General features: G+C 59.0%; 60 protein-coding genes (1 of these 60 running past the window's edge). 19 read left to right on the plus strand and 41 right to left on the minus strand.

The annotated features are described in order from the left end of the window. The 7 genes from FJ320_01490 to ligA form a co-directional block, all read right to left on the minus strand. Nucleotides 1-1379 (minus strand): ABC transporter permease (locus FJ320_01490; GenBank protein MBM3924653.1); only part of this gene is annotated, 1379 nt, incomplete at its 3' end. A 22-nt stretch (nt 1380-1401) separates the two neighbouring features. Beyond that, nucleotides 1402-2331, minus strand: coding sequence for an ABC transporter permease (locus FJ320_01495; protein MBM3924654.1), 930 nt, complete (start codon nt 2329-2331; stop codon nt 1402-1404). Nucleotides 2332-2540: 209 nt separating this feature from the next. Then, entirely contained in the window at nt 2541-2906 is a 366-nt protein-coding gene (locus tag FJ320_01500) for a hypothetical protein (GenBank protein MBM3924655.1), read from the minus strand. A 4-nt stretch (nt 2907-2910) separates the two neighbouring features. Further along, nucleotides 2911-4368: an Asp-tRNA(Asn)/Glu-tRNA(Gln) amidotransferase subunit GatA gene (gatA, locus tag FJ320_01505; protein ID MBM3924656.1), complete on the minus strand. Its 1458-nt coding sequence runs from the start codon at nt 4366-4368 to the stop codon at nt 2911-2913. Then, complete coding sequence (gene gatC / locus FJ320_01510; GenBank protein MBM3924657.1) at nt 4368-4658, minus strand: Asp-tRNA(Asn)/Glu-tRNA(Gln) amidotransferase subunit GatC; 291 nt, start codon at nt 4656-4658, stop codon at nt 4368-4370. The genes gatA and gatC overlap by 1 nt, the downstream gene beginning before the upstream one ends. A gap of 68 nt (nt 4659-4726) precedes the next feature. Next, complete coding sequence (locus FJ320_01515) at nt 4727-5284, minus strand: aminoacyl-tRNA hydrolase (protein ID MBM3924658.1); 558 nt, start codon at nt 5282-5284, stop codon at nt 4727-4729. Between the two features lie 74 nt (nt 5285-5358). Then, a complete protein-coding gene (gene ligA, locus FJ320_01520; GenBank protein ID MBM3924659.1) occupies nt 5359-7392 on the minus strand; it encodes an NAD-dependent DNA ligase LigA in 2034 nt (677 codons plus the stop codon). Between the two features lie 89 nt (nt 7393-7481). On the opposite strand from ligA, the gene FJ320_01525 reads away from it, so the two are divergent. Continuing rightward, on the plus strand, nt 7482-8771 hold the full coding sequence (locus FJ320_01525; GenBank protein MBM3924660.1) for a DUF1015 domain-containing protein: 1290 nt from the start codon (nt 7482-7484) through the stop codon (nt 8769-8771). Here the strand turns inward: FJ320_01525 and FJ320_01530 are convergent. The 6 genes from FJ320_01530 to FJ320_01555 all read right to left on the minus strand — a co-directional run bounded on the left by FJ320_01530 (nt 8768) and on the right by FJ320_01555 (nt 15881). Beyond that, nucleotides 8768-9064 (minus strand): hypothetical protein, encoded by a 297-nt coding sequence (locus FJ320_01530; protein MBM3924661.1) that lies wholly within the window; start codon nt 9062-9064, stop codon nt 8768-8770. The two genes, FJ320_01525 and FJ320_01530, sit on opposite strands and share 4 nt — an antisense overlap. A 266-nt stretch (nt 9065-9330) precedes the next feature. Next, on the minus strand, nt 9331-10434 hold the full coding sequence (locus tag FJ320_01535; GenBank protein ID MBM3924662.1) for an alanine--glyoxylate aminotransferase family protein: 1104 nt from the start codon (nt 10432-10434) through the stop codon (nt 9331-9333). Between the two features lie 34 nt (nt 10435-10468). Then, nucleotides 10469-11794: a tyrosine--tRNA ligase gene (locus FJ320_01540; GenBank protein ID MBM3924663.1), complete on the minus strand. Its 1326-nt coding sequence runs from the start codon at nt 11792-11794 to the stop codon at nt 10469-10471. Continuing rightward, a complete protein-coding gene (locus FJ320_01545; protein MBM3924664.1) occupies nt 11751-12680 on the minus strand; it encodes a bifunctional riboflavin kinase/FAD synthetase in 930 nt (309 codons plus the stop codon). The genes FJ320_01540 and FJ320_01545 overlap by 44 nt, the downstream gene beginning before the upstream one ends. A 124-nt stretch (nt 12681-12804) precedes the next feature. After that, on the minus strand, nt 12805-13647 hold the full coding sequence (gene fdhD, locus FJ320_01550) for a formate dehydrogenase accessory sulfurtransferase FdhD (GenBank protein MBM3924665.1): 843 nt from the start codon (nt 13645-13647) through the stop codon (nt 12805-12807). An 8-nt stretch (nt 13648-13655) separates the two neighbouring features. Further along, nucleotides 13656-15881, minus strand: a complete 2226-nt coding sequence (locus tag FJ320_01555) for an FdhF/YdeP family oxidoreductase (GenBank protein ID MBM3924666.1) — start codon at nt 15879-15881, stop codon at nt 13656-13658. A 126-nt stretch (nt 15882-16007) separates the two neighbouring features. Between FJ320_01555 and FJ320_01560 the strand changes: the two genes are divergently transcribed. Beyond that, nucleotides 16008-16412 (plus strand): hypothetical protein, encoded by a 405-nt coding sequence (locus FJ320_01560; GenBank protein ID MBM3924667.1) that lies wholly within the window; start codon nt 16008-16010, stop codon nt 16410-16412. Here FJ320_01560 and FJ320_01565 read toward each other — a convergent pair. After that, entirely contained in the window at nt 16409-17275 is an 867-nt protein-coding gene (locus tag FJ320_01565) for a hypothetical protein (GenBank protein MBM3924668.1), read from the minus strand. The genes FJ320_01560 and FJ320_01565 overlap by 4 nt on opposite strands. Nucleotides 17276-17358: 83 nt before the next feature. On the opposite strand from FJ320_01565, the gene FJ320_01570 reads away from it, so the two are divergent. Further along, nucleotides 17359-18195: an ABC transporter substrate-binding protein gene (locus FJ320_01570; GenBank protein ID MBM3924669.1), complete on the plus strand. Its 837-nt coding sequence runs from the start codon at nt 17359-17361 to the stop codon at nt 18193-18195. Nucleotides 18196-18199: 4 nt separating this feature from the next. Here FJ320_01570 and FJ320_01575 read toward each other — a convergent pair whose 3' ends face one another. From FJ320_01575 to FJ320_01600, 6 genes are all read right to left on the minus strand, one after another. Further along, nucleotides 18200-18979 carry a class I SAM-dependent methyltransferase gene (locus FJ320_01575; protein ID MBM3924670.1) on the minus strand — a complete coding sequence of 260 codons (780 nt, stop codon included), beginning with the start codon at nt 18977-18979 and terminating at the stop codon, nt 18200-18202. Between the two features lie 238 nt (nt 18980-19217). After that, on the minus strand, nt 19218-19709 hold the full coding sequence (locus FJ320_01580) for a hypothetical protein (protein MBM3924671.1): 492 nt from the start codon (nt 19707-19709) through the stop codon (nt 19218-19220). Between the two features lie 36 nt (nt 19710-19745). Then, entirely contained in the window at nt 19746-20858 is a 1113-nt protein-coding gene (mqnC, locus tag FJ320_01585; GenBank protein ID MBM3924672.1) for a dehypoxanthine futalosine cyclase, read from the minus strand. A gap of 9 nt (nt 20859-20867) precedes the next feature. After that, a complete protein-coding gene (locus tag FJ320_01590) occupies nt 20868-21683 on the minus strand; it encodes a menaquinone biosynthesis protein (GenBank protein MBM3924673.1) in 816 nt (271 codons plus the stop codon). Further along, nucleotides 21673-22890: an aminofutalosine synthase MqnE gene (gene mqnE, locus FJ320_01595; protein MBM3924674.1), complete on the minus strand. Its 1218-nt coding sequence runs from the start codon at nt 22888-22890 to the stop codon at nt 21673-21675. Before mqnE ends, FJ320_01590 begins: the two co-directional genes overlap by 11 nt. Then, the gene (locus FJ320_01600) at nt 22782-23387 is read right to left on the minus strand and encodes a TetR/AcrR family transcriptional regulator (GenBank protein ID MBM3924675.1); all 606 of its coding nucleotides are present in this window, start codon (nt 23385-23387) and stop codon (nt 22782-22784) included. The genes mqnE and FJ320_01600 overlap by 109 nt, the downstream gene beginning before the upstream one ends. 118 nt (nt 23388-23505) lie before the next feature. Between FJ320_01600 and FJ320_01605 the strand changes: the two genes are divergently transcribed. The 3 genes from FJ320_01605 to FJ320_01615 are packed head-to-tail and all read left to right on the plus strand — an operon-like array spanning nt 23506 to nt 25918. Further along, nucleotides 23506-24126, plus strand: a complete 621-nt coding sequence (locus FJ320_01605; protein MBM3924676.1) for a hypothetical protein — start codon at nt 23506-23508, stop codon at nt 24124-24126. Between the two features lie 49 nt (nt 24127-24175). Further along, on the plus strand, nt 24176-24991 hold the full coding sequence (locus FJ320_01610) for a putative hydro-lyase (protein MBM3924677.1): 816 nt from the start codon (nt 24176-24178) through the stop codon (nt 24989-24991). A gap of 51 nt (nt 24992-25042) precedes the next feature. Further along, a complete protein-coding gene (locus FJ320_01615) occupies nt 25043-25918 on the plus strand; it encodes a DUF4392 domain-containing protein (protein ID MBM3924678.1) in 876 nt (291 codons plus the stop codon). A 5-nt stretch (nt 25919-25923) separates the two neighbouring features. Here FJ320_01615 and FJ320_01620 read toward each other — a convergent pair whose 3' ends face one another. After that, nucleotides 25924-27258, minus strand: coding sequence for an alkyl hydroperoxide reductase (locus FJ320_01620; protein MBM3924679.1), 1335 nt, complete (start codon nt 27256-27258; stop codon nt 25924-25926). Between the two features lie 285 nt (nt 27259-27543). Here FJ320_01620 and FJ320_01625 point away from each other — a divergent pair, with 285 nt between their 5' ends. Both FJ320_01625 and FJ320_01630 read left to right on the plus strand, forming a co-directional pair. Further along, complete coding sequence (locus tag FJ320_01625) at nt 27544-28320, plus strand: MBL fold metallo-hydrolase (GenBank protein ID MBM3924680.1); 777 nt, start codon at nt 27544-27546, stop codon at nt 28318-28320. A gap of 65 nt (nt 28321-28385) precedes the next feature. Continuing rightward, on the plus strand, nt 28386-29543 hold the full coding sequence (locus FJ320_01630; GenBank protein MBM3924681.1) for an acetoin utilization protein AcuC: 1158 nt from the start codon (nt 28386-28388) through the stop codon (nt 29541-29543). Between the two features lie 53 nt (nt 29544-29596). Here the strand turns inward: FJ320_01630 and FJ320_01635 are convergent, their stop codons facing one another. The 9 genes from FJ320_01635 to FJ320_01675 all read right to left on the minus strand — a co-directional run bounded on the left by FJ320_01635 (nt 29597) and on the right by FJ320_01675 (nt 38389). Beyond that, nucleotides 29597-29890, minus strand: coding sequence for a hypothetical protein (locus FJ320_01635; protein ID MBM3924682.1), 294 nt, complete (start codon nt 29888-29890; stop codon nt 29597-29599). Nucleotides 29891-29984: 94 nt separating this feature from the next. Beyond that, nucleotides 29985-31904, minus strand: coding sequence for a molecular chaperone DnaK (gene dnaK, locus FJ320_01640; protein MBM3924683.1), 1920 nt, complete (start codon nt 31902-31904; stop codon nt 29985-29987). A gap of 2 nt (nt 31905-31906) precedes the next feature. Then, a complete protein-coding gene (locus FJ320_01645; GenBank protein MBM3924684.1) occupies nt 31907-32479 on the minus strand; it encodes a nucleotide exchange factor GrpE in 573 nt (190 codons plus the stop codon). Between the two features lie 19 nt (nt 32480-32498). Next, nucleotides 32499-32798, minus strand: coding sequence for a MerR family transcriptional regulator (locus FJ320_01650; protein ID MBM3924685.1), 300 nt, complete (start codon nt 32796-32798; stop codon nt 32499-32501). Nucleotides 32799-33365: 567 nt separating this feature from the next. Next, the gene (locus FJ320_01655; GenBank protein ID MBM3924686.1) at nt 33366-34001 is read right to left on the minus strand and encodes a 3-oxoacid CoA-transferase subunit B; all 636 of its coding nucleotides are present in this window, start codon (nt 33999-34001) and stop codon (nt 33366-33368) included. Between the two features lie 52 nt (nt 34002-34053). Next, nucleotides 34054-34779 carry a 3-oxoacid CoA-transferase subunit A gene (locus FJ320_01660; protein MBM3924687.1) on the minus strand — a complete coding sequence of 242 codons (726 nt, stop codon included), beginning with the start codon at nt 34777-34779 and terminating at the stop codon, nt 34054-34056. An 83-nt stretch (nt 34780-34862) separates the two neighbouring features. Next, a complete protein-coding gene (gene nadX, locus FJ320_01665) occupies nt 34863-35681 on the minus strand; it encodes an aspartate dehydrogenase (protein MBM3924688.1) in 819 nt (272 codons plus the stop codon). A gap of 46 nt (nt 35682-35727) precedes the next feature. Next, on the minus strand, nt 35728-38001 hold the full coding sequence (locus FJ320_01670) for a DEAD/DEAH box helicase (protein ID MBM3924689.1): 2274 nt from the start codon (nt 37999-38001) through the stop codon (nt 35728-35730). Between the two features lie 7 nt (nt 38002-38008). Continuing rightward, complete coding sequence (locus tag FJ320_01675) at nt 38009-38389, minus strand: DUF503 domain-containing protein (protein ID MBM3924690.1); 381 nt, start codon at nt 38387-38389, stop codon at nt 38009-38011. Between the two features lie 11 nt (nt 38390-38400). Between FJ320_01675 and FJ320_01680 the strand changes: the two genes are divergently transcribed. Genes FJ320_01680 through FJ320_01690 form a run of 3 tightly spaced genes read left to right on the plus strand, consistent with a single transcriptional unit; the run spans nt 38401 to nt 40566 of the window. Continuing rightward, nucleotides 38401-39381 carry an MBL fold metallo-hydrolase gene (locus tag FJ320_01680; GenBank protein MBM3924691.1) on the plus strand — a complete coding sequence of 327 codons (981 nt, stop codon included), beginning with the start codon at nt 38401-38403 and terminating at the stop codon, nt 39379-39381. A 9-nt stretch (nt 39382-39390) separates the two neighbouring features. Then, entirely contained in the window at nt 39391-39705 is a 315-nt protein-coding gene (locus FJ320_01685) for an EthD family reductase (GenBank protein ID MBM3924692.1), read from the plus strand. 9 nt (nt 39706-39714) lie between these two features. Then, nucleotides 39715-40566, plus strand: coding sequence for an SMP-30/gluconolactonase/LRE family protein (locus tag FJ320_01690; GenBank protein ID MBM3924693.1), 852 nt, complete (start codon nt 39715-39717; stop codon nt 40564-40566). On the opposite strand, the gene FJ320_01695 is transcribed toward FJ320_01690, so the two are convergent. Next, a complete protein-coding gene (locus tag FJ320_01695; GenBank protein ID MBM3924694.1) occupies nt 40529-41968 on the minus strand; it encodes an MFS transporter in 1440 nt (479 codons plus the stop codon). The genes FJ320_01690 and FJ320_01695 overlap by 38 nt on opposite strands. A gap of 217 nt (nt 41969-42185) precedes the next feature. Between FJ320_01695 and FJ320_01700 the strand changes: the two genes are divergently transcribed. After that, nucleotides 42186-42875: an alpha/beta fold hydrolase gene (locus FJ320_01700; protein MBM3924695.1), complete on the plus strand. Its 690-nt coding sequence runs from the start codon at nt 42186-42188 to the stop codon at nt 42873-42875. A gap of 101 nt (nt 42876-42976) precedes the next feature. Beyond that, nucleotides 42977-44434, plus strand: a complete 1458-nt coding sequence (locus tag FJ320_01705; GenBank protein MBM3924696.1) for a hypothetical protein — start codon at nt 42977-42979, stop codon at nt 44432-44434. Between the two features lie 53 nt (nt 44435-44487). Here the strand turns inward: FJ320_01705 and FJ320_01710 are convergent, their stop codons facing one another. Genes FJ320_01710 through FJ320_01720 form a run of 3 tightly spaced genes read right to left on the minus strand, consistent with a single transcriptional unit; the run spans nt 44488 to nt 45616 of the window. Further along, complete coding sequence (locus tag FJ320_01710; protein ID MBM3924697.1) at nt 44488-44871, minus strand: DsrE family protein; 384 nt, start codon at nt 44869-44871, stop codon at nt 44488-44490. 9 nt (nt 44872-44880) lie between these two features. Then, complete coding sequence (locus tag FJ320_01715) at nt 44881-45270, minus strand: FeS-binding protein (protein MBM3924698.1); 390 nt, start codon at nt 45268-45270, stop codon at nt 44881-44883. A 10-nt stretch (nt 45271-45280) separates the two neighbouring features. Beyond that, nucleotides 45281-45616 (minus strand): sulfur reduction protein DsrE, encoded by a 336-nt coding sequence (locus tag FJ320_01720; protein ID MBM3924699.1) that lies wholly within the window; start codon nt 45614-45616, stop codon nt 45281-45283. 403 nt (nt 45617-46019) lie between these two features. Here FJ320_01720 and FJ320_01725 point away from each other — a divergent pair, with 403 nt between their 5' ends. Continuing rightward, a complete protein-coding gene (locus FJ320_01725; protein MBM3924700.1) occupies nt 46020-46664 on the plus strand; it encodes a class I SAM-dependent methyltransferase in 645 nt (214 codons plus the stop codon). A gap of 27 nt (nt 46665-46691) precedes the next feature. Here FJ320_01725 and FJ320_01730 read toward each other — a convergent pair whose 3' ends face one another. Genes FJ320_01730 through FJ320_01740 form a run of 3 tightly spaced genes read right to left on the minus strand, consistent with a single transcriptional unit; the run spans nt 46692 to nt 49658 of the window. After that, the gene (locus FJ320_01730; protein ID MBM3924701.1) at nt 46692-47561 is read right to left on the minus strand and encodes a DUF429 domain-containing protein; all 870 of its coding nucleotides are present in this window, start codon (nt 47559-47561) and stop codon (nt 46692-46694) included. Nucleotides 47562-47582: 21 nt separating this feature from the next. After that, on the minus strand, nt 47583-48290 hold the full coding sequence (locus tag FJ320_01735) for an alanyl-tRNA editing protein (protein MBM3924702.1): 708 nt from the start codon (nt 48288-48290) through the stop codon (nt 47583-47585). Between the two features lie 24 nt (nt 48291-48314). After that, entirely contained in the window at nt 48315-49658 is a 1344-nt protein-coding gene (locus FJ320_01740) for a hypothetical protein (GenBank protein ID MBM3924703.1), read from the minus strand. A gap of 154 nt (nt 49659-49812) precedes the next feature. Here FJ320_01740 and FJ320_01745 point away from each other — a divergent pair, with 154 nt between their 5' ends. Genes FJ320_01745 through FJ320_01760 form a run of 4 tightly spaced genes read left to right on the plus strand, consistent with a single transcriptional unit; the run spans nt 49813 to nt 53098 of the window. Next, complete coding sequence (locus FJ320_01745; GenBank protein ID MBM3924704.1) at nt 49813-51306, plus strand: aldehyde dehydrogenase family protein; 1494 nt, start codon at nt 49813-49815, stop codon at nt 51304-51306. Between the two features lie 2 nt (nt 51307-51308). Further along, nucleotides 51309-51575: a hypothetical protein gene (locus FJ320_01750; protein ID MBM3924705.1), complete on the plus strand. Its 267-nt coding sequence runs from the start codon at nt 51309-51311 to the stop codon at nt 51573-51575. Nucleotide 51576: 1 nt separating this feature from the next. Beyond that, entirely contained in the window at nt 51577-51873 is a 297-nt protein-coding gene (locus tag FJ320_01755; GenBank protein MBM3924706.1) for a hypothetical protein, read from the plus strand. 1 nt (nt 51874) lies between these two features. Further along, a complete protein-coding gene (locus FJ320_01760; protein MBM3924707.1) occupies nt 51875-53098 on the plus strand; it encodes an FAD-dependent oxidoreductase in 1224 nt (407 codons plus the stop codon). Here the strand turns inward: FJ320_01760 and FJ320_01765 are convergent. Continuing rightward, nucleotides 53095-53307 (minus strand): hypothetical protein, encoded by a 213-nt coding sequence (locus FJ320_01765; GenBank protein ID MBM3924708.1) that lies wholly within the window; start codon nt 53305-53307, stop codon nt 53095-53097. The genes FJ320_01760 and FJ320_01765 overlap by 4 nt on opposite strands. 133 nt (nt 53308-53440) lie before the next feature. Here FJ320_01765 and FJ320_01770 point away from each other — a divergent pair, with 133 nt between their 5' ends. After that, nucleotides 53441-53839 (plus strand): nuclear transport factor 2 family protein, encoded by a 399-nt coding sequence (locus FJ320_01770; GenBank protein ID MBM3924709.1) that lies wholly within the window; start codon nt 53441-53443, stop codon nt 53837-53839. Between the two features lie 346 nt (nt 53840-54185). Here FJ320_01770 and FJ320_01775 read toward each other — a convergent pair whose 3' ends face one another. The 3 genes in view from FJ320_01775 to FJ320_01785 are tightly spaced (at most 29 nt apart) and all read right to left on the minus strand, a layout consistent with a single transcriptional unit that may run on beyond the window. Next, the gene (locus tag FJ320_01775; GenBank protein ID MBM3924710.1) at nt 54186-54458 is read right to left on the minus strand and encodes a TMEM165/GDT1 family protein; all 273 of its coding nucleotides are present in this window, start codon (nt 54456-54458) and stop codon (nt 54186-54188) included. 29 nt (nt 54459-54487) lie between these two features. Then, nucleotides 54488-54841 (minus strand): DUF167 domain-containing protein, encoded by a 354-nt coding sequence (locus tag FJ320_01780; protein ID MBM3924711.1) that lies wholly within the window; start codon nt 54839-54841, stop codon nt 54488-54490. Then, on the minus strand, nt 54778-55106 hold the end of the coding sequence (locus tag FJ320_01785; protein ID MBM3924712.1) for an FAD-binding oxidoreductase. It continues 835 nt past the right edge of the window; only the last 329 of its 1164 coding nucleotides appear in the window; its start codon lies beyond the right edge, outside the window — the gene reads right to left on this strand; its stop codon occupies nt 54778-54780. The genes FJ320_01780 and FJ320_01785 overlap by 64 nt, the downstream gene beginning before the upstream one ends.

Consider the following 55106-nt stretch of genomic DNA (forward strand, 5'->3'; position numbering starts at 1 on the left):
CAGTCGCCAAGCAGGTTCAGAGAAAGCACCGCTATCAAAATGCAGATGCCGGGGAAGAAGGAGACCCACCATGCCGACACAATGAGCTCTCGTCCGTCCGCCACCATAACACCCCAAGCCGGCGTAGGCCTGGGAATACCTGCTCCCAGGAAGCTCAAGGACGCTTCAAATAGTATAGCAGTTCCCAGCTGTAATGTGGCAACAATTACCAAACTGTTGGCTACGTTGGGCAGGATATGCTTAGCTACTATGCGCATGTGGGACGCTCCGGCGACTCTTGCCCTCTGAATAAAGTCCCGGTTCTTAATGCTTAAAGTTTCGCCTCTAGCTTGGCGTGCGTATACCGCCCAATACACCAACGCTATTACAGTCACCACAGTGTCGAACCCGGCCCCAACTACTGCAACGAACACCAGGGCCAGCAGTATGGAAGGTATGGCTAGTTTCATGTCCACAAACCGCATTATCACGGCGTCCACCCAACCGCCAAAGTAGCCCGCAATCAGCCCAAGGCTGGTCCCTACAGCTCCAGCAAACGCAATGGCTATGAGTGATACGGATAGGGATATCCTCGCGCCGTAAATCATGCGAGTAACTTGGTCCCGACCCAGCTTGTCTGTACCCAGCCAGTACCTGGACGAGCCGTCCGGCGTTATAACCCTGGCCATTCCAGAGGAAGCTAAGATTTCTTCATTGCTTCCGTCTTCCTTAACATAGCGCATACTGGCTATGCCAACCACCGGCTGCACTACATTGCCGCTGGCGTCTTTCACATCAATGGCATCCTTGGCCGGCACCCCCTGAAAAGTGGCTCCGAGAGGTGTAAACGTGACTTCATCGATAAAGGCGACACCCTGGGCGACGTGTTCTCCACGAATCAGCGCCCCGCCGGAATCGAAAGCTATGGGATTGGTGGCGACTATGAGTCCCGGGGGAAGCTTCGATTGAATTGTACTCTCCACACCTCCCGGGTAAATCAGAGCTCGCTCTACCTTTACCTCTTTGCCATCATGTTTAAGCATGGTCAGGCCCGTCACCGGCTGGCCGTCCGCCACCAAGCTTCCTGTTTGGGTCACCCTGCCATTCGGCACCAACTGATCGTCTTTATACACCTGGATTTCATTCAAAGGTATGTCGCCCTGGAGGGCCAGCACCTTAGCCTTAATCCACGCAGGCGGCACCAGACGGTCCGTAAGGATGCCAACTTCAGGATCAAAGCCCTTGTAGTTGCTCCATACATCCGCCAGCACCGCCGGCAGGATGAGGATGAAAATTAGAATGGACAGAGGGACAAGCGGCAGTCGTCGGGCGGATTTTATGCCTTTGGCTATACGTGGCGGTGAATACCACGGTCTAGCCTTGGGAATTGCGATTGCCATGTATGCCTTCACCTCCGGTTGACTAGTTGTACCTTATTCGGGGATCCAAGTAAGCATAGAGAATGTCTACGACTAAATTGGACAATATGAATATGGAGGCCATGAATATCACAACGGCCTGCACCACCTGGTAGTCTCTGGCTTGAATCGCCTCAACTGCCAACAGCCCAATACCAGGCCAGGCGAACACGGTCTCCACTACCACTGACCCAGTGAGCAAGAACCCGGCTACCACACCAAAGTAGGTTAAAGGGGCAATTGCAGCGTTTCTGAGGCAGTGCTTCCAAATCACTTTCCATTCGGGCAGACCCTTGATCCTTGCCAGCTTTACATACTCGCTATCCAGGACTTCCAGCATAGCCGAGCGTGTCAGCCGCATGAGGGCTGCTACATTGAACCAGCCCAGCGTTATGGCTGGCATTGCCATGTACTTCAAATCGAAGGGCCTGTCGCCCTTTCCTGATGTCGGCAGCCATCCTAAGAGGACAGCGAATATCCACATCAGAACAATTCCGGTCCAGAAGGACGGCAGGGACTGTCCCAGCAAAGCTACAACTTTGCCGCCCAGGTCAAAGACAGTGTCCTTTTTAGTAGCCACTAGCACCCCTAATCCCAGGCCTAGTATAGTACTGAAAGCTAGCGTCACTGAGGCCATTTGTACGGTGTTAGGGAACTTCTCTAACACAATGTCCAAAGCTCCGGTGCCCCACCGCCAGGAATCACCCCAGTCGCCTCTGAATATGTTGCCCATGTAAATCAGGTACTGCTGCCATTGGGGCTTGTCCAGACCCCAGGCTTTCCTAACCCTTTCAAAGTCCTCACCCGTTGCTTCCATGGGAAGCATGAGATTGACCATGTCACCGCTGAGGCGGGCGAGGGAAAAGACTATGATGCTGACACCCCACAGCGCCAATATCGACTGCCCTATCCTAAACAATAAGTATCTTTGCATAGCGAAAATCTCCTGAGAGGTTTACAGCTAAGGAGGAATGTAACAAGAATTCCTCTAGGTGACACAAATCTGGACCGGCTCCGCTCCCCAGGGTGTGTTTATGACCGTTAGCTTTTAAGCTATCGGATTGTTTGACGGGATTCTAACATAGCAGGTCAAGCAAGGCAAGGTAGACTATTCTTTTGTAAGAATTCCCGCAACTCCAGTCATTATTTTAATACGATTTCAGCCCCATTCCGGATGTTTTTCAACTCTTCCAGCGAACCCACAAGCCTTCCAATGAGTTGGACCGCGCTAGCTGCTCGGATTTCGTTGCCCTGGCTAGCAGGCGTAGGGCCAAAAAATATGCAAAAGGCGTTTCCTGGCGGCCAGTACCCCAAATCCCCCGCCTCCACAACATCGCGTCCGTCCTCCATTTCCGCGGTCAGGGGGACACGAAAATATATCTCGTCACCCCATCGATTACATTTGGCGGAAACAGGCAAGGCCTCCAAAATCTTCTGAGCTACCGCAGAGCCGTTCAGTTCGGCGGTGAGTACCAAACCCTGGACTTGTATGGTTATACTACTCGGCATTCAGCTAAAGCCGCGGTCTATCTTTATGCCATGCCGTGGCCTGCTCATAGGCGTAGGCGATTCGGAGAAGTAGCGGTTCGGAAAGGACTGGCCCCATTATCTGCATGCCAACGGGCATCCCCTCGGAAAATCCGCAGGGGACTGAAATAGCCGGAATTCCGGCCATATTTATAGGTATTGTGCATATATCGCTTAAATACATCTGCACCGGGTCCTGCGTGCGTTCTCCCAACTTGAACGCCACCGTGGGGGAGGTAGGGGTTACCAACGCGTCAAACTTCTTATATGCCTCTTCCATTTCGCGGCGAATTAGAGTACGCACCCTTTGAGCCTTTATATAGAAAGCGTCATAGTAGCCGGAAGACAGCGCATAAGTCCCCAGCATGATGCGGCGTTTCACCTCCGGCCCAAACCCCACCTGCCGAGTCTTCTCCATACCCTCCCACATAGTACCGGAATCCGAGTGGGAGTAACCGTATTTAACTCCATCGTATCGTGCCAGGTTGGCGGAGCATTCCGAGGGGGCAATGATGTAGTAGCAGGCCAGCGCATACTTGGTAGTCGGCAGGGACACCTCTTCCAACTTTGCGCCCAACCCTTCCAAGACCTTTAGCGCCTTATTCATGGCCTCACTCACACCCGGCTGGGTCCCTTCCGCGAAATATTCTCTGGGCACCCCAAGCTTTAACCCTCGTATGTCTTTGCCGAGTTCAGAGGTGTAGTCGGGGAGATTGGCGCTGATAGAAGTAGCGTCCTTGGCGTCATGGCCGGCAATGGCGTTGAGCACTATCGCAGCATCGCGCACGTCCCTGGTCATTGGACCTATCTGGTCTAGCGAGGAGGCAAAGGCGATGAGCCCGTAGCGGCTGACAAGGCCATAAGTGGGCTTAAGCGCCACGATCCCGCACAAGGCCGCGGGTTGTCTAATGCTGCCGCCGGTGTCGGAGCCCAGACCGAAAATCGCTTCCCCCGCCGCCACCGCCGAGGCCGTGCCGCCGCTGCTCCCGCCCGGCACCCGGTCCATGTTCCAGGGATTGCGGGTGGGGTAAAAAGCCGAGTTCTCCGTGGAGGACCCCATGGCGAACTCATCCATGTTCCCCTTGCCCACCAGCACGCTGCCCTTGGCGTAGAGCCGCTCGACTACCGTGGCGCTGTACGGAGGAACGAAATCTTCCAGCATGCGCGATGAGCAGGTGGTGCGGATGTTTTCAGTGCACATGACGTCTTTAATCTGCACAGGAACGCCCGCCAGGGGCGAGCCATTGTTATAAAGCCGCTCTTTGTCGGCGCGGCGGGCCATACGCATAGCCTCATCCTCGGTAACCGTAACGAAGGCTTTGATTTTTGGCTCCACCTTCCGTATTCGGTCCAGGCAAGCCCTAGTTAACTCTACAGAGCTTACTTGGCCGCTTCTGAGCAGAGTATGGGACTCTTGGATGGTTAGGTCATGTAACGCGGCCATTACTCCTCCAACACCACCTTTACCTTAAAATAATCCTCCTCTCGCTGAGGAGCGTTGGACAGCACCTTTTCTTTATCCAGGCATGGCGCCGGCTCGTCATCGCGCAAGACCGTTTGCATCTCCACTGAATGGCTGGTAGGAGGAACATCGCTGGTGTTGAGTTCGCCCAGCACCTGGAACTGCTCCAGGATATGGGATAGCTGCCCTCTCATACGCTCCACGTCTTCCGTGGACAGGGCTATACGGCACAGCGTGGCGATGTGCAAGACCTCTTCTCGAGTTAACGCCATGATTTTCCTTTGCTGCCCATTGGCTCAAATATCAACTCAGTTTAGCAAAGGCCCCATGCAGCCACAAATCAGTTGAACTTATTCATCGCCCTTTCCAACCCCTCCCTTAGCAGGCACTCGATAGCCTCGCCAGCTCTCTCAACCACCTCCTTTACCGCAACCCGCTCCTCTTTTTCAAAGCTGCTCAAGACGTAATCCCGGCCTCCTATCCCCTCAGCCGCCCTGCCTATGCCTACCCTGAGGCGCGGGAAGGCCTCATTCCCTAGCGTCGCGATGATATTTCCTATACCCTTTTGTCCCGCCGAGCTGCCCTTCCCTCTGATCCGAATAGTTCCGAGGGGCAGGTCCATCTCGTCGTAGACAATTATCAAGTCGGAAGCTGTGCCGCCAAATCGACTTAATAGATACGCCACCGCCTCTCCGCTGGCATTCATAAAGGTCCTGGGCTTAGCCAGCACAACGTCCGTACCCTCAAATGCCGTCTTTTCCAGCACCACCAGCTTCCGACGCTCCCCTAATTTCACCCCCCATTTCTTAGCCAGGGAATCGACGCACATGAATCCAATGTTGTGCCGGCTTTCCGCGTATTCAGGTCCGGGGTTCCCCAGACCGACTACAAACTTCATTGCTGTTTTATCACTCTCAAAAGTTAATGGGCTGGAGGGACGAGGGGAATTTGTTAATCAACCAGCGCACAATGCTAGCCTGCCGGTAGTTTAACGCCGTGTTCCTGCAACAACGCCAGGAACTGCTGCTCGTCAAGAATTCGAGTGCCTAAACGCTGCGCCGCCTCCAGCTTAGACCCCGGCTCTGCCCCCACCACCAGGTCCGTAGTCTTGCGCGTGACGTTGGAGGAGGTTGCGCCCCCTAGCGCTTTTATCCGCGCCTCCGCGTCAGGGCGGGACAAAGAAGAGAGGGAGCCTGTAAGACAGAAAATCCTGCCCTTAAAGGGCAGGTCTGATTCATCCCCTGCCACCATCTCATCCTCCAGTTTCACACCCACCTGCCTGAGCCTTTCAATGGTCTCACGGTTGGTATCAACCTTGAAGTAGCTGACAACACTGGCCGCAATCTTGGGGCCGATGCCAGGTATCGAAACAAGCTGCTCCTCTGTGGCTTGGGCCAGAGCGTTGATACTGTGAAGGTGCTGGGCCAGCAAGTCCGCCATCTCCGATCCGATGTGAGGTATCCCCAGGGAAAAGATAACTCGCGAAAGGGGACGAGTCTTGCTGGCCTCGATGTTCTTTATGATCTTCGACGCCAGCTTATCGCCCATGCGGTCCAGTTCTAGAAGCTGTTCCTTCTTCAGGTAATAGATATCGGATAGGTCTTTTACCAGCCCTGCGTCGATGAGGATCTTGCACCACTGCTCGCCCAGCCCGTCGATGTCCATGGCGCCCTTGCTGACAAAGTGCTTCAGCAGCTCGAAGAACTGGGCGGGACAGGCCCTGTTTGGGCATCGATGCATAGCCTCGTTAGGCAGCTTTACTATGAGCGTGCCGCACACAGGGCACTTCTCCGGCATTTGGAACACCTTTTCCTCCCCTGTGCGACGATCCAGCACCGGCCCCATAACCTGGGGAATCACCTCCCCCGCCCGCTCAACAATCACCCAATCTCCAACGCGTATGTCCTTTCGCTGAATATCCTCCTCGTTATGCAGCGTAGCCAGCTTTACTGTGGCCCCGCTGACCACCACCGGCTCCAGGACCGCGAAGGGGTTTAGGCTGCCCGTGCGTCCAACATTGATGCCAATATCCAGGAGCTTCGTGATGGCTTGCTCCCCGGGGAACTTGTAAGCGGTGGCCCATCGAGGCTCCCTGCCGACGACGCCAAGATTGGCCTGATAGCTGAATCGGTTCACCTTGATTACCACGCCGTCGGTCTGGTACGGCAGCTCATGACGATGTTCCAGCCAGTGCCTGTAATACTCTTGCGCCTCCCGCAAGTTGTGGCATAGCTTGTTGTGTAAATTGATACGAAACCCCATTGCCTTAAACTTCTCGAGAGTATCCCACTGATTGTCCGCTATAACACCATTTTCCGTGTAACCAAGGCTATAAATGTAGATGTTCAGCTTTCGAGAAGCCGTGATGCCGGACTCCAGCTGCCGCACAGAACCCGCCGCTGTGTTTCGAGGGTTGGCATAGAGGGGCAGGCCTTTAGTTTCCCTTTCCACATTCAGCTTACTGAACTCCTCCGTAGTCATGTAGACCTCGCCTCTAACCTCCAACTTAGCCGGCCAGGTCCCCTGCAATGCCAGCGGTATGCTCTTGATGGTCCGCAGGTTGTTGGTCACGTCCTCGCCGCGAACGCCGTCGCCCCTGGTGGCGCCCCGCACAAAGCGGCCTTCTTCATAAGTTAAGGCCACCGCCAGGCCGTCAATCTTGAGCTCGCAGACCATCTCGAAATCGCTGAAGCCTAAAAGGTTGGCGACGCGACGGTGCCAGGCCGCCAGGTCCTCCGCGTTAAAGGCGTTGGCAAGGCTTAACATGGGGAGCGGGTGCCGGACCTCGGCGAATCCTGTGGCAGGCGGCGCGCCCACTCGTTGCGTCGGCGAATCAGGCGTTACAAGTTCCGGATGCTGTGCCTCCAGGTTCCACAGCTCTTGGAGCATCCGGTCGTACTCGGCATCGCTGATTACAGGGTTGTCGAGCGCATGGTAGCGATAGTTATGGTAATTAAGCTCCTTTCGAAGCTGCTCAACCCGGGATCGAGTCTCTTCTAAGACCATGTCTATCCCACACTAAAAAATTATGACAGAATGTATCCTAAGTTTAGTTAAACAGGCAAGAAAATTCCTTAGCTCAGGAGCGGAAAACCGTGGCGGACGTCAGGCCCTTCAGGGCCCTTCGGTTCAATAGCCGGGTGGTCGGGGACATTGCTAAGGTTGTGTGCCCGCCTTACGACGTCATATCTCCCAGGGGCCAAAAAGAACTCTATCAACGCAGCCCCTACAACGTGGTGCGCCTGGAAGAAGGCGAGCGAAAAACCACGGATAACCCCGGGGACAACCGATATACCCGCGCGGCCACTACTCTGAAACAGTGGCTTGAGAAGCGGGCGCTGGTCAGGGACGACAAAACGGCTTACTACCTCGTCAGCCACTCTTTTCGGTTCGAGGGCGAAAGGCGACAGCGCCTTGGCATTATGGCAGCCGTCCGCCTGGAGGAGTACGAGAAGCGAATAGTTTTGCCTCACGAGTTCACCCAGAGGGCCGCTAAAGAAGACAGGCTGGCCCTTATGCAGGCCTGCCGCACCAACTTTAGCCACATAATGCTGCTGTATAGGGACAAGGAGCGAAAGCTGGCGCCCCTTTTGCGTAAGGCTATGGCCGGCGCTCCCGAAGACAGCTTTTCCGACGCTGAAGGCAACGATTATGCCTTATGGCTAATCAGCGACTCATCCAGCGTAAAGCAGATACAGGAGAGCTTTGTATCCAAGCCTCTCTACATCGCGGATGGCCACCACCGATACGAGACAGCCCTTGCCTATCGCGACCTCCAGCCCAACGCCGGACGGAATAAAGACGCAACCGTGAACTTTGTTATGGCCTACCTGGTGGACTTCGAGGACCCCGGGCTTGTAGTGCTGCCCTACCATCGAGTAGTGGGCGGCCTCGACATAGGCCTGGAAGACGCCTTGTGGAAACGTATCGATGAAGTCTTTTCGGCCACGCCCTGGCCGTTGGAGCATGGCGCTTCCGCCGAAGACCTGGTCAGGGATATCCATGAACGAGGCAAGAGGGAACTGATCTTGGGGTTGGTCAGGGCCGGAGGCGGCGCCAGCCTGCTGAGGGTCAAGCCCGGCGCCCTGCCGCCAGGCAAAGGGCCTATGGCCTCCTTTGAAGCGTGGGTGCTGGAAGAACTGGTGCTGAAACCCGTCTTTGGCTCGACTATCGACCAAAACGTTACATGGATCCATGACGCGGCTGAGGCCTTGGAACTGCTCACAAGCGACGGCCGTCAGGCGGCCTTTTTGCTCAAGCCCATGCCCATGGACCTGTTCGAGACCATTGTAGACAGGGGCGACAAGCTGCCCCGCAAGTCGACCTTCTTTTACCCCAAGCTGCCTACCGGGTTGACCATCAATCTTTTGGAGGGAAGCCTCTAGCTAAAGTCGGGCGTCGCGGGCATAATTATGGCCCGCTCCGCCTGCTTGCTGTACTGAGTTATGTAAGCCTCCAGCTCCTGTATCTGCGCCGACGCTTGCCGGCTAGCCTGGCCGCCAGAGTTAATTAGGGTTCTCAATTGGGCCAGGGATATCTTGGCCTCCTCCACGCGCTGCACTACCTCCAGGGCCTCCAGTTCCCGCTGCGACCGCTCTTTAATGCTTGTCAGGTGGCGCTTCATTGTTTTCGCATGATTCAGCCGCTCCTCCACCTCAGCCATGGCGTTGAGGGCCATGTCCAGCGGCAACGCTCCATATAATGGTCTGACGCGGCAGCCTGGCCATCTGACCCTCGAACTGCTTTATCTGAGTGTCTAGGTGCTGCTCCTTTGCTCTAATCTCCGCCAGGACCAGCTTGAGAACGGCCATAGCCTGAGTCATCTGCACCATATACAAGACCTCCGGCGTCTCGTTGATATGACGATACGACTGACTCCAAAGTCTGCGCGTCTAATAAAAGTATATTTGACTCGGTCATGGCAGAGTAATCATTTTGGCGGCTTTAAACGCGCGATTTGAACCCGACTTTTGGCAAAGCGGCGCCTATGGCTCTGACGCAGTCGTCTATTTCCGCCTCGTCAGCCGCGCCCATGTGCCCAATCCTGAATACTTTGCCGTTCAGTTTGCCCAACCCGCCGGCGACGATGACGTTGTATTCCTTCCGAAGGACATTTTGCAGCGGTCCAAATTCCACGCCTTCCGGAATTTTCACGGCAGTCACGGCGTTGGAGGCGCATAAATCGTCTGCCAGGAGAGCAAGCCCTAGTCCTCGCAAGCCTTGTCTGGCGCGTTGGGCTAGCACAGCGTGTCGAGTGAAGACGGCCTCCAAGCCGTCTTCTAGAAGCCGGTCCAGGGCCACCTTTAGAGCGTAAAAAAGAGGCAGGCTGGGCGTGAAGGGCGTCTGGCCTATATCGTAGTAACTCTTAGCCAGCCCGAGGTCAAAATAATATCTTGGCATCCGGGCGGAATTATAAGCCTGCCAGGCCATGGGGCTGACGCTTATGAAAGACAGGCCGGGGGGCAGCAGCAACCCCTTCTGGGAGGCGGTAGTCACCAGGTCGCAGCCCCAGGCGTCGGTCTCAAGGGGGATACAGCCTAGGCTGCTGACGGCGTCTACGATTAGCAACTTTCCAAATTCGCCCTTCACGACCTTTGCGATGGACGCCACGTCATTAGTGACGGCGGTGGACGACTCGTTGTGCACCAGCATGACAGCCTTAATCGACGGGTCCTTACGCAGCGACGCCCGCACCGCCTCCGGCTCCACCGGCTTGCCCCATTCGAACTCTAGGCGAGTGACAATGGCGCCATGGGCCTCCGCCATCTCCGACCATCGCAGCGCGAAATGCCCGCCGATACAGGCCAGCACCCGGTCTCCCGGCGACAGCACGTTGACTATGGACGCCTCCAAGGCCCCTGTGCCGGACGCCGTGAGGATATAGAGGTCGTTGGAGGTGCAAAACACCTTCTTGAGACGCTCCGTGGCGCTGTAAAGCATCTCCTTAAACTCAGGGCCGCGATGGTTTATCATGTCGCCCGTGAGAGCGGACATGATCTCCGGATAACACGAGACGGGACCCGGTATGCGAAGGTTCTGCTTTGGCATCTTCAAGTCCTTTCCTCAGTTGGACATTGAGCAATTATTTCCTGTCCAACTCCGTGAGACGCGCGAATTTCCTGCGTCCTACCTTTATCACAAGACCATCTTTTATCGAGATGTTGGTCGAGTCTACTTTCCGCTGGTCCACTTCCACGGCGCCCTGAGCAACCAAACGCTTGGCCTCAGCCTTTGAGGGCACCAGGCCCGCAGCCACCAACAAATCCACCAGCGCTGCTTGCCCCCCGGCCTCTACACCCACCAAGGACTCTTTCCCGTCGCCATCAGTTGGTATGAATAGATACTGCTTTTGGGCCGGCTGCCAACGAAATCCCACGCTGGGTATGTCCTGAGGCAGCTCGCGGCGCTGGAAAGCTTGCTCAAAGTAATCCTGGGCTTTACCTGCCTCGGAAGCGCCGTGGAACTGGGCGGTGATATCCAGGGCCAGCCGCTTCTTTAAGTTCATAGGGTTCACCGAGCTATCTTTAATAGCCCTGCGCATCTCCTCTAATTCATTCTGCGAAACATCAGTTAAATAGTCAAAGTAGTTGGTTATCAGGCTGTCGGCTATGGACATTAGTTTGCCATACATCTCGTTGGGTAGGTCGGACACCCCCACATAGTTGCCCAGGCTCTTGCTCATCTTCTGAACGCCGTCCAGCCCCACCAGCATCGGCATCAGGAAGCACTGCTGGGGCCGCTGGCCCATCATCTCCTGGAGCTGCCGGCCCACCAGCAGGTTAAACTTCTGGTCCGTGCCGCCGAATTCTACATCGGACCTTATTGCCACGGAGTCATAGCCTTGTAGCAGGGGGTACAGGAACTCGGTGATGGCGATGGGCCGGCCCGCGGCGTACCGCTTGGCAAAGTCGTCGCGCTCTAGGAACTGGGCCACGGTAAAACGCCTGGTGAGGTCAATGACCGTGGCCAGAGTAAACTTTCCGAACCACTCACTCTGCAACACGGTTTGGGTGCGGTCTTTGTCCACCACCTTAAAGAATTGGTCCAGGTAAGTCTGGGCGTTGGCCATGACCTGCTCGTGGGTCAGCATGGGGCGGGTGGCGGACTGTCCGCTGGGGTCGCCGATCTGCGCCGTCCAGTCGCCGACGATGAGGATGACTTTGTGACCCAGCTCTTGAAGCTGCCGCAGCTTGCGTAGGCCGACCACATGCCCCAGGTGGATATCGGCGCGGCTGGGGTCGAAGCCCATCTTCAGACGCAGCGGCTTGCCCTGCTGCAACAGCCGCACCGTCTCCTCTTCGACGATGATTTCAGTCACGCCCCGGCGTAGGACTTTGTCCAAGGTCTGCTGGTCTAACAAATTATTACCTCGCGCTTCCAGAAAGGATAGCCTTGGCCTGTTCCACATCCTTATCCATCTGGCTGACCAGTTCCGCCACGCTGGCGAAGGCCCTCTCCTCGCGTAGCCGCGAGACGAACTCTACAGCCATGACCTCGCCATAGATGTCGCCATGAAAGTCCATGATAAAGGTCTCGATGAGCCTGGCGCCGCCGCCGAAGGTGGGCCTGACGCCTATGCTAGTGGCAGAGGGGCGCTTCCCCATCCTCACCGTTGCCCAGGTGGCGTAGATGCCGTTGCCCGGGACCAGAAGCTCCGGCTCTACCAGCAGGTTGGCTGTGGGGAAACCCAGCTCGCGGCCCCGGGCGTCGCCGTGGGCTACGGTCCCCGTCAGCGAATAGCACCGTCCCAGCAGCGCCGACGCGGCTTCTACCTTCCCTTCCGATACCATCTGTCGCAGGCTGCGGCTTCTTGCCACCTGTCCTCCCTGGGACATCGGCTCCACTACATGCAGCCAGAACCCCATCTCACGGCCAAGTTCTCGCAATACCAATATAGTGCCCTCTCGTTTGTGGCCCAAGGCAAAGTCCGGGCCCACCACAAGGCCCTTCATTCGTAGGTGATCGACTAAAGTCTGCACGAAGGGTCTAGCCTTTACTTGCGACAGCTCTTTTGTGAATTCCAAAGGCGCAATGTGGTCAATGCCCTGTTGGCGTATGAGGCGCTGCCGCTGTTCCCAGGACGCCAGGTATTGAGGCTGGTAGCCGGGAACCAGTACGGCGCGGGGCTGGTTGCGAAAAGTAAGGGCGATGGAGGCCAAATTGTGTTTTTGGGCCTTCTCTTTTAAAGCTCGCAGCAAATGTTGATGGCCCAGATGCACGCCATCAAAGGTGCCAATAGTTAACGCGGCGTCTTTGTTAGGATTAAATGGAGCTAGCTGCTGTTCAATGGACATAGGCGTACGTGAGCAAAGATTAAAGGCCCCCTGAGGAAGGGGGCGCTTGGCTAGGATGGTAGCACAGTCGTCGAAAGAGGGCAACGCGGAAGTGCCCGAACCGCCGCCGGCGTATTGGGCAGGGTCAGCTATCCAATCTTTCGAGGCCAGTGTATACGTTAAACCCGTCACCTCTGGCAAACCCCACCAGCGTCATACCGAACCGCCTAGCCATGTCCACTGCCAGGCTGGACGGCGCCCCTACCGCCACTACAAAGGGTATCCCCGCCGACAGCGCCTTCTGCATAATCTCGTAGCTGGTGCGTCCGCTGACCACCAGTACGCTGTTGTTCAGAGGCAGCCTTTTACCCAGCATCGCCCAGCCCACGAGCTTGTCCACCGCGTTGTGCCGCCCCACGTCCTCACGAAGGCACTGAAGCCGCCCCTGGGCATCGAACAGCCCCGCCGCATGAAGGCCCCCTGTACGATCGAAGACGCGCTGCTCTTTCCGCAAAGCGTCAGGCAGGCTGGACACCACATCTTTTGAGACCTTTAGCTCACCCGTCGGCAGCGCAGGGCATCCCCGTATCTCCAACGCTTCCAGCGACGCCTTGCCGCAGACGCCGCAGCTTGATGTGGCGTAGAAGTTGCGGTTCAGGAGCTTCGGGTCAAAGGCGAACCCTGGCTTCAGATATACGTTGACGATGTTGTACTTCTGCTCGACGCCTTCATCCTGGCAGTGGCTGATGCGCTCGATGGCGTCGAAGCCTCTGATGATGCCCTCGCTATGGAGAAAGCCCGCCGCCAGCTCATAGTCGTGGCGAGGGGTGCGCATAGTTACGGCGACGCTGGCGGTGCGCTGCGTCCCTTCCTCCCACCACACCACCCGAATCTCCAGCGGCTCCTCGGTGGCGACCACATCTTCAACATCCTGAGTTACGCCTTGCCGCAAGCGTCTAATAGGCACCTTCACCGTCGGGCCCAACATCTGTTCTATCACCTCTTCACCTCCTCCTTCGCCGGCAGCACTTGCACCGTGGTGTTGTAGTCTGGAATGCCGCAGACAGGGTCGACGGCGCCGCGGCGCAGCAGAACAGACCCTTCCGGCCAGTGTACCTGGAGGTTCCGCGACTTGATAGCCGCGATTTTGCACCGGCCTTCATATTCGCCAACTTCCGACTTTAGCACCACAGGGTCGCCGTCACGCAAGCCTAGGGCGATGGCGTCATCCGCGTTCATTAGCACATCCTCACGGACAGCGCCCGTCAGGGGGTCTCGACGCGCTTGCACCATGCTGTTGAACTGCTTGCCGCGCCGTGTGCTGAGCAGGAATCGGCCCTCAGGTATCTCTTCCTCCGGCGGCGAGAGGGGCGTAAACCTGGCCTTGCCATCGATGGTGGGGAAGATGCTCCCGTCACACAGGCGCTGCCCGCCCCACTGGAAGGCATCCCCCCTTTTCTTGAGGTTTTCAATGCCTGAGTATAGCGGTACAACTCTGGCAATCTCATCACGCACCGCCTGGCCATTATCGAAGTGTATAAGATGCCGCTGCTCAGGCTTAACCCGCTCCGCCAATTCCATCAAGATTTCCCACTCTGACCGGGCTTCACCAACGCGGCGGCCAGGGATTTCGGGGCTGAAATAGATGCGGCGTTCTGTAGAGGTTTCAGTTCCGCCGCCCCGCTGCTCGTAGCGAGTGCAGGCTGGCAGCAACACCACGGTATCGGCAGGGTCCAGAAGCATCTGGGAGGTCAGCACGATGTCCTGGTGGACGCGTACCGGCACCCGCTCAATAGCTTCGCGGACGTACCGGGGTTCCGGCAGGGTTTCCAGGAAGTTGCCGCCCAGCGAGTAGAGGATATCCAGGTCGCCGCGATATGAGGCATCGATCATGTCCACCGCCGAGAGTCCTCGCCACGCTGGCACAGGGAAGCCCCACTGCTCCTCCAGCCGACGGGCGCCGGCCTCGCTGATGCTATCGCCGCCGGGATAGCTCCAGGGCACCGCACCCATCTCGGCCCCGCCCTGGACGCCGCTGTGACCACGAATGGCCATCAGACCGCACTTCTCGCGGCCGATGAACCCTCGCGCTAGAACCAGGTTCACCAGGGCCTTGACGTTGTCCACCCCGTATCGATGCTGGGCGATGCCCATGCTCCACACTACCACAGCGCTTTTCGCCTCTCCCCACATCCGGGCGAAGCGCAGCATCTCGTCTCTTGATGCGCCCGAGTACTTCTCCAGCGACTCCCAGGACTGGCCGTCCAGATGTGTCTTTAGCCGCTGGAAGTCCGATGTGTGATTTTTTATGAAGGTTTCGTCCAACCACTCGTTAGCGACAAGGTGCTTCAACACGCCGTTGATAAAGGCGATGTCGCCGCCGGTGTGGACTTGAAAGAACTCGTCGGCCAGGCGGGTGCCGAAGAGAGCGCTCTCCATCACCGACGGCACCCAGTACCGCTCCAGCGCCGGCTCTCGGTAGGGGTTGATGACCACAATTCGGGTGCCCTTCTGCTTGGCGTAGTACATGTACTTGGTGGTCACCGGCTGGTTGTTGGGGACATGACTGCCGATGAGCACCAGCAGGTCGGTACCGATCCAGTCGGAGTAGGAGCATGTGGAGGCGGCCACGCCCAGGGTATCCTTGAGGGCAGTAGTGCTGGGCGCGTGGCATATTCTGGACGAGTTGTCGACGTTGTTGGTGCCGAGAAACCGCGCTACCTTCTGCGCGACGTAATAGACCTCGTTGGTGATGCCCCGCGACGTCAGGTAGAAGGCGAAGCGCCGGGGGTCAGTGGCGCGGAAGCGGTCCGACAAAAGACTCAGCGCCTCGTCCCAGGAGACGCGCCTGAACCCTAGCTCGTCGCGGCGTCGTACCATGGGGTAGGGCAGTCTTCCCAGCTTCCGCAGCTCCGCCGAGGTCTTTTTTCGCAGCGCCGCTACATCCGAGAGCAGCTCTACATCCAGCGCCGCCATGGTGTTGAGTTCCAGCAGGTTCAGGCGCACAGTGCAGAGGTGGACGCCCTTCATGGTGAAATCTCGCAGGCCGGTGGTGCCTAAGGCACAGCCGTCGCAGACACCTCGCGACAGGATGTGCCAGGCGAAGGGCAATTGCCGCCGGTTGGCCCACGCGACTTTGAATATCTCCAGGTAGTGGTTGGGCTTCACCTGCCCAAGCCCGTTGGGCATCAGGCCCGCCCATAAGGATGGCTTCCAGCCCATGAATCGCCTCAGTCAAAAGGTGCCACTACGATAGCACAGGTGTCGCAAATGGTGGAAATGACGGAGAGGCGCCAAAGGGGTACAATATCGCCGTGTTAACTCCCTATTTTTGCGAAGGAGGCTACCATGCCTGACCTGACTATGGGCGAGACCGAAAAGATTATTCGCGCCGGACTGGCCGAGGCGCAGAAGATGGGCGTCAAAATCAGCATCGCCGTGGTGGACGCCAACGGCAACTTGATGGGCATGATGCGCATGGACGGGGCCAGGTTCATCAGCGCAGACATCTGCCAGGGCAAGGCCCGGGCGTCCGCCTGGATGCAGGACACCAGCGCGGCCCTGCAGCAACGCGCCCAGGGCAGCATTATCATGCAGGCCCTGATTACTCGCGAGGCCGGCAAGTTCCTCCCCAGCCAGGGCGCTGTGCCTATCAGAAAGGGCGGCGCGGTAGTAGGGGCGGTGGGCGTCTCCGGCGCGGCGGCGCAGCAGGACGAGGATATCTCCAAGGCGGGTATTGCGGCCATCGCCTAACGGCCTACCGCCTGCAAAAAGCGGCGCGCCGCGTCATAGTCACGGGCGCCGCCCTTGAGGATGGGCGGCACGATGTAAAAGGCGTCGATGCCGGCATCCCGAAAACGCCACCACTGCTCCACCGCCATCTCGACACCGTCGCGGCCTGAATCTAGCTCGCGGCGCACCGCCTCAGGCACCGAGGCGAAGATGACGCCGTCTTTGACCATGACTTGCAGGCCCCAGAAGACGGGCTGCGACGATGCCTGTCCCGCGACGGCCTTGTACGCCGAGTGGAATTGCTCTACTTGTTCGGTATAGAAGACGGGCTGGGTCACAAAGAAGTGCGCGCCCGCCTGGGCTTTCTTGTGGGTAAGCGCGGCCTCTTCTTCGACGCCTCGGCCCAGGTCAATGGCCCCGCCGATGCACAGGTCCGTGGCCTGCCGCAGTTTCAACCCGCGAAAGTCCAAACCGCCGTTCATGTCAGCGATAGCCTTTATTAGCTCGGTGGGCCGATAGTCGTCCACCGGCTTGACACGTTCCAGGTCCTTAGCGCTGAAAGGGTCGCCGCCGACTACCAGCACGTTATCCACTCCCAGGGCGGCGGCGCCCAGGAGGTGGCTTTGAAGGGCCAGCTTATTCATATCGCGAGTCGCCAGGTTGAAGACGGCGTCGCGGCCAGCATGCGACTTTATCGTCGCCGCCATAATGGCCGAGTCGATGCGCACGGCCTTGCCGGGGTTGTAGGCTACGGCCAGGAAATCGACGGGCAGACGCCGCGCGTCGTCTAAGAAATCCAGCCCCGGTCCTCGAGGGGGCGAGAAGTCGGAAATGATGACGGGCTTGCCGCCGCGTCGATTGTAAACGTCTGTGACCTTTGCCATAGCGCCTCCCCTCGCTCTCCCTTCGTGTCTGGTTTCATGGTAGCATAGCCCATCGCAACCTCATCTAGTAAGGAACCTTGCCCATGCCTGTGTTAAGAGTAGGCCACAGCCCTGACGCCGACGATGCCTTCATGTTCTACCCTCTGGCCAAGGGCATTATCACCGTCCCGGGTTACGAAATTACCCATGTCCTAGAGGAGATCCAGGCGCTGAACCAGCGGGCGCTGAAGGGTGAGTTGGAGGTCACGGCCATCTCCGCCGCCGTTTACCCCCAGGTGGCGCAGCACTACCGCATCATGCCCTGCGGCGCGTCGGTGGGGCGCAAGTACGGGCCAGCAGTCGTATCCAAGAAGCCCCTGGACGCCAGGGATCTGGCGGGCAAGCGCATCGCCATCCCCGGCCAGTTCACCACCGCCTACATGCTCCTCCGCATATACATGAGCAAGCCTTTCGAGCCCGTCTTCATGAGTTTCGATGCCGTAACCGAGGCCGTGCAGCAAGGCAAGGTGGACGCGGGTATCTTCATTCACGAGGGGCAGATTCGAGAGCGTGAGATGGGGCTACATAAGGTATTGGACCTGGGGCGGTGGTGGTTCGATGACACCGGCCTGCCCGTCCCTCTAGGCCTGGACATGGTGCATCGACGCCTGGGCGACAGGCTGGGCCGCCAGGTGACCCGGGCCCTCCACGACGCCATTGTCCACTCCCGCACCCACGAGGACGACGCCCTGGACTACGCGCTTGCCTTTGGCCGTGGCATCGATAGGGAGACGGGTCGGAAGTTTGTGCGCATGTACGTGAACCAGGATACCGAGGACATGGGAGAGGATGGGCGAAAGGCGTTGGAGACGCTGTTTGCGCGCGCTGCTAAGAAAGGGATTATCAAAGAAGCGCCGCCACTAGACCTGGTAGAGATTTAGCCGCCTACCTTAACACTCCCCTTAACAGGTACCCTTCACCGCCGTCGTCGTACACGGGGTAGGGGAGAGCCTCGGCATCAAAACCAGCCTTGTCCATCAGCTCCAGCCAGGTCTCTAGAGGAAACAGGCCTGTGATGTGCAAGTCCTGCTCCACCCGCACCTTTCCGTCCTGCTTGATTATGTAAAAGAAGCGGGTCTCGATGGTGGTGTCAAAAGGGTCTGGATCGATGTCGTGTTCCAGATATGTAAGCTCGAGGCCATCGGGGCCGGGCAGGATGCGATGGTCCACGTGGGTGCCTTTGTAGGTCTCGCGGTACCAATCGGGGGAGCAGATAAAGACCCCGCCGGAATCGAGGTGCGCTTTGGCCGTAGCGAACACACGCTTCAGATCACGCTCGCTGCGCATATAGGCGATGGCGTCGTGGATGAGTACAGCCTTGAACTTGCGGCCCAAGCGGACGCTGCGCATATCGCCCTGGAAAAACTCGACGCCGGGGTTCAGCTTGCGGGCGTTGACTAGCATAGGCTTCGATATATCCACCGCCGTGGCCTTGAACTCCTTGGTGAGATGAGAGAGGTTGTGCCCGCCGCCGACGCCCAGTTCCAGTATGGGGTGGCGGCCCGGGCCGAGGCGCTCCCGCAAAGCCTGCCGCCAGAAGCTGGCCTCCAGAGCATAGTCCTCGGGCGGGTCCATGATGGGCCACAGCCAGGCCAAGTCACGGTAGAGGCGGTTCTCCCGGGACTTCTTTTTTCTTACCGATTTGCTTTTAGGTGACTTAGGCATGGAAGAAGTAAATTTTCAAGGCGAATCCCGGTGTTATAAAAATTTCAGTACTTTCGAAAACGAATCAGAGCTTCAGGCGTGCATCAGGCACGGATTCGTTTTAAGGGAAAGGTGATGCTACATCGCACCTACTAGACAGAGATGAGCGGCTATGTGGCAGCGGGACCTAGTCATGGGAAGATGATAGGGAAGATGGAAGGCTTAAATCAACGGGCAGATGTCGCTGCAGGCTGATAGCCTAAGTCTCGGCCGCCTTTTTTATGTTGGCCAGGGTGCGCTCCATCCCCTTCTTAATAGTGCCGCCTCGCATCATGCGGTATGGCAGCCTGAAGGCTGTGGTTAAGGCGGCGCTCATCGCTTCCACCTCTACCTCGTGGGTAAGTCTTACGCTTTCCTGCTGGGGCTGTATCTTGAACCACCACTGGATGCGCCGCATCTTGGGCGACATGTTAGCCGGCGGGCTGGAGGTCCAGGAGAACTCGGTAGGAGGGTTGTAGGAGACTATCTCTGAAGTGGCGACAAACTTCATCCGCGAAGGCCCTACCTTGATATCTTCATCCGCCTCAAACTTGGTGCCGATGCCGACCGACCCCTCCGTCAGCCTCCTGATTTTCAGCACCTCGCCGCTACCCGCTAACAGGTTGTGACGTGCGATGTCGCTGACGATGGCAAAGTCCTTCTCGGGACTTGCCTTAATCACCACCTCTTTTTGAGCCTTGAACAGAAGCATGGCTTACCTCCTGCCAGGGTCACTAAAATGCGACGATTATACTACCCCCGCCGGCAGCGCCTCCGACTCCTCGAACCGGCGCAGCACTTCATAGAGGGTGGTGCGCTGGGCGGGGACGAACCCGGCCTCGCGGATCAGGGTAATGACCTCGTCCACAGTGGTGCGGTTGTAGAAGCCTGCCTCCTGCATTACATTCTCATCGAACAGCGTGCCGCCGAAGTCGTCGCCGCCGAAGTGCAGCGCCACCTGGCCCGTCTTCTTCCCCTCGCTGAACCACGACGCCTGGATATGCTGGATGTTATCGAGGTAGATGCGCGAGAGGGCGATCATGCGGAGGTATCGATTGGCGCCCTGCTCGTGGTCGACACGCTTGTCCAGGGCGGTGTTGGCCTTCTTGAAGCTCCAGGGGATGAAGGCGGTGAAGCCGGGGGCTTCGTCCTGCAACGCCCGCAGGACCTCCAGGTGTTCGATAACGTCCTCATCCTGCTCCAGGTGGCCATACATCATGGTGGCGGTGGTGTGAATGCCGAGCTTATGGGCCTCGCGATGCACCTCCGTCCACTGGTCAACGCTACCCTTAGGGAACAGCCGGCTAATCTTACGCTTAACTCGATTGGACAAAATCTCCGAGCCGCCGCCAGGAATGGAGTTCAGCCCAGCCTCCTTCAGCGCCTGAAGCACCTCTCGAACGCTGAGCTTGGACACCTGGGCCATCTTCTGGACCTCGGGCGCCGAGAAGAAGTGGGGATGGAGGGTTGGGAGGCGGCGCCGGGTCTCGCGCACTAGATCGGTGTAGTACTCCAGGGGCAGACTGGGGTTAAGGCCGCCCTGCATCAGCACCGTGGTGCAGCCCTTATCAACAGCTTTGGCGAGCATCGACATAACCTCATCCACCGAGTGGGTGTACTTGTCGGTATCCTTCTCGGTGCGGTAGAAGGCGCAGAAGGTGCAGTAGGCATCGCAGACGTTGGTGTAGTTGAGGTTGGTGTCGATGACGAAGGTGACCATCGGCTCTGGGTTGTGACGGTAGCGCGACTCCATCGCCAGGGGCGCCAGGTCCAACAGCGGGGCCTCTTTCAGCAGATACAGCCCCTCCTCTTTGTCGATGCGCTGCCCGTTATTGACCTTCTCGCGAATCTTGTTGAGCATAACCTTCTCCTAAGCCCCTCTCTCGGTGGACGAGCGGGCAGGCTCTTTTATGGCCTCTAGCAACCTTCTGAATCTATCCATCGCCTCCATCTCCGCCGGGCCTAGCCGGTAGTGGAAGCTCAGTATGTATTCGACGACCTCGTCGTGGGTCATGTTCAGGTCGCGGCGGCGGGCGGCGATGGCGTCCACGTCTGCGATGGCCTGGGATATGGACGTATCGAGCCACTGACACAGCCGCCACGCCTGGTCTTTAGGGAAGTCCTTGCGCACCACCCATCGAGCGAAGACAAAGGGCAGGCCCGTCCACCGGTTCCAGACCTCGCCCAGGTCGTAGCAGTGCGGGTAGCTGGGCATGCCGTTTCGATGGCGCAGGGCATCGTCGCCGATGAGCAGGAAGGCGTCCCAGTGTGTGGCGGCGCTGTTGCCGTTAGCTGGAGGGAACACCTGGGGCAGCAGGACGTATTCTTTAGGCTGAACGTTGTATTTGTGCGCCAGCAGCACCTTCAGCAATCGTACCGTAGTCGAGGTTTGGCCTGTGACTGCGATGGCGGCGCCATCGAGTTCTTCTATCGGACGCTTGGAATAAAAAAGTATGCTGCGGGCGCGGTCAGTGGTGCCAATGCAAAAGTCTCCCAGAGGCTTGAAGATGTCCTCGAGTTCGAAGCAGGTGACCAGCGGCACCGGCCCAGCGTCGATGCGTCCTTCGCCGGCGGCGGCGGAGAGGGCGCGGGGCACCAGGGGCGTCAGCTGCACATCGCGGCCTCGTAGGGTATGATAGAAGACCTCCGAGTTGAGGTAGGGTATCTGGCCGACTCTAATTGGCATAGACTTTCAACTCGTTATAGAGAGCGTCCCGCTCTACGGGCGTCTTGCCAGCGTCGCGGATCAGCCGCGTCATGCGGTCTCGGGTGAGGCCTATGGGACTTTTGGCCTTGGCGGCGTGGGATATACGCTCGCGGCCAATGGTGCCGTCCGAATCATCGGCGCCGAAGTGCAGGGCGATGGAGGCGGTCTCTTCGTAGATAGTTATCCAGTAGGCTTTGATGTGCGGGAAGTTATCCAGCATCAGCCGCGCGCAGGCAATGGTCTTGAGGTCGTCGAAGGGGGAGGCCTGGCGCGCCACCAGCTTGGTGTCGCCGGTCTGGTACTCAATGGGTATGAAAGCGAGGAAGCCGTGGGTCTCGTCCTGCAGCTCTCGCAGCAGCTCGAAGTGATGGACCCGCTCTTCGATGGTCTCTACATGCCCGTAGAGCAGCGTAGCGTTGGAGGGAATGCCCATCTTATGGGCCATGCGATGTATCTCCAGCCATCGCTGCGGGCTGGCCTTACCCGGGAAGAGGAGCTTGTGGATGCGGCTGGAAAAGACCTCGGCGCCGCCGCCGGGCATGGAGTTAAGGCCGGCCTCCTTCAATCGCGCCAACGCCTCCTCCGGCGGCACCTTCCACCGACGCCAGAAGTAGTCTATCTCCGACGCGGTGAAAGCCTTGACCTGGCAGTTGGGAAAGTTCTGCTTGATGGCCTTCACGATGTCGACATAGTGCTCAAAGCCCCAAGTGGGATGATGCCCGCCGACCATGTGGGCCTCGCGAATCTCGTCGCTGAGGAGGCCAAGGATGTCCTCCATGGTCATCTCGTAAGCGCCGGCGTCGCCCTTCTTCTTGGCGAAGTCGCAGAAGGAACACGAGAGGACGCAGAGGTTGGTGGGGTTGATATGGCGGTTGATGACAAAGAACACCTTGTCGCCCCACATGCGGGTCTTGACCCAGTCCGCCATCTTGCCGACGGCGGCGAAGTCATCAGTCTTGAGGATTTTCACGCCGTCGTCGAAGTTTAGACGCTGGCCCGCCTGTACTTTCTCCCAGGTGGGTATTAAAGAGCGGTCGGTGAAGGCGATGTCTTGATAGACCTCTGCTCTAGGCACAGCTACGCCCCTTCTTGAGTCGTTGGTTTTTTCATGATGCTTTTCAGCAGCAGCCGCTTTAGCACCGGCCGGGCCTCCTTTGTCGGCGACGGCTTGCCGGTGTAGAGCCATAGCGCCACCACCTCGTTGATGGCCCCGAGCCAGATGTGGGATGTGATTTCGGTATCGATGTCTTCGATAGAACCCTCGGTCACGGCCTGGTCTAAGTTCTCCTTAATGAGTACGGCGAATCGAGAATACAGCTCGACGCGCTTTTTTTCGAAGGCGTTGCCCATGCTATAGCCTTGCACAAGCAGAAGCTTGGCCATGGGACGCTTCTGGCCCAGGGAGTCGAGCACGGTGTCCAGCGCGACTTCCAGGCGTCGCAGGGCGGTAGGCTCCTGGGATACGGTCTTTCTAACCCGCTCCACCAGCCGGTCGGCCAAGTGGTCCATGACAGCGAAGAAGAGCCTCTCTTTGCTGGGGAAGTGGAAATAGAGGCCGCCCTTAGACACCTCGGTCAGCCGCACAATGTCGTCCATGGCGGCGTCGTGATAGCCCTTCTCGGCGAAAAGGGCCTCAGCGGCCTCCATGATCTTGTCTCTGGCGGTAACTTTTTCTCTGACCATACAATTACAAACCGACTGGTCGGTCGGTTATAATGTAATGCTTGCCTTTATCGCGTGTCAATAAAAATGGTGGCATGGTTTCATTGAGTGGGCGGTATAATTGGGAGAGGGATAAGCCATGAGCAGCCTCGCCAACTTGTTCAAGATGGACTCGCCCCAGCGGCGTCGGGAGGCTCTTTGCGCGCATTTCGTGTCCTTGGGTATCAACGCCCAAGTGGCAAATCGTGGCCGTGGCGAGGAGCAGCTGCGAGCATCAGGTGAAAACTCCCTTGGCATTATTGCCGTCCACAACAGCCCCATCTCCTGGATCCACCTGGTCCAGGGTATGTTGAAACAGGGGCGCTCCTGGGAGCAGATGTTCTCGCGTACTCTAGGCGAGAGCTACCATCGCATCTGGTACGGAGTGCGCGACGCCAACCTCCGGGTAGGAAAGCAGCCAGTAGTATTTCACTCGATTCGTGTCCGCTCAGTGCCAGTCATCGGCAGGGCAACGGATGTCAGATGGGAAACGATGACCGAAGAGGTCAGCCTGGGTCCGCTGTCCGAGGACTCAGCGTTTAAAGAGCCGTTGCTGAAGGCTGGCCTGGATGTGGACGTGATGGGGTTCTCGGATGGTTACTGGATCATCGCCAATCGAGAGACCGGACGGCTCCCCAACAAGCCTATCTGGAACGCCTATGAAGCGGTGGCCCGGGGGCTAATCCAATTTTCCCGCCAATCGCCTAACGGACTAAATTGACGGGGCCGCAGCGCCAGGACTAAGATGAGGCTGTCCAGCAACTAGCTTTATGAGGGAGGAAGCCGTGGCTACCATCACCCGCAGCCTTCCAAACATGCCAACAGAAATCCGAAAAATCATCCGCGTGGGCGAGTACGCCGACGTCACCAGCGCCCTGGCCCCCGGCTATGTCCAGGCCAACCTCGTTATTTTGCCCAAAGAACAGGCCTTCGACTTCCTTCTCTTCTGCCAGCGCAATCCGAAGCCATGCCCGCTCATCGAGGTTATGGAGCCGGGCGTGGTGGAGCCCAAGATCACATCCCCTGGCGCGGACATACGCAGCGACCTGCCGAAGTACCGAGTGTTTCGCAACGGTGAGATGGTGGAGGAGCCGACGGACATCAGCCACCTGTGGCGCAAAGACCTGGTCACCTTCCTCCTGGGCTGCAGCTTCACCTTCGAGAAGGCGATGGTCGACGCGGGGATACCTCTGTGGCACTGGGAGCACGCCAAGAACGTAGCCATGTGGCGCACCAACATCGCGTGCACCCCCGCCGGCGCTTTCCACGGCCCCACGGTAGTCAGCATGCGTCCCATTCACCACAAGCAGATCGTCCGCGCCGTCCAGGTGACCTCTCGATTCCCCAACGCCCACGGCGCGCCGCTGCACATCGGCAACCCCGAGGCCATCGGCATCAAGGACATCACCAAGCCTGACTACGGCGACGAGCAGCCTTTTAACCCGGGGCAGGTGCCGGTCTTCTGGGCCTGTGGCGTGACGCCCCAGGCGGTGGCCCTTCAGTCCAAGCCGCCCTTCATGATTACCCACTCGCCGGGGCACATGTTTATCACCAACATGCGGGACGCGGACCTGGCGGCGCTGTAGCGGGCCGTAACGTAACCTAGCTCTTGTCGAAAAGAAATAAAGGATAGAGTTATGTCTACTACTGCGTTTTCGACCATCGAGGACATTATTCTGCAGCGGGACCAGCGGGGCGTCGCCGCCCTGCGGCCCCACCTGCCTGCCGACTATGCCGTCCAGGCAGCCCAGTACGTCCTCGACCACCCCGGCACCACCTTCATCACCACTGGGTTCTACATCCTCTACGGCGGCACCGTCGAGACCGACGGCCCTCCGGGCGCCATGGCCATCGGCAAAGCGTTGGAGAAGCTAGGACGCAAGGTTGTATATGTCACCGACAAGTATTGCCTGAAGGCGATGAAGACCCTGGCCAGCCCCAAGGGCACGGTGGAGGAATTCCCCGTCACCGACCTGGAAGGGAGCAACAAAGCCGCCAAGGTTCTCATCGACAAGCACAAGCCCGCCTTGCTCATCTCCATCGAACGCTCCAGCCCCTCCCGCGACGGTATCTACCGCAACATGCGCTCCACGGACGTTTCGTCCTACACTGCCAAGGTGGACGCCATGTTCCGCATCCACCCCAACACCGTCGGCATCGGCGACGGCGGCAATGAGATTGGCATGGGGCTTTTGGAGGAGTTCATACCCAAGTACCCCAAGCTGCCCCAGCTTCCCGCCGCCGTAGCCTGCAAGAAGCTGATCATCGCTAGCGTGTCCAACTGGGGCGGGTACGGGCTGGTGGCGGCCATGTCGAAACTGTCCAAGCGCAACCTCCTGCCGACGCTGGAGGAGGAGGCCGGATGGGTGAAACAGTGCGTCGACCAGGGGCTGGTAGACGGCTTCACCGGCGAGGCCAAGCTGTACGTGGACGGCTTCCCGATGGACGAGTACCAGAAGACCCTTAAACAGCTCCATGACCTGCTGAAGCGAGAAGGGGTAAAGGGAAAGTAGGTAGCCTAAACCCCCTTAATCTCCAGCGTCTCCACTTCCGCTTTCGCCAGATCCGCTATCCTTATGGCGTGATTGTTGGTGTCCGCCACGTATAGCTTGCCGTTGGCTACCGACAGTCCACCGGGTTCGTAGAAGTGGGCGTCCAGGGCCGGACCGTCCTTCAACCCAGGTTTTCCTGAGCCGAGGAACTTAGTGACGCCTCTGGTGTTGGGAAAGCACTTCTTGATCTTGTGGTTGTACGAATCTGCTACGTAAAGCACCCCATCATGCCAGTGGACGCCCAGGGGGTGCTGCAACCGCACCTGGTCGCCGATGCCGTCCATGTCCCCAAACTCGAATAAGCCTTTGCCGACAATCGTCGTCACTCGACCGCCGGGCGTCAGGTCGGCTATGCGGAGCGAGCTAGTCTCGCTGTCGGCGAAGTAGAGGCGTTGGCCGTCGGTAGTAATGCCGCTGGGCTGGGCCAGGGCCGCCGACGCCAGCGGGCCATCGACGATGTTCTCTCGACCGCTGCCAGCGTAAGGCCCCGCCGTCTTCTTGGCCGGGTTCAGATACCAGAGCTGGTGCGGCCCCGCCATAGCGATGTACAGCACACCCTTGTGAAAGACCAAATCCCAGGGCGAGTTCAGCAGCACATCTTTTATAGGGCCGCCGGTATTGCCGAAGGGCGCCTGCTCGCCCTTGCCTGCCAGAGTCTCAACGTACCCCTCTTTCAAGTCCACGGCGCGGATGGCATGGTTCTCGGTGTCAGCGACATAGAGGGTGTCGTCGTCCAGGGCCAGGCCCTGTGGGTGGTTGAACGCGGCCACTACCAGGTCACCATCCTCAAGACCGGGCGTCACCCCACCCATAGTCCGCACCACCTCCCCCTCCAGTGTGGTCTCGACGATGCGGTTGTGATTGGAGTCGGATATGAACAACCTATCACGCGCGGCGTCGGCCAGGACCTTGCCGGGGAAGGACAGAGGTGTAGTCGGCGGCGGCTCCAGCTTGTAGTCCAGCGGGCGTCTGTCTAGGAGGCCCTGGGCGTCGTACTCCTTCACCATCTCGGACAGCAGATTGTCAAAGGCCTCGTAGGGTATCTCGCCCTCGTGCTTCCCCATAACTTTGCCCTGAGGGTCGATGAACATGAGGGTGGGCCAGGCTCGGGCGGTGTAGGCCTGCCATACCTGGAACTGGCTGTCGTTGATGACGGGATGGCTTATCTCATATCGAAGGATGGCCTGGCGGACGTTCTCGGTCTCCTTCTCAGTCGGGAACTTGGCGGAGTGGACGCCAACGACCACCAGATCTCTCTCGTACTTCTTCTCCAGCTTCCGCAACTGCGGAAAGACGTGCATGCAGTTAATTCAACAATATGTCCAGAAATCGAGGATGACGATTTTGCCCTTTAGCTCCCGCAGGCTGAGGGGTCGTTCGGTGTTAAGCCAGTCCAGGCCCGGCGGGAAGTCGGGCGCGTTGACGGTGCCCAGGTATTGAGAGGGTGGCATGGCAGCCTCCTTCAAATCCAAACTCTCACTCTTCCATTCTCCGCCAACGCACCGCCTTAGTCCATAATTCGAGCGCGCCCTTGATTAAACGCCACCCTAGGGCCATGATTAAGCTAAACGCCCTGTTGAGCTGCTATGCGAATTCGCGTCTTAGGCGCCCACAACCTGGAGACCCGAGAGACCCGCCACACCTGCTTTCTCGTCGACGGCACAGCAGCCATCGACGCCGGCAGCCTCATGACTGGCCTGCGTCCTGACGAATTCAACTCGCTGCAAGCCATCCTCCTCACCCATCGCCACTTCGACCACATCCGCGACCTGCCAACCTTCGGCCTAGCCACCATGGACTCCTGTGCGACCCTGGACATCTACGGGCTGCCTCAAACCCTCGAAGCTCTATCCACCCACCTTCTTGACGGCCTCCTCTACCCCAACTTCAACCAGCGGCCCTCGCCTGAAAAGCCGCGCTTCAAGCTGCACACCATAACCCCTAACAAGCCCTTTAGCGCGGGCGGACTGACCGCCCGGCCAGTGACAATGCCCCACGGCGCACCTGCCGTCGGCTTTGTAGTCCGCGACGCGCAGGGCCGCTGCGCCGCCTTCACCGGTGACACAGGCGGCGGCTTGCTGTCTCTCCTGCACGATGCCTTCAGGCCGTCGCTTCTTTTTGTCGAGATGACCTACCCTAACCATATGGAGTCGAAGGCTAAAGAGAATGGCCACTTAACGCCTTCTCTGCTGGTGAGGGATATGGAGGCCGCCCGCCGGCGGGGTGTCGCCATACCCAAGATAGTCGCGACGCATATAGGCTTTCATTACCAGTCCGATATTGTAAGTGAACTAGATAAGGCGACTCGCGAATCCGGTACTGAAATCATCGCCGCGTCAGCGGATATGGAGTTCGATATCTAAGCGTACGGGAGCGCGCTGAACGCCGTCGAGTATACTGACGGCACCTCCCGCAGCCAGAAAATGAAATGAGACCCCTTGCAGGTCCTGAAAGGAGCCTTATGACAGCTCAGTCCGCCTTTATATATGATGATGCCTTCAGCCACCACGTGCTGCGGCAAGACCACCCCATGCGGCCCATCCGCCTCCGCTACACCTACGAACTGCTGGACTCCTACGGCGCCTTCAAGGACTCAGGGCAGTTGGTCAAGCCTCGCCCCGCCACGGAAGAAGAGGTATCGGCGTTTCACACGTCGGACTATATTCAGGCTGTGCGAATGCTCTCCAGCGGCATGTACCTGCCCAGTTCCGCTCAGTATGGCTTCAGCGCCATGGGCGACAACCCAGTCTTTCCAGGCATGTTCGAGGCGTCGCTTCTGAGCACAGGGGGCACTATGGTGGCGGCGGAGATGGTGGCCCAGGGCAAAGTTAAGGCGGCCTTCAACATCTCCGGCGGCTTGCATCACGCCATGGCGGACCGGGCCTCGGGCTTCTGCGTCTTCAACGACCCCGTGGTGGCGATTAAATATTTGATGAAGCAAGGGATGAAGGTGGCTTACGTCGACATCGACGCTCACCACGGCGACGGCGTCCAGGCCGCCTTTTATGACACCGACCAAGTGTTGACTATCTCAACCCACGAGTCCGGGCGGTTCCTTTTCCCCGGAACAGGCTTTGTTGACGAAGCTGGGACCGGCAAGGGCCGAGGCTATTCGGTCAACGTCCCTCTATTCCCTTACACCGGCGACGACGCCTACCTGTGGGCCTTTCGCGAGACCGTGGTCCCGCTTATCAAAGCCTTCAAGCCTGACATCCTGTTCACCCAGCTTGGCATAGATACCCACGCGCGAGACCCCATCACCCATCTCCAACTAACGTCCCGCGCCTTTACCGAGGCTGTGCAGGAGTTTGCCTCGCTGGGCCTGCCGTGGATTGCCACCGGCGGTGGCGGCTATGACGTCATGGCGGTGGCGAGGTGCTGGGCCCTGGCCTACGGAATCATGGCAGGCCGGGAGTGGTCGCAGGATATCCCAGAGGCTTATACATCGCGCTATGGAATCACCAATCTGAGGGACCCGGACGTAAACCCGCCGGCCAAGGAACTCCACGACCAGATTGAAAGCCATGCTCAGGTTACGGTCGAAGAGATAAAGAAGCTTTTCTTTCCCATCCACAAGGTGGACTAAGTAGAAAGACCCCCGAATCGTCGGGGGTCTTTCCGTGTTACGTGCGTTCCAGTTTACGATTTGACCGCTTTGTCCGCAACCTTCAGTATCGCCTTCGCGTCCTCGCCGACTCCCTGCTCCACACAGTCCAGGTATGTAGAGTAGATGGCCTTGTCCAAAGCCTTCAGGATGCGGCCGTCCGAGTGTTGAACCTGCCGCACCTCAGCCTTGCGATGGGTGTAGTAGTGCAACCTTTCCAGAAAATGGTCCTGGAGCTTGGTAAGCTGTTGTACCGCGTCCGTCACCACCTGGCTGTTTTCAGTTTGCGCCGTATCAGGCTGATTGGGCGCTTTAGATATCTGTGCCATCTCTCTACCTCCCTTCTGATTGACCGCAGCGAGGCCGAGATTCAACCAGTGCGTTGGGTTATATATCTATTATTACGCACCAGACCCCATTTTGTCAGCTAACCTCGCGGAATTCGCCTTCAACGGTGCCTTCATCCTTGCGGTCGCCCTGGCCGCCGGGCGCCTGGCCGGTGGGGCCGTTGGTTGGGCCCGCTCCCGGCGCGCCGGTCTGGGCATACACGTGCTGGCCCAGCTTCTGCACCGACGCATTAAGCTCCGTCATGGCGCTCTGCATTCCCGCTACGTTGTTGGACTGCACAGCGTTGCGAAGGGCTGAGAGCTTACCCTCTACTTCCTGCTTCAAGTCTTCAGGAATCTTGTCGGCATGCTCACGCAGCATCTTCTCGGTGCTGTAGACCAAAGTGTCGGACTGGTTGCGGACTTCCACTTCCGCCTTCTTGCGCTGGTCCTCCTCGGCGTGCTGCTGGGCCTGCTGCACCATGTTCTCTACCTGGTCCTTGGAGAGGCCGGAACTGGGCTGAATAACAATCTTCTGCTCCTTGCCCGTGCCCTTGTCCTTGGCCGACACGCTCAAGATGCCGTTGGCGTCGATGTCGAATGTGACGACCACCTGGGGCACACCGCGGGGCGCGGGGAGGATGCCATCGAGGATAAACCGGCCTATCGACTTGTTATCCTTGGCCATGGGCCGCTCTCCCTGAACGACGTGAATCTCCACGCTGGTCTGCCCGTCGGCGGCGGTGGTGAAGGTCTCGCTTTTGGAGGTGGGGATGGTGGTGTTACGAGGAATAAGGGGCGTCGCGACTCCGCCCAGGGTCTCGAGGCCCAAGGTGAGGGGCGTCACGTCCAGCAGCAGCAGATCGCGAACGTTGCCCTGAAGAACGCCGGCCTGTATAGCCGCGCCGACGCCTACGGCCTCGTCCGGGTTGACGCTGCGGTTGGGCTCTTTCCCGAAGATGCCCTTGACCTTCTCCTGCACCAGCGGCATACGGGTCATGCCGCCCACTAAAATGACTTCATCAATCTTATCGGCGGTGACCTCGGCGTCGGTTATGGCCTGCCGGCAAGGGCCTTCGGTCTTATCGACCAGGTCCTGCACCATCTGCTGCAACTGCGCGCGTGTCAGGGTCTTGAGCAGATGCTTGGGGCCGCTGGCGTCGGCGGTGATAAAGGGGAGGTTTATCTCCGTCTGCATCACGCTGGACAGCTCGATTTTTGCCTTCTCCGCGGACTCCCGCAGGCGCTGCAGTGCCATCCGGTCCTGCCCCAGGTCTATGCCTGAGTCCTTCTTGAACTCGGCCACCAGCCATTCCAGGATCCTCTGGTCAAAGTCGTCGCCGCCCAGGAAGGTATCGCCATTGGTGGACTTCACCTCGAAAACGCCGTCGCCGAGCTGTAGGATGCTGATATCGAAGGTGCCGCCGCCCAAGTCGAAGACCGCAATAGTCCTCTCCTTGGGGCCTTTGTCCATGCCGTAGGCCAGGGCCGCTGCGGTGGGCTCGTTTATGATGCGCAGCACCTCCAGGCCCGCTATCTGGCCGGCGTCCTTGGTGGCCTGCCTCTGCGAGTCGTTGAAATAGGCAGGGACGGTGATGACGGCCTGGGTAATCTTCTCGCCTAGCTTGGCCTCCGAGTCCTGCTTGATCTTCTGCAGGATCATGGCGGAGATCTGGGGCGGCGCGTAGTTCTTGCCAGCCATGGTCACATGAGCGTCGCCGTTAGACGCCTTGACGACCTTGTAAGGCAAAACCCTTATGGCTTTCTGGGTCTCGGCGTCGTCAAACTTGCGGCCCATGAGACGCTTAATCGAAAAGATGGTGTTCTCAGGGTTGGTTACGGCCTGACGCTTGGCCGCCTGCCCCACGTATCGTTCGTTGTTGCGAGGGTTCACCGCCACTACCGACGGCGTCAGGCGGGACCCCTCCGCGTTTTCGACGACGACCGGCTCGCTGCCTTCTATCACCGCGGCCACCGAGTTAGTAGTGCCTAGGTCAATTCCAAGTATTTTAGCCATCTCTACTTCTCCTTATTTTCAGAAGAGACCTGATTTTCTCTCGAGGTCTCCGTGTTTGGCGTCCTGCTCTGCGCGACAATTACCTGGGCCGGCCTAAGCACTTTTCCACGAAGCTTATAGCCATCCCTCACTACCATTAATACATTCCCATCCTCATGGTCCGGGCTTTCCTGCTGGGCCAGGGCCTCATGCTCGAAGGGGTCAAAGGGCTTGCTCTGGGCATCCATGCGCGTGACGCCCTCCGATTCCAGCAGGCCCTGGAGCTTTCGATATATCAGCGAGAAGCCTTCCTGCCATGGCTCCGGAGCTTCCTTCTTCGGCGCTTTGTCCAGAGCGAGGCTAAGGTCATCTAAAACCGGAAGGAACTTCTTCAACAAACGGCCGTTGGCCTGAAGAGTCTGCTCGTCCCGCTCCTCGTCTGCGCGTTTACGATAGTTGATGAAGTCCGCCTGAACGCGCTGCAACGCCGACTTGAACTGGTCCCGCTCCCGCAGGGCCTCCTCCAACTCGGCCAGCACGTCGCGAGGCTGTCCTTCTTGCTGCGACTCTTGTGATTTGTTCGATTCGGTATCCATAAGCAACCTTTGTAATTGATTAGTCTTGCACCGGCAGGTTCAGCCGCTGGAAAAGCTGCCGCATCTCCTGGCGGAAGACCTCCTGTATGGTCTGCATCTGGGCTTCCATTCTGAGGCGGCGCTGCATGTCCATAAGCTGGTTTACGAGCTTCAGGGTGAAGACCACGCCGGCCAGATTCATGCCCAACTCCTCTTCCAGGTAGCGAATAAGCCTCAGCTTTTCGATGTCTTCCTGGGAGTATAGGCGGAGCATCCCTACAGTCCTGGATGGGCGTATAAGGCCCAGGCGCTCATACTTCCGCAGGGTCTGGGGATGCATATCCAGTATCCGGGCTGCTACACTTATAATATAGACGCCCTGGACCTGCTCCTCATGCGACTCGAGGGTGGCAGAACCGGGAAGGGTGGACGACTCGACATCGTTATCGACAGGCAGGCCGTTGGGGCTTTGCCAGTTAGGGACCTTAAAAGTCCTCCCCTGTCCCTGACTCTTGTCCTGTTGAAGCAACCTTAGCTCCAGCGACTCTTAGTATGTAAATATCCTACAACTTGACATGAATTGTGTCAAGTTGTATAATCGCTCATCGATTCAATCAGCTTGCTGATATGCTAAACAGCAAAGGAGAAGGGTTAGTTGTCATGGTCCAGTTCAAGGGTTGCCCCCGCTGCCACGGGGACTTGCATCTAAAGCGTGATATGGAGGGTCTCTACCTGAGCTGCCTCCAGTGCGGTTTCACTAAGGACTTGCCTAAGGCGCCCGCTCGAAAGCCGGAGCGCGAGCCGGAAATAGCCGGCAGCAAGGCTGAAAAGTAGTACCTGCCTCTGTCACGATTAGCAGGATTCTAGAAGCGGCGAATTTAAGAGGCCCCCGATAGGGGGCCTCTTTTTATACTTCGATCATCTTGAGCTTGGGCGAAATTGTGAGCTTGGCCTCGGTCATTTCCTGCACCTCTTCTGGCTCGTAGCCGGGGGCTATCTCTCTCATGAGGAAGCCTCTATCGGTAACTTCGAAGAAGCCCAGGTCTGTCACCACGAGCTTCACCACGCCCACGGCGGTCACCGGCAGTGTGCAGCGCTTCCTCAGCCTCGGCTCACCCTCCTTGGTGGTGTGCTGCAAGGCCATAAAGACACGTTTGGCGCCGACGGCCAGATCCATAGCGCCGCCAATGCCGCCGCCTTTGCGGCCCATGGTCTTCCAGTTGGCGAAGTCGCCGTTTTCCGCCACCTCGTAGGAACCCATGACGGTGGCGTCCAGCCGCCCGCTGCGAATGAGGCCGAAACTGTCGGCGTGGTGGACTATGGCCGCGCCGGGGATGAGGCTGACGTACTGGCCTCCGGCGTTGACGATGTAGAGGTCTTCCTGGCCCTTGGGGTATATGCCGCCGTAGCCGATAAGGCCGTTCTCCGACTGGTATATGATGGTCTTTTTGGGGTCTTTATAGTTGGAGCAGAGGGTTGGTATGCCGATGCCCAGGTTTACTATCCAGCCGTCCTGGAACTCTTTGGCGATACGGTCCGCCATCTGCTGCCGGCTTAGAGGCTTCTTTTCCACGTTCTAGTCCTCGCGATTAAGTCTAGCGCTGCACAACCCGGTCCCATATGCCTTCCGGCGCCGGTGGAATCTTTACGATTCGATGCACAAAGATACCCGGCGTATGCACCTGGTCGGGGTCGATGGAGCCCAACGGCCCCGGGTCCTGCTCTACCTCGACGATGGTGGTCTTGGCCGCCATGGCCATAATGGGGTTGAAGTTGCGTTGGGACAGCTTGTACTGGAGGTTGCCAAAGGTGTCGCACTTGTAGGCGCGGATAAAGGCGTAGTCGGCGGGCAGGGCGTGTTCAAGGATGTACTCCTTGCCGTTGAAGGCGCGGCGCTCTTTGCCCTCCGCCATCTCGGTGCCGACGCCGGTGCGGACGTAGAAAGCGGGAATGCCCGCCGCCGCCGCGCGAATCCGCTCCGCCAGCGTGCCCTGGGGCATAAGCTCCCCTTCTATAAGCCCTTGCTGATGCAGCTTCTCGAAGGCCGTGGCCTGAGATGGATGGGGCGCGGCAGTGAAGCAGCAGTGGATTTTTTTGACCAGCCCCGCTTCCACTAGTTTGCCCAGGTCCATCTGCCCGTCGAAGGGACCGGCGCCCGGATGGTTGGAGATGGCGACCAGATTCTTAGCTTTCTTGCGAATCAACGCGGCGATGAGGTTGCGGGGCGTTCCCGGACCGGCAAAGCCAGGTATGTAGATGCTGGCGCCGTCAGGGATGTCCGCCACCGCCTCGTCAAAGCTCTTCAAGACCTTATTCTTCATGAGGCGAGGTTTCTCCTGGGACGGTTTTCGTACTAGATATTAGCGCCTGCGGGAAGGGCTGCCAAGCGTAAGGTTACGGATGGCTAGGTGCCGATTCGTGGGCCGGGAGTGCAGGCGGTCCGCAGCGTCTCCAGCACCGACAGTATCGCCAGGTAACTGGTGCGGGGGTTGGTGACATGGGGCTTGTTCTCCAATCGGAACCGCAGCACACCGAAGTCACCCTTGGCGTACACCTCATGGACGTTGCCCGGCGCTTTAGGGTCCGCCACTATCTTGACCTTTGTCCTCTCCGGCCCTAGGCCCGCCAGGCTGAGCGTCACCCCTACGTTGACGTTGGCCGGAAAGAGCTTGATAGCCTCTAGAGCGTTTCCGTCGAATATCACCGTAGGCCGGCTTATCTCCTTCCCCTCCCATTCTTTGAATCCAGCCGCCCCCTGAAGGCTTCGAGGCGTCTTGGTAGTGGTCAGGCTGACCTCTTGCAGCAAGCCGCGGCAGGCGCGGATAGCATCGATGCCGCCCAGGGCGCCCGTAGGCACCAACATGCGCCGGTTGGTCCTAGCTGCAACACTAGCCAGTCGATTGAAAAACGCGGTGTCGGCCAGCGCGCCGGAGCTAATCATCAGCAGGTCCTTGCCTCCGGACAGCACGGCCTCGGCGTGGGCTTTGGCCGCCGCGGGCGATGCGCACTCCAGCACCATGTCCATGTTTTTAACCGCCATGAACTTGGCGAAGTCGGTGAAATACGGGATGCCGCCAGCGAGCTGCTTTGCCAGCCCTGAGGCACGGGCCTCGTCCTGATCGAAGAGGGCCACCAGCTTCGCGTCACCCGTCTTGGCCGCGCGGATGGCTGTGGCGATCTCCGTGCCGATAGCGCCGCAGCCGATTAGTCCAACGTTTGTCATGGCAGTCTCCTTAAAACCAGGGGATTATAGCAGGGCGTCGGAGAAATCAGCCACACAGCGTCTCCAACAGCTCCACCGCCACGGCTTTGTCCAGGGGCTTGTTATTGTTGCCGCATTTGGGTGACTGGATGCACGATGGGCACCCACCCTCGCAGACACACTCCGACACCGCCTGCAGCGTTGCCCGCCATAGCTCATTCACATCATGGTAGCCACGCTCCGACATGCCGATGCCGCCCGGATGGCCGTCGTAGATGAAGATTTGCGGGCGGCCCGTGTCGGGATGCATGGCCGTGGACACGCCGCCGATGTCGTTGCGGTCGCACATGGCGAAGAGGGGAAGGAGGCCGATGGCGGCATGCTCGGCGGCGTGGAGGCCGCCGGGGAGGTCCAGCTTGTTTTGGGCGCAGCGCTGCACCAGCGACTCCGGTATGTCAAACCACAGGGCAACGGTCTTGAAATCGCTGGGCGGCAGGTCCAAGGGCTCGTCCCCCAGGTCCTCTTCCGACAGCTGCGCCTTCTTCTTATACCCCACGACGTGGTTGGAGACCTCCACCTCGCCCAGATACACGCCGACGCCTCCAGCGGTCTTGGACTCCCACTGTCGCGTGATTCGGATGTCGGTTATGTCCTTGGCCTGGGTGTAATAGGGCACTTCGCGGCGGTTGGCGTGGGCCACCCGGGCCTTCCCGTCAAGCCGGGTGATCAGATAAGGCTCGCCCAAGTGCAGGTAAACGGCCCCGGGGTATAGCTGGTGGAACACTGCCCCTTCTTCCACCGTCTCGATGACCGTGCCCGACGCCTCCTCCACCACCAGGTAATTTTGCCTCGACGCCGACCGTAGGTTCAGCCCTTCCGCCGGGTACCCCACCGACGGCGTCGCGAACCATCGCTGCCCGCTGCGCCGGAGGAGACCTTGTCCCTCAAGCTCCCTCGTCCTGTCCCATAAGCTGTCTCCAAATATAGCCTCGTCAGAGGCGTCCAGGGGCCATTCGTAGGCCGCGCATAGAATATGCGGCGACATGATATGCGGGTTCTGTGGGGCGACCAGGGCTTTTTCGATGGGCTTGCCGAAAAAGGCCTCGGAGTGGCGCATGAGGTACTGGTCCAGGGGGTTGTCCTGGGCCACCAGCACCGACAAAGATTCCTTCCCTCGCCTTCCGCTGCGGCCTGCCTGCTGCCACGTGCTGGCGATGGTGCCGGGATAGCCAGTAATGATGGTGGCGTCCACTTGCCCCACGTCTATCCCTAACTCCAAGGCGTTGGTGGCGGCCACACCCAAAAGCTCGCCAGTGAACAGCCCTTTTTCAATGGCGCGGCGTTCCTCCGGCATGTACCCCGCCCGGTAGGGACTGATCTGCTTTGCTAGGTCTTTGTCTTCCGTCGCCAACTGGTCGCGGCTGTACTTGTACACAAGCTCGGCCATGCGACGGGTCTTCACAAAAGTTATCGTCCTGGTGCGATGCTTAACGAGTTCGGTAAAGAGGCCGCTGGCCTCGATATTGGTGCTGCGCCGCGTGCCCTTTCTCAAATCGATGACCGGCGGGTTCCAAAAAGCGAACCGCTTGCCCCCCGATGGCGAGCCGTCTTCATCTACCACAGTAAAGGATAGCCCCGTCAGACGCTCGGCCAGCTCACCCGCATTGCCGATGGTCGCGGAGCAGAGGATGAACTGCGGGCTGGCGCCGTACCTGCGGCATACCCGCCGCAGCCGCCGCAGCACGTTGGCGACGTGGGAGCCGAAGACGCCTCGATACACATGGGCCTCGTCCACCACTACATACCGCAGACCTCGAAAAAACGCAGACCACGATTGGTGGTTGGGCAGGATGCCGAAGTGGAGCATGTCGGGGTTGGTGAGCAGCACGTGGATGCCGCGCCGCAGGGCCGAGCGCTCGCTGGAGGGGGTGTCGCCGTCAAAGATTGCGGCGTTGACTTTGAAGCCTCTGGACAGTTCTTGGAAGCCCTTTAGCTGGTCCTGAGTCAGCGCCTTCGTCGGATAAATATACAGGGCGCGGCTGCGACGCTCCGACAGCGCCTTTTCCAACACCGGGAGGTGGTAGCAGAGGCTCTTGCCGCTGGCCGCTGGCGTAGAAACGATGACGTTCTCGCCCCGACGCACGGCTTCGATGGCCTGGGCCTGGTGGCTGTACAGAGGCCACCGCCCCATCTCCTCCAACCGGCGCTGCAAGTGGGCGTTAACGGAATCGGAAGGCTGAGCGTGGCGGGGAGGCCTGGGCGGCAGGTGCGCCACGTGGACTATCTGGCCTTTATAGGCCGGCGACGCCTGGAGGGACTTAAGGAAGTCGACGGGGTTCATGAGTAGACTAAAAGGCGGTCAAAAACTCGGTCTCGTAATCCAGCAGTTCGGCCTCGCCGCGCGCCTCGCTGAGAAAGGACACCACTTTTGAAATAACCTCGTTGGCGTGGCGGCCGTCGTTGCTGACGCAGGAGATGCCGAGAGTCAGCCTCTGCCACAGGTCGTTGTCCTCCACCTCGGCGATGGCGACGTTGAATTTGGCGCTGACGCGGCCGATTAACGACTGGGCTATCTGACGCTTCTCCTTAAGGCTGCGCGCACCGTGCAGCATGAAAGTTATCCGGCAGAGGCCAACGTGCAAGATGACTCCAAGAGGGCAGATTGTATGTTCGAGTATAACAAAAGGCCTGCCACGGTCTCCCGAGGAAGTGTATACTGCCCTGGACATTCGGGGGCGACGTGAACGTATTATTTCAGCGGGGCGTATATCTTCCTGAGCCAGACCTGTGGCTGGATTCCACCCTTCGCCGCGCTAGCGCCTTCATCTCCCACGCCCACGCCGACCATGTCGGCCCCCACTCCCGGCCCATCCTCTCCCAGGCCACCGGCGTGCTGCTGCAAGACCGGCTCCGCCGCGCCGACCCCTGTGTTATGCACTACGGCGAGCCCCTGGACACGCCCGGCTACACCCTGACCCTTTACCCCGCGGGCCATTGCCTCGGCTCCGCCCAGGTCCTAATCGAGTCCAAGGCTGACGGCCATCGCACCCTCTACACCGGCGACTTCAAGGCCCAGCCCAACCCCACCGCTCAGCCCTTGCAGCCCGTCCAGTGCGACACACTAATTATGGAATGCACATTCGGCCAGCCTGTATATCGCTTCCCGCCGCAGCATGATGTCCTTGAACTCCTTTTCCAGACCCTAAAGGAATGGCTGGAAAAGGGCTATGCGCCGGTAATCCTGGCCTACAAGACCGGCAAGGCCCAAGAACTGCTTTACCAGCTGCTCGCCAAGGGTTTTTCGGTGGCGATGGAGGAGTCCGCCTATACTGTCACCCGTCGATATGAAGAGGCGGGCATACAGTTCCCCGGCGCTTATAGCGCTTTCGACGGCGCTTTGAGAGACGGCGAGGTAGCTATATCTCCACCGGGTAGGAAAAGCCGTGAAGCGTTGCAGGGCGTCAAGCGCAAGGGGTTCCTGGCCCTGTCCGGTTGGGCGGTGCACCCTCGCGGCGGCTACCAGCTTAACGCCGACGTGACCCTGCCATACAGCGATCACGCCGACTTCGACGACCTGGTCGATTATGTTAAGGCCAGCGGCGCCAGGAAAGTTTATACTGTCAGCGGCTTCGAGGACTTAGCAGTACATTTGAGGAGCCTGGGTTTCCAGGCGGAGCATTTAACCAACGGGCACAAGAATACGCAGCTAACACTCCTCTAAGGAGGCTCTATGATTAGACTTACCGTCCTCTATCCCAACCTCAAGGGCTCGCGGTTCGACTGGGACTACTATGTCAACGTCCACACGCCCCTAGCCAAGAAGCGGTTCGGCAAGTGTGTTATCAAATGGGAGATAGACCGTGCCATTGAAGGCGAGCATAAGGGCGAGCCTGCCCCGTGGCAGGTGTCGTGCTATATCACCTTTACGTCGCGGGAGGACTACTACAAGGTCATCGACAAGTATGGCGATGAGCTGAAGGGCGACTTTCCTAACTACACCAACGTCTATCCCCAGTTCCTTATCAGCCAGGTTGAGGTTACATAGAGGTGCGTCATGGCGAAGAATCTTTCAGAGCTTGTACCTGACCTAAAACCCGAACGAGTAGCCACGGGCTTCAAATTCACTGAAGGGCCGGTGTGGCATCCGGACGGCTACCTTCTCTTCAGTGACATACCCGCTGCCGTCATCTATCAATGGCGGCCAGGCCGGGGGGCTACGCCCTACGTCCGCCACAGCCGCCAGTCCAACGGCCTGACCCTGGACCGCCAGGGCCGCCTGATGGCCTGCGAACACGAAGGCCGCCAGGTGTCCCGTCAGGCTAGTGACGGCTCGATGCAGTCCGTAGTCTCGCAGTACAACGGCAAGCGCTTCAACAGCCCCAACGACATCGTCGTCCATTCCAGCGGCGCCATCTACTTCACCGACCCTCCCTACGGTATACAGCCCGAGCAGCAGGAGCAGCCTTATTACGGTGTTTATCGAATCAATACCGACGGCTCGATAACGCTGCTGGTGTCGGACTTCGTCAGGCCCAACGGGCTGGCGTTCTCACCGGACGAGTCGGTCCTCTACATTGACGACACGCGGCGCCGCAAGACCTGGGCCTTCGACCTGCGAAGGGACGGCTGGCTCTCCAACGGGCGCGTCTTCGTCGACATGAACGTTCCAGCTAGCGGCAATCCTGACGGAATGAAGGTGGACACCGAGGGCAACGTGTATATTACCGGCGGGGGCGGCATATGGGTGCTGACAGCCGAAGGCCGGCACCTGGGCACCATTCCCGTGCCCGAGCAGCCCGCCAACCTGGCCTTCGGGGATGCCGACGCTCGCACCCTGTACATTACGGCGCAGACGTCCGTTTACAAGCTTAGGGTGAACGTGCCCGGTGTAAGGCCTTACGGGTAGACGAAGCCGGCTTAGGCTTGAGCCTGGCGGGGTTGTCCACGGCCCTGGGCAGAAGCAGCGCGATAAGGGCGCCGGCGATAAGCACTACCATGACTACGATAGCCGCGTTGGATAGAGCGTTGGCAAAGGCCTCAGCCTGCACCGGGTCGGCGGGACCGAAGGCTTGCACCCTTTTGTAGTCCGCCCCTGGCGCAGTCTCCTCCAGGTTTGAGCGCAGTGAGTTTAAGAACACGGACGAAACCAGCGCCACGCCTAGCACCGCCGACACGTTCTGCATCATGTTCACCATGCCGGAGGCTACCCCCGCCTTGTTCTCGCCCAGGGAGTTCAGCACCACCGCCGTCGTCGTCACAAAGGCGGCGGAGCCACCAAAACTCGCCAGCAGAAGGCTGGGCAGCAGCGTTCTATAATTAGATGTAGCGTCAAAATGCAGCCACAGGAAGGCCGCGGTCCCAGCCAGGCCCATTCCCAGCAGCATGGGTATACGAGGGCCAATCCTGTCCGCTACCTTTCCCCAAAAAGGCGTAGCCAGTACCACGGTCACGCCCGCCGGAAGGAATAAAAGCCCCGCCTCAAGGGCACTTTTGTGCAGGAAGGTCTGGATGAATATGGTACTCATCAGGATAACCGGTATGAAGGCAAAACCAGCGGCGAACCTCACGGCGGAGGCCACAGCAAAGGCCCGGTTCTTGAAAAAGCTGGGGTCGATAATATGAAAGGGCACTAGGATTTGCGCCATCACAAAAAGCGCCAGCAGGACAGCCGCCGCGGAGAAGAGGCCTAGTGTGTTGGCTGACGTCCAGCCGTAAGCGTTGCCGCCGATGATTGCCAGAGTGAGCAAAAGCACAGAACCGGCGCTGAGGGTAACGCCTAAAAAGTCTATTCTGCGGTCGGTTGTCAGGTCCCTGGAATCCCTGACCATGAGGTAAGTGATCAGCATGGAAAAGAGGACAATTCCCAGACTTAGAAAGAATATGGCCCTCCAGGTGAAAGCGCTGGTGAAAGCGCCGCTGACTACCGGCCCAATGGCTAGCCCCAAGGCCCCTATCCCGCCCCAGACCCCTATAGCCAACCCTAGGTCTTTTCGCAAAAACGCCACGGCGAGGACGGAAAGGGAGCCGGGCATCATCATGGCGCTGCCCGTGCCTTGCACCACCCTTGCCGATTGCAACACATAAACATTAGGTGCCAGGGCGGCCAGCAGGGAGCCGGAGGCGAATATAGTGGAGCCTATCAACAGCACCCGCTTTCGGCCGTAAAGGTCGCAAAGCTTGCCGCCAACTACCACCAGGGCGGCGAAGGTCAGCGTGTAAGCGTTCAGCACCCAGCTTCCTTCCACCAGCGTTACTCGAAAGTCGCGCTGAATGGTAGGCAGCGCCAGGTTCACTATGGTGGCGTCCATAGCGACCAGAAACGCGGCTAGACAACTGGCCAGCAGCACCAGCCAGGGCCTTAATTCTTTTCCTGGCTCTACAGCTATGGGACTCTGCACTGGCTAGGCAAACCTCTGTTTTTTGCCTGAAATCACTGGCGCAGCAGTATATATTACGCTACCTCGCCAGTCAGTTACACTATTTCATATCCTTTGCTCGTTGTGTAGGCATACCCTGGCTGATACCATGTGTTCCATGGAAAAAATCCGCCGTCAGGGCAAAGGGCTGCTATACGTATCAATGCTGCCCGAAGACTACGATCCGGACCGGTCTTATCCACTGGTTGTCCTGCTCCACGGATTCGGTTCCAACATGCACGACCTGGCTTCCCTGGCGCCCGCCCTGGACGGCAAAGACTTCGCTTACGTCTGCCCCAACGCTCCTTTGAGCATACCCCTGGGGCCCAATATGAAAGGCTTCGCATGGGCGCCTTTGCCTGGAGAACGGACTGAAGAACACCTCAAAGCCGCTGAAAAATTAATAGCTGAGTTTTTGGACGAGGCCTCAAAAGAATACAAGACACCGAAGGGAAAAATCCTTCTGGGCGGGTTCTCTCAAGGCGGCATGATGACCTTCAGGGTGGGGTTGTCCGCGCCTGATAAGCTGGCGGGCCTGTTTTCCCTCAGCGGCTTCATTGACAACCCTGATGCCGTGAAGGCCAGCCTTCCATCACAGCGAGACCAGCCCATCTTCATCGCTCACGGCACGGAGGATACCGTCATACCGGTGGGCGGCGCCAGAAAGTCGGCAGCCTTCCTGAGAGAACAAGGTTACAACCCTGAATATCACGAATATGTTATGGCTCACCAGGTCACGCCGCAGGTCATCGATGATCTGCGGGTATGGATGCATCGAACGCTGCAGCCCTCGGGTTGAGTCATTGTGACTTGCATACAAGCACTCCTTGACTGCAAAATCTGGTTTAACGCCCCGTCGTATAAGTAGAATCCGCGGCTACATTTAAGCAGGACGGCTTTTTGAGACAAGAGCGACAGGCCTCTACCGCCAGCATGACCTGCACCTACTGCGGCGCCCTGGACCAGCGCGTCGGCGCCAAGTGCCAGGGCTGCGACCGCTTTCTAGTCTATGTCCCCGAATGGGCAAAGCCCCACGAGCGGCACGGGGTCTTTGGACGCTACGGCTTCATTTTCATGACGCATCGCAAGTGGATGCTCATAGCGCTATTTCTTGTTCTGGGCGGCGCCTTCATATGGCACAACTATCACATAGTCCCCAATCCTATAACCCTGATATTCAAAAACCCCAGCACAGGCCTTACGTCTCTATCCGATACCGGACAATGGAACCTCCAGGGCGGGACCCTTGAGCGCACGCGTTACGTGGCCTCCGCCAATGCTCAGCCCCAAGGACGCCTTCTTTGGTCTACCGATTCCGGCGTTCTCACCGGCATATCCCAGCCGGCGGTGTCCGACGGCGTAATATACGTAGGAAGCGACTTCAAGTTCCTCGCCTTCGACGCCGCCGACGGGCGGGTGAGGTGGCAGCGGGACATGGGCGGTCTTGTCAACTCGTCGCCGGCGGTGGCGGACGACTTTGTGTACTTCGGATCTACCGACTCCAACGTCTGGGCCTTAAACCGGCACACGGGGGAGGTGAAATGGGCCTATACCACGGGCAACTACATTTCCAGCTCCCCGTTGGCGCATAACGGCTTCCTTTTCATTGGCTCCGGCGACCATCATATGTACGCCCTGGACGCCGCCACCGGCGATAAGCTGTGGGCCTTTGAGACCGGCGGCGAAGTGCACACGCCTCCGGCGCTCCACAACGGAGTCCTTTATTTCACCTCTTCCGACGCCAGCCTTCACTCCGTTAACTACCGGACCGGCCAGGCGCGCATGAACTACCGGACCCGCGCGCTCAATCCCTTCGAGCCGCCCGTAGTCGCCAACGGCTTGGTGTACATGAACTCGGACAGGGGAATACTAGTGTCCAAGGCTGGCATTCGCGAAATTCCGGGCCGCTTCGCCTTTGAGCGGTGGTGGCGAATCCTTTACGTCCGCGGCTTCACCACCTTTGAGCCTCCATCGCAGCAGGGTTTCAAGTGGCGATTCCAGGTTGGCGACTTCAACAACCAGATTTATTTCTCCTCATCGCCGGCGGTGACGCCGGACGCTCTTTACGTTGGCGACTCCGTGGGCGTCTTCCACGCCCGCAAAGCCAAAGACGCGACGGCGGAAGATGCCGTCCTCTGGGATTTCCAGACTCAGGGCAGAATTATGGCCGCGCCGCTGGTGGCGCAGGACACCGTTTATTTCGGCACTGAGGCCGGGCTCCTGCACGCGCTGGACCGGCACACCGGCCGGGAGCTGTGGAACCTGGATTTGAAGTCGCCTATCTTGCTTTCGCCCGCCTTTGCTGACGGCAAACTCTTTGTGCGCACTGCCGATGGCCGTTTTAACGCCATTGGCTAAAACAGAACGGCCCCTGAACTCTCAAGGGCCGTTTTACAATCTATCTGCTTGGGCTACCAGTGCCAGATGGAGTCGTGGCTGTCGAAAAGACCGGCCAGATCGCTGCGCTTGACCAGCTTAATGCCGCTCACCACCTCATCCTTCTTTATGCCGCGCTCCGCCAGGTCCTCTTCCACCACATACGTAGTCACGCCGGCCTTGGACAGCGCTTCCACGTCCTGGTCCAGCTTTGGCGGGTTGGACAGCTTCACGTCGCCAATCTTTATCCCGCTGGCATCCTGGCCCCTGACGGCGTAGTTGACGGCGTTGGAGCGGAGCAGCACATTGATGTCCGCCCCATTTTTCTTCAGAATGTGTGACATCCACAAGATGGTGTCGTCCTGCTCCTCCAGCGTGCCGTGGTAAGCCCGCTCGACGACAGAAAGTATTTTTGCCATGGCGGCCTCCTATTTCGTGCCCATAATTATGGTGTTTGTGCTTTCCTGCGACCACTTGAGCAGGTCCGCCGGGCTGCCCAGTTTGGCCCCGGCAACCCGGTTGCCCGCACCGCGCTCGTCAACGCAGAGGCCGCAGTTAATCCACTGCACGCCTTCCGTCCTGAGCAGTCCAGCCACAAACTTGGCCGTGGTGGGGTGGTCCTCCTGCTCGGCGCTGGTTCCTTTCACAGGGTTAGCGTGAGGCGCCTGGTCCTTGATGGTCAGGCTCACGGCGCCTTCGTAGGCGAAAACGTTCACCTTGTGACCCTTGCGGACCGCCGCGTCGGCGATGCGCAGGGCGGTGGTAGTGGTCTCGGACTCGTAAGGCGGGTCCATTAGCGCGATTGTCAGCGTTCCCATGTTGCCTCCTTTAATGCCAAACGACTTTGGCGCCCTGCTGCATCACCAGGTCCACCAGGTTATCCACATCCGACACCTGCACCCCGGAGACAATCCCATCCTTTTTTATCCCTCGCTCTCGCAGCGAGAACTCGTCGGCCAGCACCTTAACAGCTTTGGACGACTTGGAAAGGCCAGCCAGGGGGTTGTCCTTGATGCCGGGTCGTGTGGTCAAAACACCGTTCTGAATCAGGAACAACGTGACCTCGTTGCCCTTCTTGGCCAGATCGCCGGCCATGTGGTACATGTACTCGGGGTCGCCATACTCAAACGGGTCGCGGGATTCGATCAACACGTAGTTACCCATGCTCCCTCCTTATCTGTTTGAGAGTCAAAACCATCCGCCTCGTATAATTAACCGGTGACTACCTTGTCCTCTCCATCATACTTTAGCCTTATGGCCCCACCTCCCATCTGGCCCGCCTCCTGTGCTGGCGCCATTCTCAAGACTTCAAATCATACGAACATCGGGGAAATTACCCATTTTTCCGTCAGCGTAGGAGGAGTCGCGATAAGTTGAAATCCCTTACCCCCCTGGGATAAGGGCGAGGCGGATGGAAAAATCCCCTTCCTGACCTCCCCTTTGGCGAAAGGATTATAATAAGGCTTGAAAACTCGGGTCAACTTGGTTGCTATCAATATCTCTTATTAAGCAATCCGTATAAGTCGCAAACCAGTCCACTTAATCTAACACCTGATTGCTGCACGCCATGACTATCTCTGAGCAAAAGCCCTTCCCCGATGAGTTCTTCCAGCGCGTCGACGAGAACGACGACGCCCTGTTCTACGCCGCCCCGCGCTTCGTGGTGCACATTGATGACGAGGCCATAAACACCGTGGGCCGCATCATCGACGAGGCCGTCGCACCGGACTCTCGCATCTTGGACCTGATGAGCAGTTGGCGGACGCATCTGCCCGCGGGGTTTCCAAAGCTGGAAGTGGTGGGCCTGGGCATGAACGCCCAGGAGATGGAGGACAACCCCGACCTGGACGACTATGTCATCCACGATCTGAACCAGAACCCTAACCTGCCCTACGAGGACGAGAGCTTCGATGCCGTGCTGCTGACGGTGTCGGTGCAGTACCTGACGCAACCCGTGGAGGTGTTCAGGGAGGTGGCGAGGGTGCTAATCGAGGGCGGGCCCTTTGTTATAACCTTCTCCAATCGCATGTTCGCGAACAAGGCGGTGCGGGTGTGGCAGGCCTGCAACGACCAGCAGCGCATGGAACTGGTGAAGATGTACCTGGAGCGGGCGGGCGGCTTCACCGGCATCACCACCCAGGACCGCACTCCTAAGCTCTCCCGCTACACCGACCCTGTGTTCCTTGTTATGGGGAGGAAGGTCGCGCTCTAAGGCTCTAAATTAGCCAGGCTAGGCTGCTCACCTGCAAATAATCCTCGCCCTCTCGTGATTCCTGTGCCCTCCCCCGTTAGCCCTCACCATCGCCAAATTCCTCTCCAGCGCCTCCCACGCCCACGGCGCGCAGTTCTCACCCATACCCCAAGCCTCGCGCGGCGGCAAGACAATGTCCCCGTCCACCGGATCGCCGCAGGCTACGTACGGACCTAGACACACCGTCATGGCTGAGAGAGCGCACACTAACGCGGCGCGATGGTCGTGGTCGGTGACATCGGCAAACTGCTGTTCATGCTTGACCCCTGGCACCAGTAAGTTCAGCAGGCGCTCAAAATAGCACTCCCGCATCGCCACCTCCCAGAACCGGTCGCTGGCCTTGCGTCGCAGCGGCCCCAGCTCGACGAAGGCCGCGTCCGGCAGCAGCACCGACAGGAAGGCGTTGGGGAAGACTTCCAGCAGGCATTTGAGGTGTACAGGATCTGGCAGCGGGTTGGGGCCGAGCCGCCAGTAACCCTCCTCCTCCAATAGAAGGCACAGCCTGGCAAGGGTTGTGGCGTGCTGGTGCAGCTTCTGGCTCGACGGCACGCTGGTCTGCCCCGGCTTTCCTCGGTTTCTAAATACCCCGCGGGACAGCAGCGCGTCGGACGCGCGGTAGTGGCTCACCACCCGCAGCCCGCAGGTCAGCGGCCCGTCTATGCCTACCCCCTCGATTACCGTGCCCCTGGGCACCAGCGTTCGTAGGTCTCGCAGCCGCGTCGACTCGTCAGTACCGGTGTTAAAGCATCGCCAGGAAAGGCGGTTGCCGTCCAGGCGAAGAAGACATAGGCCCGTCGAGCGCCGAGTCAGGGAATAGCCCACGTCTATGCCGAGGAAATATCGCGCGGCGCGGGCCATAGAGAGCGGAGGCCCAGGGCCTCACTCCACCGCTATCCTTAGCCGCTTGTTGATGCGGCCCTTGCTCTCATGGCCCACCACTCGAATGCGCCCTACCTCTCGAGTGTTCGCCACATGGGTGCCGCCGTCGGCCTGCATATCCAGGCCCTGGATGTCCACCACTCGCACCTGCTGGATTTGAGGCGGCAGCAGGTTGATTTTAGTCCGTATCAGGTCGGGTATTTTGAACGCTTCATCGCGATGCAGAACTGTGGCATATACGGGCCGCCCCTGGGAAACCTCGGCGTTAACCTTTGCCTCTACCTGCTGCGCGAAGTCGGCGGTCATGCTTTCCAGCTCAAAGTCCATGCGCGCCTCCAGGGGCTTCATGTCGCCGCCGGTGACCTGGGCGCCGTAGTCTCGCCATATGACGCCGCACAGTATGTGCAGCGCCGTGTGCGTGCGCATAAGCTGGTGACGCCGCTCCCAATCGATTCGTCCTTTGACAACGCTGCCCGCGGCCGGCTTTTCGCCGTCGATTTCATGGACTACCACACCGCCCCTGCCGGACACGCCGGTAACTCTATACATGCGTCCCCCGAATTCCAGCGTGCCGGTGTCGCTGGGCTGGCCGCCGCCTCCCGGATAAAAGGCCGTGCGGTCCAGCACCACACCCTTGTCCGTAACTTGCGTTACCTTACCCTCGAACTCTTTTAGATAGCTATCCCTGTGGCACAAAAGCTCCGTCATAGCTGTCCTCTTATATAGGCCCCTTTATGCGGGCGAGTTTTTGACCACTTTCTCCTCGACAAATTTCACCAGATTTATAGTGTCCTCCGACTTCACTTCGCCCTCCGGACCCACCAGCACTATTTGCACCATTACGCGGCCTCGTGAAAAGACTACTACGTGGGCGTCAAAATTGCCCGACGCCGTCTTCACGTTCATCGCCAGGCCAATGGAATCGTCACCCAAAGGCGGCAGTTGCATTATCTGAGAGGTCAACTCGTCAGGCTCAATGCCGGACATCTGTGTGAAAACCTCGCCCATGGCCTGGCTGAAGATAGCGGGGTTCACCCCCTTGGCGAGGGTAATGGTAGATCTCGCCCCAGCCGGCGTAGCTTCTAGCGATATGGTCAAGCTGATAGCGACGAGCTCAGAGGTCCCCGAATCGAAGGTGAGGGCGCGGGCGGCGATCTCCTCGTTATAAGTAGCTACGGACTCGGTTAATTCATCATATCCTTGGCTGGTAATAATGGCGGCTATGGAAATGTCCAGCCTGGACAGGGACATGGCCTGGAGGTCGTAGCCCTGGCTTATGGCCGCTTCACGTCCCTTCAGGTTCCCGGCAGGCGGCGCCGTTGGGGAAGGTGTAGCTGTGACCTGGCCGGATATGATGCCCTTCACCCTCGCGTCCATCCGCTGCGCCAGCCGCAGGGCCGCTGGATTGTAGTCCGCCTGCTCCACCGATATAACGTCCACGCTCAGGACCGCCGTTTCATGAAGCCATATTACCGATGTCACTATAATGTCCGCGAAGGTCAAGCCCGCCGTCACCCGCACGCCGCTGGCGCCGCCCCCCAACGCCGAGGCGTCGAACTCCGCCACCGACCGCAGGACCGCCCCCTCGATATCCTGGCCCTGGTACCTGCGCAGGTCCTGAAGCTCCTTGGTCATAAAGCTTCTGGCCGAGCGCGCGCTGTCGAACACGCTGATAATGCTCTGCACGAAGAAGAGGTCCTGGCGATGGGAATAGGACGACGCGTAGCCCTCCACATAACCCGAGACTTCCAGCAGCTCGGCGGAGTCCAAGGGGTCTATGGTGTCCTCGGCAGCCTGGGACGCGTCAAAGGGCCCGGTCACCTCCATGTCCCGCGTTAAGCCTTGGAATTCGGCGTCGATGTCCGCCTGGGTTAAGACCATAGCCGCCATTCTCGACTGGCTGAAAACCGGCGTCGGAACAGGCGTAGGGGTAGGCGTGGGCGCCGGGGTGGGAGTGGCCGTGGCGGTAGGGGTGGGACTGGGAGTTGGGCTGGGCGTAGGGGTGGGAGTGGGGGACTTGCAGGCCATGGTAAGGAGTATCAGTAAGGCCATGGCCCAAATCAAAAGGGATCGCATATACACTCCTGTGCAGGCCCTGCCCCGGCTGTTAGCGCGAATAATTTCAATACGTTCGAGCCACTCTATCAGGTGGCCTAGCGGCGGGCAAGGCTTCTATTGCTCCTCCTACACCCCAATGCTACCCTTACTTCACACCGTCGGGAGGCGTCTTATGTCAGCGTCCAAGGTCCCCGTTTACCAGAACTACATCGGCGGCCGGTGGGCCAGTTCTACCTCAGGCCGGATCTATACCGTCACTAACCCCGCGCATAACGACCAGGTCCTGGGCGCCGTCCAGGCCTCCACCGTCGACGACGCCGAAAAGGCCGTCGATGCCGCCGCCAGCGCCCTCGCCGCCTGGGCCGCCACCCCCGCCCCTCAGCGAGGCGCAATCCTATACAAAGCCTTCGAACTGCTGCGCGAGCGCGCCGAGGACTTTGCCCACACCATTACCCTGGAAGAGGGCAAGCCTCTGTCCGACGCCCGCGGCGAGGTCAAGCGCGCCATGAACATCATCGAGTACGCCGCCGGCGAGGGGCGGCGCATGTTCGGCTACACCACGCCGTCGGAGCTGACCAACACACTGGCCTACACGGTGCGGCGGCCCTTGGGAGTCGTCGCTATTATCACGCCATGGAACTTCCCCTTAGCCATCCCTGCCTGGAAGATAGCCCCGGCCCTGGTCTGCGGCAACACAGTGGTCTTCAAGCCCGCATCGTCCGCGCCTCTGAGCGCCGTCAAGCTGGCGCAGTTATTCGAGGACGCCGGCCTGCCCAAGGGTGTGCTGAACCTGATCACCGGCCCGGGCGCGTCCGTAGGCGACTTCCTGGTCAACAGCCCTGAGGTCAAAGGTGTCTCCTTCACCGGCTCCACCGAGATTGGCGCACGCCTCTATTCCCAGGGCGCGGCCAAGCTGAAAAAAGTGCAGTGCGAGATGGGCGGCAAGAACGCCGTCATCGTCCTCGCCGACGCCGACCTGGACAAGACCGTCGGCGGCGTGGTGCAGGCCGCTTTCGGCTCCACGGGCCAGCGATGCACCGCCACCAGCCGCGTCATTCTGGAAGAACCCATCTACAACGCCTTTATGGACGACCTGCTGAATCGCACCGCCAAGCTGAAAATCGGCGACGGCATGGAGCAAGGCGTGGACGTGGCGCCCGTTGCCAGCGAGTCGCAGTTCAACAAGATCATGGAGTACATCGGCATCGGGGCGGAGGAAGGCGCGCGGCTGGCTTACGGCGGCAAGGCCCTGACGGGCAAGGCCTACAAAGGCGGCTACTACATCCAACCCACCATCTTCACCGATGTAAAGCCTGACATGCGCATCGCCCAGGAGGAGATCTTCGGCCCCGTCCTCACAGTCTTCAAGGCCAAAGACCTGGACGAAGCTATCCACATCTGCAACAGCGTCCAGTTCGGCCTCTCGTCCTCCATCTACTGCAGCGATTTGACCAGGGCCTTCAAGTACGTTGACCAGGTGGACGCCGGCATGGTGCACATCAACTCGCCCACCCTGGGCGGCGAGGTCCATTTGCCCTTCGGCGGCACCAAGGCCAGCGGTGTCGGCGCGCGGGAGCAGGGCACCGAGGCCGTGAACTTCTTCAGCGAGGTCATCACGGTGTACGTGGACTACGCCGGCCGCCGCCCCCAGGCCAAGTTTATCTAATCATGACCTCTGACATCCTCTCCGCCGCCAGCAACGCCGCCCAGCAGGTCATCGAAGCTCACCCCGACACCGTCCAGGCGTGGGCCGATAACCAGCCCGGGGCCTGGGGCAAGCTGGCAGGCCTTGCTGTCGCCGACTGCCGGCGTCGGCTTAATCGCCCCCTCACTGACGACGAGCGGCGCCTGGTCTGGCACATGCTATGGACCCGCCTCGTGATGCTCAAATCGTCGCATCGGGAGCGCTCGCCTTCCAAGCAGGAACAACCCTAAGATGTGGCGCGTCGCCGTCAACGTCGAGGAGAACGAGGTCTTTAAAGGCAGTCAAATCCTCGCCGACCTGCGCACTGTGGCCGAGACACTGTTCTATCCCCTAAAGCAGGTAGGGTTCTGGGAGGAACACAGCGGCCTACACCTCTGTCCCTTTGAGGCCCGTCGAAAGCCCTGCCCGCACAAGTTACCCAAAGAAGACCCCGCCAGGATCGATTACGCCGCCACCGCTCAGCGCGACATGAGCGCGCGGTTGGAGGTCAGCTTCCCCCACGCCGGCGTGCTCTTGTATATGCGTTAGTATGAAATCCAACGACTTTTTTGCCACATCATACCCTCCATCGATACGCCGCAGTGTTGCGGTAGTGGGCGGTGGGGTGATGGGCCTTTGGACAGCCCTGGCTATCACAAGACAGAGCCAGGGCAGGACCAAGGTCCGTCTCTTCGAGGCGCGACAGGTGGGACACGCCGGCGCCGCTTCCGCCGACGTCACCCGCGTCTTCCGCCACCTCCACGGCCCAGATGAGCAGACCATCCGATGGACGCTTGAGGCCGGGCGAGGCTGGGAGTACCTCGGTAATGCTGCCAACCAGCACCTCCTCCATCGCACCGGCGTCCTCTTCCTTCGCCACCGAGAGCGCCCCGGCGACACACCCAGCCTCCACGCCCAGCCCTTCACCACTACCCGAGAGTGGATGGAGGCCTCAGTAGAGGCTCTAGAAGCCCTCGACATACCGTACAAGCGCCTGGACAAAAAAGATTTAGCCCGCGCCTATCCCCAGTTTCGAAGCGCAGACATAGAAGAAGCGGTTCTCGATACCCGCGCTGGGTTTCTTGAAGCCGCCGAGTCGCTTAAAGCGCTGCTGGCGCTGTGTAAACAAGCTGGCGTGGAATGCCACGAGGCCGAGCGGGTTAAAGCTGTCCGTAGTAATAATGAGGGCTGCGCAATTGAGGTTGACGGCGGTCGCGGCTACACGGCCCAGGCAGTCGTTATCACCGCCAACGGCTGGACCGCCGACCTCCTCCCCGTGCCATCCAACATCCTCACTATTACCGAGCAGCCCTTGGTTTATCTTTCGCCGCCCTCCAACTTCTCACCCTTCGCGGAAGGTCGGTTGCCAGTTTTCATATCGCTGAACACGGACTGTTACGGCTTTCCCATCCACCAGGACGTCATTAAAGTCGCCGACGACCGCCCTCTACGCACTCTTACCCACCCAGACCAGCGCCAGCCGGCATCGGATAAATACGTTCAGTCGGTGCTGGAAAGGGTGGCTGGCTTTGTGCCGGACCTTAAGAACACATCGGTGGCCCGCACCCACGTCTGCTTCTATGACCGCTCCCGCGACGGCCAGTTCATCCTCGACGCCTGGGACACCGACAGCCGCATTGTCTTCGGCTGTGGTTTTAGCGGGCGGGGCTTTAAGTTTGCGCCGGTAGTGGGGGAGCGACTGGGCCGATTCGCCGTCACGGGCGAGAGGCCGGAGGACCTGGCCCCCTTCCAATTGGGACGCTTCGAGGCCTAGCGGACAGGGTTCTTCTTACTGTCGTCGGCGGGCTGATGCTTCTTGATCAACTCAATGATTCGCGGGTCTATGTCCTTAACGCTGCGCCCGCTGTCCACGCTGGCGATGCCTAGATGGGCCTGGCGGTTCAGGTATTCCCACTCTGACGATTTGTAAAACTTCTGCCGCAGTTCCAGGAACAACGCATCAATCTCTTTTCTTGTGAACATAGCGCCTCGCGAATCCGATAAGATAATTGCCGCTAAGTTAGACTCCTACCTATGAGCCTGTCAAGTGAACACCAGCTTTGCCGCTATACAATCTTCCCATATACTCTCCTCACCCATCCACCGAGGCTCGCCTATGACCACTCCCTTCAGCGACGCCAAAGCCGTCCTCGAAGCCAACCAGGCCTTCTATAAAGCCTTCGAAAGCCTGGACATCCAGCGCATGGAGGGCGTATGGCTCCATAGCGATGAAATTCGGTGTGTCCATCCTGGCTGGGCGCTGCTGTCGGGTTGGGACGAGGTTATGCAAAGCTGGGCCCGCATTTTCGAGAACAGCGCCTTGATGCAGTTACGCATCTCTGACGCCGACGTGCAGGTCTCCGCCGATCTGGCCTGGGTAGTCTGTACAGAGAACATCACCAGCGTCGTTGGCAGCAACGTATCCCAGTTCCAGGTCCAGGCCACCAACGTTTTCGCCCGCCGCAAGGGCCAATGGCGCATAATGCACCACCACGGCTCGCCGATCGGGGGTTGACGCGGCCCTTAAACAGTGCAGGCGGGCTAGTTTACCTCGCCCTAGTAGCCTTTGTCATAGATATGTAGGCCTATGATCACAACCACAGCCATGATAATGAGAAATATTTCCATCAACCAAAAGTCGCCGAAGCTCCAATTCGCGAGGGTTAATACTGCATTTATAGCGGTGAGGAAAGCTAGTAAAAATAAAAACTCAATTGTGATAACCCGTAGCCCGGATAGCCTCTTTTCTGGCCAAAAACGATCCACCACTGCCCAAAATCGATTCAACAGCCATTCCAATATACGCCAAGTCATCGTTTTGGCACTTTGTATATTGGGCAGGGATTGTAGCACCAGAACCTCTAAAACTTCCCAAACAGCATCAGCACCCCTATCCCAATAAACGCCACCGCCGCCGCCTTAGACACCCACTCGATGGGTACGAATCGAGTAACCACTCCTCCTAACACCACACCCAGCAGCGTCACCATCGCCAGCGCCAGCGCCGCCCCTATGAATATGGTTATCGGTTTGTTGGAGTTAGCCGTCAGGGTTATCACCGCCAACTGGGTCTTGTCCCCCAGTTCGGCGACGAATAGCAGTCCGAAGGTGCTCGCCAGCAGTTTCCACTCCATACTTCGCCTCGAAAGTAAATAATTGTGGCTTAGTTTCCAGTCCTAGCCGCCGTCATGAGCCGGACCTCCGCCTGCCCCTGAGACAACCCCTCGACACGCAGCGTCTTCTCTCGCGACCCCTCGCCCCCTATCAGCGACACCTTCGACCGCCGCACCCCCAATAGCTGCGCCATCATCTCCACCACCGCCTCGTTGGCCCTGCCCTCCAGCGGCGGCTCCGAGACCTTGAGCCTCAGCACTCCTGCCTCGTAACCCACCACTCCCGGCTTCTTGGCCCCGGGCTGCACCCGCACTCGGACGACGGAGTAGGGTGTCGCCGTCACGCCAGGACGCTGTATCGGTATCGAGAGCGCATCAGGTCGCCTTCTTTGAATCGGTTCCATCGCAGAGGCCGCAGGTCGAAGGTTGTAGCCCTGCCATTAGTCATAAGCTCTGCCATAGACATCCCAACCATGGGCGACAGCTTGAACCCGTGGCCGCTGAACCCCGCCGCCATATACAGCCCATCGACGCCCGGCGCCGAGTCCATCACCGGGTGCCAGTCCGGCGTCACGTCGAACAGCCCCGACCAGCCCCCTCGAAAATACCCCTCGGCCATGGCCGGCATTCGACGCACCAGTTTGGTTATCGCCTCCTCCACCGTGGCCT

It is taken from the genome of SAR202 cluster bacterium (assembly GCA_016872285.1).
GTDB lineage: Bacteria > Chloroflexota > Dehalococcoidia > Lucifugimonadales.

Bases quoted from the DNA above. Each gene is read 5' to 3' on its own strand.
- FJ320_01495 (MBM3924654.1), bottom strand. From the start codon at position 2,331: ATGCAAAGATACTTATTGTTTAGGATAGGGCAGTCGATATTGGCGCTG.
- FJ320_01500 (MBM3924655.1), bottom strand. From the start codon at position 2,906: ATGCCGAGTAGTATAACCATACAAGTCCAGGGTTTGGTACTCACCGCC.
- gatA (MBM3924656.1), bottom strand. From the start codon at position 4,368: ATGGCCGCGTTACATGACCTAACCATCCAAGAGTCCCATACTCTGCTC.
- gatC (MBM3924657.1), bottom strand. From the start codon at position 4,658: ATGGCGTTAACTCGAGAAGAGGTCTTGCACATCGCCACGCTGTGCCGT.
- FJ320_01515 (MBM3924658.1), bottom strand. From the start codon at position 5,284: ATGAAGTTTGTAGTCGGTCTGGGGAACCCCGGACCTGAATACGCGGAA.
- ligA (MBM3924659.1), bottom strand. From the start codon at position 7,392: ATGGTCTTAGAAGAGACTCGATCCCGGGTTGAGCAGCTTCGAAAGGAG.
- FJ320_01530 (MBM3924661.1), bottom strand. From the start codon at position 9,064: ATGGCCCTCAACGCCATGGCTGAGGTGGAGGAGCGGCTGAATCATGCG.
- FJ320_01535 (MBM3924662.1), bottom strand. From the start codon at position 10,434: ATGCCAAAGCAGAACCTTCGCATACCGGGTCCCGTCTCGTGTTATCCG.
- FJ320_01540 (MBM3924663.1), bottom strand. From the start codon at position 11,794: ATGTGGAACAGGCCAAGGCTATCCTTTCTGGAAGCGCGAGGTAATAAT.
- FJ320_01545 (MBM3924664.1), bottom strand. From the start codon at position 12,680: ATGTCCATTGAACAGCAGCTAGCTCCATTTAATCCTAACAAAGACGCC.
- fdhD (MBM3924665.1), bottom strand. From the start codon at position 13,647: ATGTTGGGCCCGACGGTGAAGGTGCCTATTAGACGCTTGCGGCAAGGC.
- FJ320_01555 (MBM3924666.1), bottom strand. From the start codon at position 15,881: ATGGGCTGGAAGCCATCCTTATGGGCGGGCCTGATGCCCAACGGGCTT.
- FJ320_01560 (MBM3924667.1), top strand. From the start codon at position 16,008: ATGCCTGACCTGACTATGGGCGAGACCGAAAAGATTATTCGCGCCGGA.
- FJ320_01565 (MBM3924668.1), bottom strand. From the start codon at position 17,275: ATGGCAAAGGTCACAGACGTTTACAATCGACGCGGCGGCAAGCCCGTC.
- FJ320_01570 (MBM3924669.1), top strand. From the start codon at position 17,359: ATGCCTGTGTTAAGAGTAGGCCACAGCCCTGACGCCGACGATGCCTTC.
- FJ320_01575 (MBM3924670.1), bottom strand. From the start codon at position 18,979: ATGCCTAAGTCACCTAAAAGCAAATCGGTAAGAAAAAAGAAGTCCCGG.
- FJ320_01580 (MBM3924671.1), bottom strand. From the start codon at position 19,709: ATGCTTCTGTTCAAGGCTCAAAAAGAGGTGGTGATTAAGGCAAGTCCC.
- mqnC (MBM3924672.1), bottom strand. From the start codon at position 20,858: ATGCTCAACAAGATTCGCGAGAAGGTCAATAACGGGCAGCGCATCGAC.
- FJ320_01590 (MBM3924673.1), bottom strand. From the start codon at position 21,683: ATGCCAATTAGAGTCGGCCAGATACCCTACCTCAACTCGGAGGTCTTC.
- mqnE (MBM3924674.1), bottom strand. From the start codon at position 22,890: ATGGCTCTACACCGGCAAGCCGTCGCCGACAAAGGAGGCCCGGCCGGT.
- FJ320_01600 (MBM3924675.1), bottom strand. From the start codon at position 23,387: ATGGTCAGAGAAAAAGTTACCGCCAGAGACAAGATCATGGAGGCCGCT.
- FJ320_01605 (MBM3924676.1), top strand. From the start codon at position 23,506: ATGAGCAGCCTCGCCAACTTGTTCAAGATGGACTCGCCCCAGCGGCGT.
- FJ320_01610 (MBM3924677.1), top strand. From the start codon at position 24,176: ATGAGGGAGGAAGCCGTGGCTACCATCACCCGCAGCCTTCCAAACATG.
- FJ320_01615 (MBM3924678.1), top strand. From the start codon at position 25,043: ATGTCTACTACTGCGTTTTCGACCATCGAGGACATTATTCTGCAGCGG.
- FJ320_01620 (MBM3924679.1), bottom strand. From the start codon at position 27,258: ATGCACGTCTTTCCGCAGTTGCGGAAGCTGGAGAAGAAGTACGAGAGA.
- FJ320_01625 (MBM3924680.1), top strand. From the start codon at position 27,544: ATGCGAATTCGCGTCTTAGGCGCCCACAACCTGGAGACCCGAGAGACC.
- FJ320_01630 (MBM3924681.1), top strand. From the start codon at position 28,386: ATGAGACCCCTTGCAGGTCCTGAAAGGAGCCTTATGACAGCTCAGTCC.
- FJ320_01635 (MBM3924682.1), bottom strand. From the start codon at position 29,890: ATGGCACAGATATCTAAAGCGCCCAATCAGCCTGATACGGCGCAAACT.
- dnaK (MBM3924683.1), bottom strand. From the start codon at position 31,904: ATGGCTAAAATACTTGGAATTGACCTAGGCACTACTAACTCGGTGGCC.
- FJ320_01645 (MBM3924684.1), bottom strand. From the start codon at position 32,479: ATGGATACCGAATCGAACAAATCACAAGAGTCGCAGCAAGAAGGACAG.
- FJ320_01650 (MBM3924685.1), bottom strand. From the start codon at position 32,798: ATGCATCCCCAGACCCTGCGGAAGTATGAGCGCCTGGGCCTTATACGC.
- FJ320_01655 (MBM3924686.1), bottom strand. From the start codon at position 34,001: ATGGCGGACCGTATCGCCAAAGAGTTCCAGGACGGCTGGATAGTAAAC.
- FJ320_01660 (MBM3924687.1), bottom strand. From the start codon at position 34,779: ATGAAGAATAAGGTCTTGAAGAGCTTTGACGAGGCGGTGGCGGACATC.
- nadX (MBM3924688.1), bottom strand. From the start codon at position 35,681: ATGACAAACGTTGGACTAATCGGCTGCGGCGCTATCGGCACGGAGATC.
- FJ320_01670 (MBM3924689.1), bottom strand. From the start codon at position 38,001: ATGAACCCCGTCGACTTCCTTAAGTCCCTCCAGGCGTCGCCGGCCTAT.
- FJ320_01675 (MBM3924690.1), bottom strand. From the start codon at position 38,389: ATGTCCAGGGCAGTATACACTTCCTCGGGAGACCGTGGCAGGCCTTTT.
- FJ320_01685 (MBM3924692.1), top strand. From the start codon at position 39,391: ATGATTAGACTTACCGTCCTCTATCCCAACCTCAAGGGCTCGCGGTTC.
- FJ320_01690 (MBM3924693.1), top strand. From the start codon at position 39,715: ATGGCGAAGAATCTTTCAGAGCTTGTACCTGACCTAAAACCCGAACGA.
- FJ320_01695 (MBM3924694.1), bottom strand. From the start codon at position 41,968: ATGGACGCCACCATAGTGAACCTGGCGCTGCCTACCATTCAGCGCGAC.
- FJ320_01700 (MBM3924695.1), top strand. From the start codon at position 42,186: ATGTGTTCCATGGAAAAAATCCGCCGTCAGGGCAAAGGGCTGCTATAC.
- FJ320_01710 (MBM3924697.1), bottom strand. From the start codon at position 44,871: ATGGCAAAAATACTTTCTGTCGTCGAGCGGGCTTACCACGGCACGCTG.
- FJ320_01715 (MBM3924698.1), bottom strand. From the start codon at position 45,270: ATGGGAACGCTGACAATCGCGCTAATGGACCCGCCTTACGAGTCCGAG.
- FJ320_01720 (MBM3924699.1), bottom strand. From the start codon at position 45,616: ATGGGTAACTACGTGTTGATCGAATCCCGCGACCCGTTTGAGTATGGC.
- FJ320_01725 (MBM3924700.1), top strand. From the start codon at position 46,020: ATGACTATCTCTGAGCAAAAGCCCTTCCCCGATGAGTTCTTCCAGCGC.
- FJ320_01730 (MBM3924701.1), bottom strand. From the start codon at position 47,561: ATGGCCCGCGCCGCGCGATATTTCCTCGGCATAGACGTGGGCTATTCC.
- FJ320_01735 (MBM3924702.1), bottom strand. From the start codon at position 48,290: ATGACGGAGCTTTTGTGCCACAGGGATAGCTATCTAAAAGAGTTCGAG.
- FJ320_01740 (MBM3924703.1), bottom strand. From the start codon at position 49,658: ATGCGATCCCTTTTGATTTGGGCCATGGCCTTACTGATACTCCTTACC.
- FJ320_01745 (MBM3924704.1), top strand. From the start codon at position 49,813: ATGTCAGCGTCCAAGGTCCCCGTTTACCAGAACTACATCGGCGGCCGG.
- FJ320_01750 (MBM3924705.1), top strand. From the start codon at position 51,309: ATGACCTCTGACATCCTCTCCGCCGCCAGCAACGCCGCCCAGCAGGTC.
- FJ320_01755 (MBM3924706.1), top strand. From the start codon at position 51,577: ATGTGGCGCGTCGCCGTCAACGTCGAGGAGAACGAGGTCTTTAAAGGC.
- FJ320_01760 (MBM3924707.1), top strand. From the start codon at position 51,875: ATGAAATCCAACGACTTTTTTGCCACATCATACCCTCCATCGATACGC.
- FJ320_01765 (MBM3924708.1), bottom strand. From the start codon at position 53,307: ATGTTCACAAGAAAAGAGATTGATGCGTTGTTCCTGGAACTGCGGCAG.
- FJ320_01770 (MBM3924709.1), top strand. From the start codon at position 53,441: ATGACCACTCCCTTCAGCGACGCCAAAGCCGTCCTCGAAGCCAACCAG.
- FJ320_01775 (MBM3924710.1), bottom strand. From the start codon at position 54,458: ATGGAGTGGAAACTGCTGGCGAGCACCTTCGGACTGCTATTCGTCGCC.
- FJ320_01780 (MBM3924711.1), bottom strand. From the start codon at position 54,841: ATGGAACCGATTCAAAGAAGGCGACCTGATGCGCTCTCGATACCGATA.